This is a genomic window from Fulvimarina fulva (assembly GCF_039652615.1).
Classification (GTDB): domain Bacteria; phylum Pseudomonadota; class Alphaproteobacteria; order Rhizobiales; family Rhizobiaceae; genus Fulvimarina.
In genome coordinates, this window is record NZ_JBDJAC010000003.1 from 230,687 (window position 1) to 287,467 (window position 56,781).

Below are 56,781 nucleotides of genomic sequence, written 5' to 3' on the forward strand. Positions count from 1 at the left end.
AGGACATGGCGACGAGAATGACGAAGAGGAGCAGCATCAGAAGCGTCGGATGCTCGCTGAGCTTCGACTTGCACATGGCGTCATAGGCGAGCCAGCCGATGGTGAGCGAGGCCGCTGAAATCGCGATGCCCTGCCAGAGCGACAGGTCGGCCTTGGACGGGTCGAGAAGATAGAGTTCGCCGCCCACCCAGTAGACGATCATGAGAAGCGCCGCGCCGGAAAGCCAGGTCGTGTAGCTCTGCCATTTGTGCCAGGTCAGGTGTTCCGGCATCCGGTCGGGCGCCACCAGATATTTGGTGGTGTGATAAAAGCCGCCGCCGTGAACCTCCCATTCCTCGCCATAGGCGCCCTTGGGCATGTCCGGTGCGGGCTTCAGCATCAAATCGAGGGCGATGAAGTAGAAGGAGGCGCCGATCCACGCCATCGCGGCGATGACATGCAGCCATCGCACGGAAAACCCCACCCAATCCCAGGCTGCCGTCAGATCATACATCGAATGTTCCCCGAAGCTCGTTTCGCGACCATGCTATCCGGGTCGGGATTGTTTTGGTATCGATGGCAAGAGCCAATCAGCATCAAAAAATTCCGAACAATGTCCTACCTCGACAATATCCGAACCTTCGTACGCGTTTACGAGCTGGGCAGCATGTCGGCGGCGGGGCGCGACCTTCGCATTTCGCCTGCGGTCACCTCCTCGCGGATCTCGCAACTTGAAGACCATCTCGGCGTTCGGCTGTTCCAGCGCACGACCCGCAGCCTGTCCCCGACAGAACAGGGCAAGGCGTTCTATACCGGCGCCTGCGAGGTTCTGGAATCGGTGGAGAGCGCCGAGGCGCAGGTGGTGAACATCACCGAACAGCCGAGGGGCGCGCTCTATGTCGCTGCCCCGCTCGGCCTCGGGCGCAGCCTGATCGCCCCCGCCGTGCCGGACTTTCTCGCCCGCTATCCCGAGGTCAGCCTGCGGCTGCGCCTCACGGACCGAAGATTCGACATCACGACCGAGGGGCTGGACCTCGCCTTCTTCCTCGGCCAGCCCGAAGACAGCGCCCTCAGGATCAGGAAGATCGCCGATGTCGAGCGCGTGCTCTGCGCCTCACCCGCCTATATCGAGGCGCGCGGGCTTCCCGTGCATGGAGACGAGCTCATTTCCGGCGCACATGAATGCCTCAATCTGCGCTTTCCGGGGGCGACGGAGTTTCAGTGGCCGCTGACGACGCCTGAGGGGGTGAAGCGGTTTCGGGTGTCCGGGCGCTATGAGTCCGACGATGGCAACGTCCTCACCGACTGGGCGCTGGCCGGCTGCGGAATCGCTTTGAAGCCCATCTTCGAGATCGCCGATCACCTCAAGGCGGGCCGGCTCGTGCCGGTTGCGACCGAGACGCCGCCGGAGCCGATCCAGATGGCCTGCCTCTTCACCCATCGCCGCCGTCAGGACCCGAAGACACGGCTTTTCATGGACTTCGTGATCGAGCGGATCGGCAAGGTCGTTGAGGACGCGGGCAGCCGCGCTCAACTGCCCCGATAGGTGGAATAGCTGAACGGCGAGAGGAGCAGCGGCACGTGATAATGCGTCGGCTCCGACATGCCGAAACGCAGCGGGATCACGTCGAGAAAGCGCGGGGCTTCCGGGGGAGTGCCCGTCCTGTCGAGATAGTCCCCAGCATGAAAGACCAGCTCATAGGTGCCGGTCTCGAAAGACGCCTCCGGCAGGATCTGTTCGTCGGTCCGACCGTCGTCATTGGTGGAGAGCGTTTTCAGATGGGTGCGGGTTTCGCCTTCGATCCGATAAAGCTCGATCGTCAGACCTTCCGCCGGGCAGCCGCGAGCGGTATCGAGCACATGGGTCGTCAAATAGCCGGACATGGGTTTCTCCATTATAGGAAATCCGCTTGATCGCTTCGCGATGACGGATTTGAAAACGTGTCTGCGCCGCTTGGGGCTTCGATACCGTACCCGGCCTCATCAGCCGGATACGATATCATTCGCGTCTTTTTAGGCCGGGCCGGTCGCGTGGCACAAAGCGCAGACGGGCGAAGGCAGCTTCAAACGCAATTTGAAAAACGGCTCGATTTCTTCAGGTTAAACTGAGGGTGTTTTCAAAAAGGGAGTGATCGGTGACACGTTATCCTCGCGACATGGCCGGCTACGGCGCGACCCCGCCGACGGCGAACTGGCCGAACGGGGCGAAAATCGCCGTGCAGTTCGTCCTCAATTACGAAGAGGGCGGCGAGAACAACATCCTCCATGGCGACGCGGCCTCGGAAGGGTTCCTGTCGGAGATCACCGGTGCGCAGCCCTGGCCGGGCCAGCGGCACTGGAACATGGAAACGATCTACGAATATGGCTCGCGGGCCGGTTTCTGGCGCGTCCATCGGATTTTGAAGGACATCCCGGTCACCGTCTATGGCGTTGCGACGGCGCTTGCCCGCGCGCCTGAACAGGTCGCGGCGATGAAATCCGCCGGCTGGGAAATCGCCAGCCACGGGCTGAAATGGATCGAGCACAAAGATATGAGCGCCGAAGAGGAGCGCGAGCAGATCCGGGAGGCGATCAAGCTTCACACCGAGGTCACCGGCGAGCCGCCGCGGGGCTGGTATACCGGCCGCTGCTCGATGAACACGATGGCGCTTGCGGCCGAGGAAGGCGATTTCGCCTATCTTGCCGACAGCTATAGCGACGACCTGCCCTATTGGCTGAAGGCCGGCGGCAAGGACCAGCTCATCGTGCCCTATACGATGGATTGCAACGACATGCGCTTTGCGATCCAAGCGGGCTTCACCACCGGCGATGATTTCGAGACCATGCTTCGCGACGCCTTCGATGTTCTTTACGAAGAGGGCGAGCAAGGTGCGCCGAAGATGATGTCGATCGGCCTTCACTGCCGCCTGATCGGCCGCCCAAGCCGCGCCGCGGCCCTGAAGCGCGTTCTCGACTATTTCCAGAGCCATGAGGGCGTCTGGTTCGCGACACGGCTCGACATTGCCGAGCATTGGGCGCGCGAGCATCCGCCAGTGACAACCCCGCGTCCGTCCGAGATGGACCGCGAGACCTTCGTCGCCGAATTCGGCGGCGTCTTCGAGCATTCGCCCTGGATCGCGGAAGGCGCCCACGCGCTGGAACTTGGGACGATGCACGACAATGCGACGGGCGTTCATTCCGCCCTTGCCCGCATCTTCCGCTCGGCGCCTCAGGAAAAGCGCCTCGCCGTCCTCAACGCCCATCCCGATCTTGCCGGCAAGCTCGCCTCGGCAAAGCGGCTGACGGCTGAGTCGACCGCCGAACAGGCCTCCGTCGGCCTCGACGCCCTCACCGACGAAGAGCGACAGACCTTCACCGACCTCAACGACGCCTATACCGCCAAATTCGGCTTCCCCTTCATCATCGCGGTGCGCGACAACACCAAGGCCTCGATCATGGAGGCGTTCCGCCGCCGGATCGATCAGGATCACGAGACGGAGTTTAAAGAGGCCTGCCGGCAGGTGGAGCGGATCGCCGAACTCAGGCTGCGCGAGAAGTTTTCGGCATGACCCGGTCGATCCTTGCCAAGCCGTTGACGGCGGAGGCCTTCGCGCCTTTCGGGGACGTTCTCGAAGTGTCAGGAAGCCCGGACAAGATCATCAATGCAGGTCGCTGCGGCCGGTTTCATGACCGGGCACAGCTTGATTTCGGGCCGGAGGGACGGGCTGGGATCAGCATTTTCGAGAGCAAGGCGGTCGCCTTTCCCGTGACGGTCGATCTCGTCGAGCGCCACCCGGAGGGTAGTCAGGCCTTCATCTCGATGACCGGCCATCCCTTTCTCGTCGTGGTCGCGCCGGACGAGGGCGGCAAGCCCGGCACGCCGCAAGCCTTCGTCGCGGCGCCCGGCCAGGGCATCAACTTCCATCGCGGCACCTGGCACGGCGTTCTGACGCCGCTTCATGAGCCGGGCCTGTTCGCGGTGGTGGACCGGATCGGCGCGACGGCCAATCTGGAGGAATATTACTTCGAAATCCCCTATCATGTCGAGCCGGTGCGCGCGGTCGGCGAGGTAGGTTTGGTCGAAACCGCCTGAGATCATTCGTCTTCGCGCGCGGCACGAAACCGCCGCGCGCGAAGGCTGGTCTTTCTAGAAATCGACCTCGATGGCGATGCCTTTCTCAACCGCAAGATCGACCACGGCCGACGCCACGGCGAGGTCCTGAAGGCCGACGCCGGTGCCGTCGAACAGCGTGATTTCGGTGTCGGAGGTGCGGCCCGGATGGGTGCCGTTGATGACCGCGCCGATCGTTACGATGTCGGCCTCGGAGATCAGACCCGCCGCCACCGCATGCTGGGCTTCGCCGATGCTGATCGACTGGGCAACCTCATCGGTGAATACGCTTGCCCTTGCGAGAAGCGCAGCCTCGACCTCCTGCTTGCCCTTGGTGTCCGTGCCCATGCAGGCGATGTGTGTGCCTTCGGACACGTGATTGGCCATCAGCGAGGGCGAGAACGCCGAGGTGATCGAGATGATCACATCCGCCTCGCCCATGCCGGATAGCTCCACCGCCTCGAAAGGAAGGCCGGCTTCCGCCGCGACCTTCTCGATATTCGGCAGCATCTCCGGATGATAGTTCCAGCCGATCACCTTCTCGAACTTGCGCTGCTCCAGCGCGGCCCGAAGCTGGAAGGTCGCCTGATGGCCCGCCCCGATCATGCCGAGGACTTTGGCGTCTTCACGCGCAAGATGCTTGATCGAAACGGATGAGGCGGCGGCGGTGCGCAGGGCGGTCAGGAGATTGCCGCCGACCATCGCCTTGACCCGCCCGGTGTCGGGATCGAACAGGAACACCGTCGACTGATGGTTGATAAACTTGTGCTTTGCCAGATTGTTCGGCCAGTAGCCACCGGCCTTGAGGCCGAGCGCCAGCCCTTGGCGGTCGAAGCCGCCCTTGAAGCCGTAAAGCGCGTTTTCATGGCCGATGGCCTCGCGCACGACGGGGAAATTGGTGGCATCGCCCGCCGCCATCGCAGCGAACACCATTTCCACCGCACCGAACGCGGCATCCCGCGTCATCAGATCGGCAATTTCCCGCTCGGGCACTATGAGCATCTTCGTCTCCCCTGAATGATCACACCCATGGCCATGGCGAAAGCGGCCGTGGCGCATGAGTACTCTTGAGCGCGCTTCTAACCCTTGACGGGTGGCAGGCGCGACCCCGATTTTGCTGGCTCAGTAAGCCTTGCCGCGCGCCGAGACCGGCCAGAGCGTTTCCACCTTGGCGCCGCGCACGCCCACATACCAGTCATGGACATTGGCCGTCGGATCGCAGTGGCCGGGCACAAGGCGCAGCTTCTCGTTGACCTTCAGCACGCCATCCGGATCGGCAATCACGCCATGCTCGTCGGAGCACTTGACGTAAGTCACGTCGTTGCGCCCGAAGATCACCGGCAGGCCGCTATCGACGGACTGGGCTTTCAGACCCGCATCGCAGATCGCCTTGTCGGCCTTGGCGTGGCTCATCACCGAGGTGAGGATGAAGAAGGCGTTCTCCCACTCGCCGCGATCGATCCGGTTGCCGTTCTGATCGAGGATGCGACCATAATCGGCATCCATGAAGGCGTAGGAGCCGCATTGCAGCTCGTTATAGACGCCGGAATTGGACTCGAAATAATAGGAGCCCGTGCCGCCGCCCGACACCAGATCGCAGGTGATGCCTTCGGCCTTGAGGCTCTCCACCGCGTCCTTGACCATGCGAACCGCGACGTCGAGCTTGGCCTTGCGCTCCTCATAGCTGTCGATGTGCTGCATCGCGCCCTGATAGGCCTGGAGGCCCTTGAAGGTGAGGCCTGGGGCCTCACGCACGGCCTTTGCGATCTCGACCACGGCCTCGCTTGTCGTCACACCGCAACGCCCCGCCCCGCAGTCGATCTCGATGAAGATGCCGAGTTCGGTTCCCTGCCGTGTTGCGGCTTCTGAAAGCTCGGCCACGTTGGCGATGTCGTCGACGCAGACGATGACGTCGGATCCGAGCTTCGGCAGCTTTGCCAGACGCTCGATCTTCGCAGGATCGCGAACCTCGTTTGAAACGAGGATGTCCTTTATGCCGCCGCGCGCGAAGACCTCCGCCTCCGAGACTTTCTGGCAACAGACGCCGACGGCGCCGCCGAGCCGTTCCTGGAGCTTCGCGACATCGACGGATTTGTGCATCTTGCCATGCACCCGGTGGCGCATGCCATGGGCCCTGGCGTAGTCGCCCATCTTCTTGATGTTGCGCTCAAGCGCGTCGAGATCGAGCACGAGGCAGGGGGTCTGGATATCGGCCTCGTCCATGCCGGGCAGAGCGGGCACGTCGTAGCCGACTTCGAGCGCGTCCGGGTTGAAGGGCTTGTTCATGATCGGTGCCTCCGTCATTGATTCCAAGGCAGCTTGTCGAGATCGACATTGCCGCCGGTGATGATGATGCCGACGCGCTTGGCCTTGAAGGCGTCGGGATTTTTCAAAACGGTGGCGAGAGGCACCGCGCTCGACGGCTCCATGACCACCCGCAAATGCTTCCAGATCAGCTTCATCGCCTCGACGATCTCCTCGTCGGACGCGGTGTAGATCTCATGGACATGCTTCGACACGAAGTGCCAGGTGAGATCCTTCAGCGGCACGAGAAGTCCGTCGGCGACGGATTTCGGCGCGTCGTCGGCGATGATGTGGCCGGCCTTGAAGCTGCGATAGGCATCGTCCGCCTGTTCGGGTTCCGCCGCGATCACCTTCGTCTCCGGGGCAAGTGTCGAGAGCGTCAGGCAGGTGCCGGAAATCATGCCGCCGCCGCCGATCGGGGCGACCACCATGTCGAGCCCGCCCGTGTCCTCCATGAGCTCCTTCGAACAGGTGCCCTGACCGGCGATGACGCGCGGATCGTTGTAGGGATGGACGAAATCGCTCCCCGTTTCGGCCTGGATCTTGGCGAAGGCCTCTTCGCGCGAGGAGGTCGAGGGCTCGCATTCGGTAATCTTCCCACCGAAGCGCCGCACCGTGTCCTTCTTGGCTTGCGGCGCCGTGCGCGGCATCACCACATGGCACGGAATGCCGCGCCGCATGGCGGCATAGCTGAGGCAGGAGGCGTGATTGCCGGACGAGTGCGTCGCAACGCCCTTTTCCGACTGGGCCTCATCGAGCCCAAAGACCGCGTTCGAGGCACCGCGCACCTTGAAGGCACCCGGCTCCTGAAAATTCTCGCACTTGAAGAACAGTTCGCAGCCGGCGCGTTCGTTCAGATAGTCGGAGGTGCGGATCGGCGTTCGCCGAATATAGGGCTTGATGCGCTCATGGGCTGCGAGCATATCGTTATAGGTCGGGATGATCATCTCGGCATCCTTCATCATGCGGCCTTGAGCGCCGGGGCGGCATGTGTCGAGCGGTAGTGCTCCTGCGCCGCCGCAATGCCCGAGCCGAGCGTCACGTCAAGGCCGAGATCGGCCATGCACATTTCGGCCGTCGCAAGGCCCGACAGCGTCATGACGTCGGTCAGGCTGCCGAGATGGCCGATGCGAAACACCTTGCCGGCGACCTCGCCGAGACCGGTGCCGAAGGCAACGCCATAAACCTGTGCGGCATGGGTGACGATGTCGGTGGCGTTGAAGCCCTTCGGTGTGCGGATGGCGCTGACCGTGTCGGATTGAACCTCGGGCGAGACCGCGCAAAGCTCCAGACCCCAAGCCCGGACCGCGGCACGCACGCCTTCGGCGATCCGGTGATGGCGGGCAAAGACATTGTCGAGCCCTTCCGCCAGCAGCATCTCGGTCGAGAGCTTCAGCCCGTTCATCAGGCCGACCGGCGGCGTATAGGGAAAGCCATTGGCGGCATACCCTTTCATCATGTCCCGGATATCGAAGAACGTGCGCGGCATTTTCGCGCTCGCCACCGCTTCTATCGCCCGTTCGGAAAAGCCCAAAATCGCAAGGCCGGGCGGCAGCATGAAGCCCTTCTGGGACCCGGTGACGGCGATGTCGACGCCCCATTCGTCGAAGCGGAAATCCATCGAGCCGATCGAGCTGACTCCGTCGACGAGGAGGAGCGCCGGGTGGCCGGCATGGTCGATTGCCTTGCGCAAGGCGCCGATATCGGAGCGAACGCCGGTCGCCGTCTCGTTGTGGGTCGCAAGAATTGCCTTGATCGCGTGCGCCTTGTCGGCGGCAAGGATCTCGCCATAGCGCTCCGTCGGGATGCCCTCCCCCCAAGACGTCTCGATGATCTCGACATCGAGGCCGTGGCGCTGGCACATATCGATCCAGCGATGGCTGAACATGCCGTTTCGGGCCGCCAGAACCTTGTCGCCGGGCGAAAGCGTGTTGGTGATCGCGGCCTCCCAGCCGCCCGTCCCTGTCGAGGGAAAGAACACGACCTGCGCATTCCGCGCCTTCAGGATCTGGCGCACATTCTTAAGACAGGGATGAAGAATGTCGCCAAAGGCCGGCGACCGGTGATCGATCGTCGGCATATCGCAGGCTTTGCGGATCGCTTCCGGCATATTGGTGGGGCCTGGAATGAAAACCGGATTCTGAGCGCTCATGGCCATATCCTCCTCTTTCGTTGGACCATTCTAGGTCAGCGTTCCGAGACGCGATATTTTTGCATTGAGGATAGAAGACGAGCGCCGGGAGCAAAAACCTCATTCTTGTCAGAGGTTTGATTTTTTCATATCGTGAATGTGTTTTTCACTTATCGCTTGAGGCAGTCTTTGGATAACCCGAACAATCATCGAAAGCCGCGCGGACGCCCGCGCGGCTGGGCGGATACGAGCGAGGAGAACACGCTCAAATCCCTCGATAGGGCGCTGGAGATTTTCGAATATCTGAGCGCTCATTCGGGCCAGACGCTCTCGGCCCTCGCCAAGGAACTCGGACAGGCCCCGGCAACGGTCTACCGGGTGCTCCTGACGCTTGAGAAACGGCGTCTGGCGGAATTCACGCCCGACGATCAGCGCTGGCACATCGGCTCCAATGCCTATGTCGTCGGCGCGCGATATCTGCGCCGGACAAGCCTTGTGGAACGAGCGCGGCCGATCATGCGGCGCTTGATGGAGGCCTCAGGGGAAACGGCCAATCTCGGCATCGTCCAGGACTTTTCGGTCCTGTTCGTCAGTCAGGTGGAGACCCATGCCAGCATCAGGGCGTTCTTTCCGCCGGGCACGGTCTCGCCGCTTCATGCCTCGGGCATCGGCAAGGCGCTGCTGGCCGAAATGCCGAGAGAGCGTCTCGATCGCGTCATTGCGAAGAACGGTCTCGCCTCCTTCACGGCGAAGTCCCTGACAACGCGGCAAGCGCTCATGGCCGATCTAGAACGCACGCGGGCGCGCGGCCATGCGATCGACGACGAGGAACGCACCGACGGCATGCGATGTGTGGCGGCGGCAATTTTCGATGTGCATGAGGAGGCCGCCGCCGGCATTTCCGTCTCCGGCCCGATCACCCGCATGAGTGCCGACAAGACCGCCGAGTTCGCGGCGGCCGTGATGGATGCGGCCCTGGAGCTGACGGCGGCGATCGGCGGGGCTCGGCCCACTCGCCCGCAGCCGTGATGTTCGCCTACCGGCGAGCCGAGCCGCCCAGGGCGGAGCCGAGCTTCATATGCCGATTGACGTCCTTGTAGAGGAGATAGCGGAACCTGCCCGGCCCACCCGCATAGCAGGCCTGGGGGCAGAAGGCGCGCAGCCACATATAGTCGCCGGCCTCGACCTCGACCCAGTCCTGATTGAGGCGATAGACCGCCTTGCCTTCCAGAACATAGAGCCCGTGCTCCATCACATGGGTTTCACAGAAGGGAATGACGGCGCCGGGCTCGAAGGTCACCACCGTCACATGCATGTCGTGGCGCATGTCGGCCGGATCGACGAAGCGGGTCGTCGCCCATTTGCCGTCCGTTCCCGGCATCGGCGTCGGCGCGACGTCCTCGTCATGGCTGACCACCACGTCGGGAAGGGCCAAGCCCTCGACCGCCTCATAGGCCTTGCGAATCCAGTGAAAGCGGACAGGCGCATCGCTGTCGTTCGCAAAAGTCCAGTCGGTCTTGGGCGGCAGATAGACATAGCTTCCCGGCCGCAGCGAATGGCTCTGACCGGCGATGGCGATCGTCGCCCTTCCCTCGACCACGAAAAGAACCCCTTCAGCGCCCGGATCGGTTTCCGGCCGCTCGGAGCCGCCGCCAGGGCCGACCTCCATGATGTACTGGGAGAAGGTTTCGGCAAAGCCGCTCAAGGGGCGCGACAGCACCCAGAGGCGCGTTGCATTCCAAAAGGGGAGGAAGCTTGTCACGATGTCCTGCATCGTGCCCTTCGGGATTACCGCATAGGCGTCGGTGAAGACCGCGCGATCGGACAAAAGCTGTTCCTGGGGAGGGTGCCCCCCGCGAGGGGCGAAATATCGTGCGCTCATCTTGGCTCCAAGGCGTGGTGTCCGCTGTTGCCATAACGGCTGGAGGCCACAGTCGGCCACCTCGATACCGCAAAGAACTCTTTCTGCAAAAATTTGGCAAAAGGGAGCGGGTCTTTGAATCGGGCACCGCGCGGCGGGCCCTGATCCATCAAGACCCAGGCAGTTTCGCCTCGGTCATGGAACCGCTTGCCGCGTGCGACGAACATATTCGCGGCCTTAAGCGTTGGGCCGAATGACGCCCCTTGGCGAAACGTCTGTATGCTCGAAGCCGGGTCAGTCCGTCCGTCGGACAGGATTGGTCCAGGCGCGGCGTCCGGCCCGGTCGATCACGGTGAACCGAATCCAGGGCGAATGTCCGACGCGATCGAGCTTCATGCGAACCGAGGTCATCGATTCGCCGTGCATCGCCTTCGCCGCGCAGCCATGGCCTTGAGCGATAACGGTCACGACCGAGCTGCAGCGGATGACGACCTCGTCGCCTTCGATCGCAACATGGTGGAGTTCGGGGCCTTGGCTGGAATAGAAATGCCCGGCCTTCAGCGATTTGAGAAGCGCGTCCGGCTCGTTCGCCTCGGCCTTGACCATGACCCAACCGCCGAAGAAATCCGGCTCGGAGAAATGGGCGTCATCCGTCGCAATCAGCATCGGCGAACGGCCTTCCGACCAGAGAAGATCGGCGACATGAAAACCGTCTGCCCGATCGCAACCGATGGCACAGCCATGATTGTAGATCTCGACCGCATCGGCGGCCTCGATCGAGCGAGCATCCTCCAGCGTCATGCCGGACCATTGCGGATGGGCGACAGCGACGAAGGCGCCCGCGTCCGAAGCCCGCGCGGCCAGCTCGGGACCCGTTTCCTGGTCGTCCCGAGCATGGAAGTCGGGCGCGTTCGCGGCGGTAAAATCAGCCGGCAGACCGACGGCGAGGATGTGCCAGAGTTCGCCATTGTGCATGGGCCCGGAATGGAGCTCGGCGCCAAGAAGCGTAGTGAAGCCGTCGTCCCGGAAGCCAGTGGTATCGGTGATCGGATAGCCGTAAAGGCCGATCATGTGATCGGTCAGGGCGATGAAATCATAGCCTTCCGCCCGGTAGCGGCGACAGACCTCCGCCGGCTCCAGAATGCCGTCGGACCGGTTGGAATGGGTGTGCAGATTGCCGCGAAGGAAGCGACCGGGTGCCGTGAAGGCATCGAGAATCATGATTCTGAAACAGCCTTATTCGGGAAGAACGAGAAGATCGTCTTCGGAAAACCAGAGCTCGACGGTCTCTCCGATGGTCGGAACCGGAGCGCCACTCTGGTTGAACATGTCGAGGCGGACCGTGCGGCCCTCGACCTCGATCTGGGCCCGGATGACCGAGCCGAGGAAGCTCGTCATCGTGACGGTGCCGGTGATCGACAGCTCGTCGCCTTCACGGCGGCGAAGCGCAAGCGATTCCGGACGCAGGGCCGCGACCAGCGTCGTTCCCGCTTCGTAACCTGAGGCAGCGGAGACCTGAAACGACTTACCGGCGAAGCGAAGGGCGCCCGGCTCGGGAACCACTGCATCGAACACATTGAGCGTGCCGACGAAATCGGCGACGAACCGTGTCGCCGGCCGGTTGTAGATCTCCGCCGGCGTCGCGATCTGGTCGGCCCGGCCGCGATGCATGACCACGACCCGATCGGAAACCGAAAGCGCCTCTTCCTGATCATGGGTCACGAAGATCGTCGTGATACCGAGCTCACGCTGAATGCGGCGGATATCGTCTCGCAGTGTGACGCGGATCTTGGCGTCGAGCGCCGAAAGCGGTTCGTCGAGAAGCAGCAGTTTCGGGCTCGGGGCAAGCGCGCGGGCGAGGCTGACGCGCTGCTGTTGGCCGCCCGAAAGCTGATAGGGATAGCGGTCCCCCAGATGATCGAGCGAAATGAGGGAAAGCATCTCTTTCACGCGGCTGTCGACCTTCTGGCGGTCCATGCCAGCGACCTTCAGCCCGAAGGCGACGTTCTCATAGGCCGTCATGTTGGGAAAGAGCGCGTAGGACTGGAAGACCATGCCGATGCGTCGCCGGCTTGCCGACAAGGCCGTCACATCCTCGCCGCCCACAAAGATCGTTCCCGAACTCGGCTTTTCGAAGCCGGCGATCATCCGCAGAACCGTCGTCTTGCCGCAACCTGAGGGCCCGAGAAAGGAGACGAACTCGCCGCGCGCGATCGACAGATCGAATTCGCTGACGACCTTGGAAGCGCCGAAACTCTTCGCGATCCGATCCAGGGTGAGGAAGCTCATCGGGGTTTTCTCTTCAGGAAGTTCGGTCGGCGGAGCGGCGCAAAGATCTGCCCCGGCTTGCGGGTCGCGAAATACTCCATCAGCACCATGCAGACCCAGGTGAAGGCGAAGGCCATGATGGCAAGCGCGGCTGGAGGATAAGCCTGATCCTCGCCGATCTGGACCATGTAGGGCCCGAAGCCGGGCCGGTTCAGAAGCGAGGTGATGACGAACTCGCCAAGGGAAATGGAGAAGGTGAGGAACGCGCCGGACATCAGCGCGGAGCGGACATTGGGAAAGATCACGACGGCGATCGTGCGCAGGCGCGAGGCCCCCAGGGACTCGGCCGCCTCGGTCAAGGTGACGATGTCGATGGTGCTCATCCCGTTGTCCACGGCGCGGAACATGTAGGGAAGTGACAGGGTGACATAGCCGATGACGAGGAGGAGGTTGATGCCGAATTCGGTCGTCGTCATCGGCAGGAAAGACGATGAGCCATACATGCGCACATAGCCGAAGACGAGGACGACCGGCGGGATGATCAGAGGCATCAGGCTGAGGAATTCGACCAGCGAGCGAAGCTGCGGCAGCTTCAGCCGCACCCAATAGGCCGTCGGCACCACGAGCAGGGCGCCGAGCACGATGGCAGTCAGCGAGGCGATGGTGGAAAAGGCGAGCGCGCCCATGAAGACATCGCTCGACAGGACCCAGCGATAGGCCTCGAAGGTCAACTCCCCGCGCACCATGCGAAGCGAGAAGTCGAACGTGGCGATCAGCGGAAGCAGAAAGAAGGCGGCCGCGATGAAAGCAATCAGCCAGGACAGGATCGAAGCGCGATTCACTTTTGCCACCGTTCCGCGCGTCGGCGCAGGATGAAGTAGAGAGAGTTGGTCACGACCATGATGAGGATCATGCCGAGCGCGAGCGCATAGCCGAGATTGGGATTGTAGAGGACATTCCCGCGGATCTGCTGGAAGAGGACGATCGGAACGACCGGGAAATTCGCCGACGTCAGAGCGTAGACCGTGGCGAGCGTGCCGAAGGCGTTGGCGAAAAGAAGCAGGAAGCAGCCGAGCACGGAGGGCGTCAGGATCGGCAGCCCCACATAGCGCCAATACTGCCACGTGCTGGCGCCGAGACTTTCGGCCGCCTCCTTCCATTGCGGGCGAAGCCCTTCGAGCGCCGGGGTGATCATCAGCACCATCAGCGGCAGCTGGAAGTAAAGATAGACGATCGCGAGCCCCCAGAACGAGAAGAGCGAGAAGCCGGCGGCATAGATGTTGATGCCGAAGACATCGCGCAGGATCAGGGTCGCGAGACCGAGGCGTCCGAGCGTTGCGATGAAGGCGAAGGCGAGCGGCACGCCAGCGAAGTTCGAGGCGACACCGGAAAAGGTCATGAAGGCGCGCCGAACCCAGGACGGCAGGCCGCCGAGGATCAGAGCATAAGCCAGGAACAGGCCGAAGACCGTGCCGAACAGCGCCGAGACGAAGCTCAGGCGAATCGACAACCAGTAGGATCCGGCGAGCTGCGGCTGCGACAGGGAAAGCAGCGTGTCGAATGAGTAGCGACCGTCAGGTGTCTGGAACGCCCCCTGGACGAGATACAGAACCGGCAGGATCAGAAAGAGAAGGGCAAAGAGCAGATACGGAGCAACACCCAGCCAGCTCCAGTTCATGCGGAGAGACGAAAAGAATGGCCTCGGGGAGCGATTGCTCGCGTCCGAAGCGGCCCGCCGTCCGGTGATGTCGACCAAGTCCTGTCCCCTCACGCACCATTCGCGCCGACCGGTGCGAAACCGGCCGACGCGAGTCATTCAATGCGGGCTGTCTTATTGGACGCCCATCTCCTTACCCCAATTTTCGGCGATGGCGGCCTTGGCGGCTTCCTGATCCTCGAGGCTTGGGAAGACGGCCTTCGAATAATTCTCGGCGGGCGGCAGCTTATCGAGCATTTCCTGCGGAATGACACCGCGCTCACTCATCTCGTTGAAGCGGATCGGATGGCAGTAGCCATCGAGCCATTTCAGCTGGCCCTCGTCGGAATAGAGATATTCCATCCACAGCTTTGCGGCGTTCGGATGGGGTGCATAGGCCGAGATCGCCTGGACATAGACACCGGCGACGACCGCGTCGGACGGGATCACGACCTCGATCGGCGGATTGCCGTCGAGCTGGTCACGAACGGCGAGAAGATTGTAGTCCCAGTCGAAGTAGATCGGCGTGGTGCCCTGGGCGAGGTTCTGGGCGCTGCCGTTCACCGGAACGAGATTGCCGTTGTCCTTCAGCTCCTTGAAGAAGGCGATGCCCTTGTTAAGCGCGTCCGCACCCGGTTTGCCGCCCGCAGCAAGGCCTGCCGCATAGACAGAGATCATCACGGAGTTACTGATTCGCGGGTCGTTCTCCAGTGCGACGCCATTCGTGTAGGCGCTGCCCTTGAGGTCCGCAAAGCTCGTCGGAGCCTCCGGATAGATGTCCTTGTTCACGGCAAAGCCGAGAACGCCGTAATAGTCGCCATACCAATAGCCTTCCGGATCCTTGGCATCGTCCGGAATGCTGTCCCAGGTCGAGACCTTGTAGGGCTGGATGAGACCCTGCTCCTTGGCGGCCGGGCCGAAGGAAAGTCCGACATCGAGAACGTCGGGGGCCTGCGTGCCCGTATTGCCCTTGTTCGCCTTCACGGCTTCGAGCTCGTCGGCCGAGCCGGCATTCGGATTCAGCTCGTTGACCTGAAGGCCATACTTATCCTTGAAGCCCTGAATCACGCCGCCGTAATTGCACCAGCTATGGGGCAGTGCGATCGTGGTGAGCATGCCCTCCTTCTTGGCCGCGTCGATCAGCTCCTGAGAAGGCTCGGCGAAAGCCACGGAGGTGAGCAAGGTCGACGCCGCAAGAGCAAGCGCGATCGGGGTTCGCAGGGACACTGTCATTCCATTTCTCCGAGGGACGATACACATTACCGGTTCACGACGTTCGATCGGATCGCCGGACGGCGTCCCCTACCGAGCTTCGATGACAAGCGCGTGAAGCCAAAGGAGCGGTATTTCGGAGGCAATTGTCAAGGCTGATTAATTATTGGATGCACAGGCTTCGCTTCTTGGCGATCGTCAGCGATGCCGGCAGCGATACTACCTCTGGCGGCCATTTCTCGACGGGAGCGGAAGGCTGGTCGACGATGGTGCGCGCCGGATCGCGCCCGAGCCGTCCTGACCGTTTTGCGGCAGAACCGATCACAGCTTGGCCTGCAACCGCTACGGGTCACTGGAGCTAGGATTTCGCCCGGTTCGCCCTCGGCCAGCGGCCGAGATCCTCAAGGAGGCTCGGGATCTCGGTGACATCACCGAGAACGTGATCGGCTTCCGGCTCAAGGTCCTCGCGGCTGCCGGTCCCGGTCAAGACGCCAAGGCAGAGCGAGAATCCCGCCGCGCGGCCCATGCGGATGTCGTGAAGATTGTCCCCCACCATCACGCAGTCGTCCTCTGACAGCCCCAGGGATTTTGCGAAGGCATGCGCCATTCCCGGCCCAGGCTTGCCACCATGCCCGCTGTCGTAGCCGGCGACGAAGTCCACAAGATCATCGAGGCCGATCGCCGAAAGGGTCGCCCGGGCGCCGGCTTCACTGTCGCTGGTTGCAACGCCCGTTCGGATGCCGGCGTCCCTCAGAACGTCGAAAAAAGTGCCCGACTGCGGCACCGGGACGGCGTTCGCCGCGCCGGCCGTGAAGATGCGGTCGAGGTCCTTCGTGAGCTCGGCAAGGGCGATCGTCGAGCCTCCTGTTCTCCAGGCTTCGGCGATCTCGATCGTGTGGGCAGCCGCAAGCAGGCTCCCCCCAGCAATCCGTCCCGTCTCGGGATCGTGACCGCCGATCCGCAGGAGCTTGCGCGCAAGGTCGGCATCGCCGCCCGCAGCATGATTCGCCGCGGAAACGTTGATGGGGGCCCAGGTCGCCGCGTAGTCGACGAGCGTGCCGTCCTTGTCGAAGAGAATTCCGTGTACGGCCTCAGGCATTCACCTGCCTTCTCGATTGGCTGGGGGTCTATCCCGTTCGAACATGCGACCGACCTGATCGCCGTCCAGATGCGGAAGCGGTTCCGGGTCTCGCACCCGTTCAGTCGTCATACGGAATCCGTTTGATGCTTCGCGATCGCGGCTTTCAACACCGCTCAATTGCCGCGCGGGCTGCGATACCATCCCCAGCCTCATCAGCCGGAAATGGCATCATGCGGAAAAACAAGCGCCCAGACCGAAGTATCGACGCTGGCGCCATGCATCACCTGCACGGCACCGGTACGCCTGATCCCATCGTCGGTTCGAACGCCTGCCAGTTTCTTCGAGCTCTTACTGGGGCAGTTCGATTTGCATCTTGACGTCCGCCGGCGGTGCGGACGCCGCCGTCTCGAAGGCGTGAACGCTCTCCTCGAAGGAAAATGTGCGGGTGATCAGCGGCTTCACGTCGATCGCGCCCGAGGACAACATCGCAACGCAGCGCGGAAAGACATGGGCGTAGCGAAAGATGTTCTCCACGCGAGCCTCACGGATCATCGCCGCACCGGCATCGTAGGAGATCGGATCGGGCTGACCACCGATCATCACGACGCAGCCCCCCGGGGCGAGGGGTTCGAAAACCTGTGCCGCGGCCCGCGGCGACCCCGTCGCCTCGAACACCACATCGCATCCCCACCCGTCGGTGTCGGCCTTCACGCGCTCCACGAGGTTTTCCGTGTCGACCTTCACGCCCCTGATGGCAGGGTTGAGACCCTCCGCGATTTCGAGCTTCTTTTCCGACAGATCCGTCACGTAGACACGGGCGCAGCCGGCCGCGAGAGCGGACAGGGCCGTCACCAGCCCGATCGGCCCTGCCCCCATGACGACGGCGATATCGCCAGGCTTCACCCGCGCCTTGGTCGCGGCATGAACGCCGACGGCGAGCGGCTCGACCATGGCCGCCTCGTCGTAGCCGACGTTGTCCGGCAATCTGAACGTGAAAGCTTCCGGGTGGACGCAGGTGGGTCTCAGGATCCCGTGGACAGGCGGCGTCGCCCAGAAGCGCACAGCCGGATCGACATTGTACATGCCGAGCCGTGTCGCCCTGGAATTGGGATCGGGAATACCGGGTTCCATGCAGACGCGGTCGCCGACGGCGAGTGTCGCCACCTCGGAGCCGATCTCGATCACCGTACCGGAAGCCTCATGGCCGAGGATCATCGGCGCGTTCACCACGAACGGGCCGATGCGGCCGTGGGTATAATAGTGAACGTCCGAACCGCAGATCCCCACCGTATGAAGCTTGATACGGACGTCGCGCGGCCCGAGGACCTCTTCGTCCTTCTCGATGGGGAAATCGCGAAGGGAGAGTTCGTCTTTTCGTTCGAGAACCAGGGATTTCATCGGTTGGCCTTTTAAGATGATGACGAATGCGAGAATGATCGAGATCAGGTGGCCGCCCTTATTGCAACCGATGCGAAACGTTTGCCAAGGGATCGGCTATTCGACATCGATCGCATCGAACTTCGTAAGAACGCCGTGAATCCGATGCCCGCGCTCCGTGAGCCCATAGGTCACCTCGGGCGGAATTGTCGGAGCTTGTTTGCGCCAGACGAGGCCATCGACCTCCAGCTCACGCAAACGCTGTGTCAAAACCTTCGGCGAGATACCGGCGATGATGCGTCTCAAGGCCCCGAAGCGCTGCGGACCATGCGTTCCGAGAACATAGATCACATGGGTCTTCCACTGACCCCACAGCATGCGCAGGACCCGATCCGACGCGCAACAGACGGCGGGTGAGGCCTCGTTCAGCTCTTCGGTCGCGTCCGGGACGGTTTTCCGGGTAGTTTCCATTCGGTAACGACTTTCACTTGGGAACCCATGATCGCATATAGGTCCCGAAAGCGGCGTCTTCGAACCCGTCAGGCTCCTTGTCGGGAGAAAATCATGAATTTATCGAACATCAGGAACAGGCCCGCCGTCTCCGGGCTCCATCACGTCACCGCGATCAGCGGCGCACCGCAGGCGAACCTTGATTTCTACATCGGAACCCTGGGGCAGCGGCTTGTAAAACGCACGGTCAATTTCGACGATCCGGGCACCTATCATCTCTATTACGGTGATCGCGATGCGGCGCCGGGATCGATCATGACCTTCTTCCCCTTCGTCGATGCCGGTCCCGGTCGCGCCGGCGCGGGGATGGCAAGTGCCGTCGCCTACGCCGTTCCAAACCTCTCCGAGACGATGGAACGCCTCGCCTCGGAAGCCATCGACTTCGAAGGCCCGTTCGAGCGGATGGGCGAGCGTGCAATCGCCCTTCGCGATCCAGACGGAATGCGGGTCGAAATGATCGAGGGCGGCGCCCGCGACGAGGCCTTTCATTCGGTGACGCTCTGGCTCGCCGATATCGCCCCGACGGCGAACGTCCTGGAGGCGATGGGATATGTTCGGGACGAAGAGGAGGACCGCGCGACAGGTGGCACGGGCGGGACCGAACACCGGGTTCGCTATCGCCGAGGGCCGCAGGATCGCGCGGGTATCGTCGATCTGATGGTCTCGGATGCGCGCTCGATCGGCCGTTCGGGAGCCGGGACGATCCATCACGTCGCCTTCCGCGCGTCCTCCCCCGAGGAACAGCTCGAATGGCGCGAGCGCATGATTGCCATCGGCATGGACGTCACGCCGGTGATCGACCGGCAATATTTCGATGCGATCTATTTCCGCACGCCGGGCGGCGTCCTGTTCGAGATCGCGACCGATCCGCCGGGCTTTACCGTCGACGAGGATGCAGCGCATCTCGGCGAAGCGCTGAAGCTGCCGGGCCGGTACGAGCCCTTTCGCGACAGGATCGAGCGCGTCCTGCCGCCGATCAGGCTGCCGGAGGTCGCATGAGCATGATCGACAAACGGGTCCCGAACCGCACGCGCGGCGCGGGCCCCCATGCGGAACAGAGGCTGGCGACGGCCGGCGCTCCGCTCGAACGCGCGAAATTCGCCCTTGTCATGCTGCACGGTCGCGGCGCGGGCCCGGAAGACATGCTGGGCCTCAACGCCCACCTCGCCCTGCCCGACATCGCGGCCCTCGCGCCGGCGGCGGACGGGAATTCGTGGTGGCCGGACAGTTTTCTCGCGCCGCTCGCAGCCAACGAACCCGGTCTTTCGAGCGGCTTGTCGGTGGTGGAGGCGCTGCTCGACGATCTCGCGGGCTTGGGCTTCGGCCCCGAGCGCGTGGCGCTCGTCGGCTTCAGTCAGGGCGCATGCCTCGCGCTCGAGGCGGCGGCCCGGTTGGCCCGGCCTCTGCATGCGCTCGCGGCGCTTTCGGGCGGACTGGTCGGCACCGGCGAAGCCGGCGGGCCGGCGCGGGACGACCTTTACGGACGAACGGCGAAGCGCTTCGACTATGATGGCCGGCTGACCGGCCTGCCGGTTCTGATCGGATGCCACGCGCGCGACCCGCATATCCCGCTTGCCCGGGTTCGCGAAAGCGCGGACATCTTCGAAGGAATGGGCGCGATAGTCGATACCGACATCATACCGGGAGGAGGTCACGGCGTCGTCGCCTCTGAGGCCGCCTGGCTACGAACTCAACTGAACGGAGCATCGAGAGAGAGAGCTTCCGGCACAACACAAGGACGCACGACATGAGCGACATCGTCACAAAGCGCGAGGAAGGCGAGACCAAGGGCCGGTATGTCACGACCATCGACGGCCATGTGGCGGAACTCACCTTTTCACGCCTCGGATCGTCAAGCATCATCATCGATCATACGAGCGTTCCGGACGCCCTGCGCGGTCGCCATGTGGGCGTCGCGCTCGTGAAGAACGCCATCGAGGACGCCCGCCGCGAGCAACGCACGATCATTCCCCTGTGCCCCTTCGCCAAGGCCCAGATCGACCGGCATCCAGAGTGGCAGGACGTTCTCAAGCGTTAGGCGCGTCGCGCCGAGAGCAGCAGTCCCTCTTCGATTCATCACCGTTCAAAGGAGCATCGCGATGTCCTGGTCTCCCTGTCCCGATCCGAAACTCGGCGACGCATCCTCCGTCGATGCCGTCGAGACGCTGATCGTGCCGCGCTCCGTCGATATCGGCGAGATGACGGTTCGGCGCGCCCTCCCATCGACCAAGCGCCAGATGGTCGGCCCCTTCATCTTCTTCGACCAGATGGGACCGGCGGAGTTCCTGACCGATCATGGCATCGACGTACGCCCCCACCCGCACATCAACCTGGCGACCCTCACCTATCTGTTCGAAGGTCAGATCCACCATCGGGATTCCCTCGGCACCGATATCGCGATCGATCCCGGCGCGGTGAACTGGATGCGGGCCGGACGAGGCATCGTCCATTCCGAGCGCACGAGCGATGAGCGCAAGCGCAGCGGCCAGAGGCTGTTCGGGCTCCAGACCTAGATGGCGCTTCCGCAAGCGGCGGAAGAAAGCGACCCCGCTTTCATGCATCACGGTGCCGACGACCTGCCCATCGTCGAGGCCCACGGCGTTCGCGCCCGCCTCATCGCAGGCACGGCCTTCGGCGCGATATCTCCGCTCAAGACCGCGTCGGAAACGCTTTACGGCGATCTCATCCTCGCAACTGGCGCGTCCGTTCCAATCGATCCGGGTTACGAGGAGCGGGCGCTCTATACGATCGAGGGCACGATCAGGATCGCGGGCGACACCTTCGAGGCGGGCCAGCTCCTCGTCCTGCGCCCCGGCGATGGGATCACGGTTAAGAACGAAGGACCGCGCGAGGCCCGCTTCATGGTCTTCGGCGGCACGCCGATGGAGGGTCCGCGCTGGATCTGGTGGAACTTTGTCTCCTCGCGACCTGAGCGCATCGAGCAGGCAAAGGAGGAATGGCGGCGTGGCCGGTTCGAAACCGTTCCGGGCGATGAGGAGGATTTCATCCCCCTTCCCACATCCAGCAAGATGCCGATGAAGGCGGAAGGGCGACGCCAGAGCCGCCAGTAACACCGGTGGACCTTTGAACCCATCGCTTTCGACGGCTCTTCGGCACCGTTCCTGTCGTTCAAATCCGGTGCGTTCAGAAAAGGAACGCGTCGAGATCGTCCTCGGCGGCGGCGTTCGCCGTCTCCTCCGCGGGGACCGGTTCAGCTCCGGTGACCTCGTCGTGGATCTTCCGCTCGGCTTCCATCGTGTAGGCCTTGCGCAGCTTTGCAAAGAGGTCGGCGTGACGGGCGATGACCGAAGGATCGCGGCCCTCGCCGGTCGCGACCCGGATACCGAGAGCGGTCTCGACGCCGGAGAGGGTCTCGATCAGCCCTTCGAGATTGCCGAGCCCCTCGCCGACATCCGAGGTGAGGCCGGCAATGCGCCCGCCCACGGCATCGAGGACGGAGCCTGCCGATCCGAGCCGTTCGTCGGCCAGGGAGAGGATCGAGAGCGCCCGTTCGGCCTCGCTGACGAGTTCCGCGATGCCGCGATCGGCCGCGTTCGCGCGAACCTGCCCAAGATCGTCCGCCAGCTGCCCGAGGTTCGAAAGAACCGCGGAAAGCGCCTCCGACTGGGTCACCATATCGCCGACGACTTCACGCATCTGGTGGGATACGACGCCGAGGGCGATCCCCTCCTTGCCGAGGCGCGAACAGCCGATCGCGGTGTTGAGACTGACGAGCCGCATCTCGAATTCGAGCTGACGGATTTCGCTGGCACGGGTGTTGAAGGCGGCGACATCCTCGGTGATGCTCCTTGCCAGCGCCGCGACGCGCTCCTGTTCCTCTTTTGAACGAGAGAGTTCGGTGCTCGCCTGGGCAATATCCGGACCGAGCCGGGCCGTGCCCGGCGCGTCATGGCGCGCGCCGGTTCCAACGAGTTCACTCTTCAACGCGCCGAAGGAATGGTCGATATCTGCGGAGAGGACGAGAAGGGCCTCCCTGAGCGATCCGGTCTCCTGGACGAGATCGACCCGGGTGCCGCTCATCTGCGCGCATTGCAGTTCGAGGATGGCATATTCGGCCTCGGGCGTCTTCTCGGCGATGGCAAGCCCCGCCGAGACATGTTCGAGACGCTGGCGGGTGTTGTCGCCAACCTGCATGGATGAGACAATCCGGGACACCTGCCCGGAGAGAGATGCACAGGTCTCCTTCGCGAGGCCGCTCGTCTTCGAGGCACGCGCGCGATCTTCGACGGCCGCCGCGAGATCGGCCTCGATCCTGTCCTTCAGCCATTCCGTCGCCCGGGCGAAATTGCGCTCGAAGGCCTCGCTCTTGACGGACGCACTGACGAGCAGCGTGCGCAGCTGGGACTGGCCCTTGGTGAGCCGATCAACGACATCGGCGGTCCGCTTGATGAATTCGTGAATGTCGTCGGTGAAGACGGCGAGTTCGGTCTCGCCGTCGCATCGTGTGCCTGCGGCAATCACCCGGGCGTTCACCGCGATGGCCGAGATCATCGACACGGTCTGGCGGAGGGCCTCGACCTGGGAACCGGCAGAGGTGACGATGCGCGTCAGTTCGACGACGATCTGGTGCTCGCGGTGCGTTGCTTCGAGAAGGCCCTGGCATTCGCGAACGAGCCCCCGGATCGCGGCCTCGGCCTCGGCAACCTCCGGGCCGGCATGAGCCTCGGTGATCGCACCGAAGGCTTCGCGCATATCGCCGAGCAGGCCGACGCAGGCGAGCAGGCTTTCGCCAATGCGCAGGAAGATCGTCTCGATGCCGTCGATCGTTCCGTCAAGCTGATTGCGGTAGCGTTCGAGCGGGAAGCCGCGATGTCGGACAGGCTCTGGCGGCGAGTCCGGAGAGCCGTCCGGTTCGAGATGGGCTAACGCACTCATGAAGCGATCCTGGCGGTCTTTGCGGCAATGGCGGTATAGCGCAGAATATACTCCGCAACCTTGTGGAGAGGAACGACCTTCGCGGCGGCGCCAAGCTCGATTGCCTCCTTCGGCATACCGAAGACCACGCTCGTCTCCTCGTCCTGGGCAATCGTATAGGAGCCCATCTGGCGCATTTCCAAAAGACCGCGCGCGCCGTCGTCGCCCATGCCGGTCAGGAGGACGCCCATGGCATTCGCGCCTGCGTTCTGCGCAGCCGAGCGGAAGAGGACATCCACCGACGGGCGATGACGGCAGACATAATCGCCGTCCCTGATGGCGACGCTGTAGCGACTTGCCTGCCGTTGGAGCAGCATGTGACGGCCGCCCGGCGCAACCAGAACCCGGCCGGGCCCGACAAGATCGCCGTCGGCGGCTTCACGAACCTCCACGGCACACATGCCGTCGAGACGCCGGGCAAAGGCGGCGGTAAACTTTTCCGGCATGTGCTGGACGATCAGGATACCGGGGCTGTTTGCCGGCAGACGGGTGAGCACCGATGCCAGCGCTTCGGTTCCCCCCGTCGAGGCGCCGATGCAGACGATGGGGTCGGTCTTCGGGATCGAACGCTTGAGCGAGGCCATACGGGTCTCGGAGATTGGCGGGATCATGACGTCGGCGAAGAGCTTCGCCTCGACCGCCGGCTTGACCTCTCGGCGCATGCCGCTTCTCACCTTGGCATGGGCGGCGGCCTTCGCGACGTCGCAGATCAACATGCGCGACTCGGTGAGGAACTGGCGCGTATCGACCCGCGGCTTGGTGATGACATCGACGGCGCCGGCGGCCAGCGCCTCCATCATCACGTCCGATTTTTCGCTGGCAAGGCTGGAGCAAACGACGACGGGAATGGGGCGCTGCGCCATGATCTTCCTCAGGAAGGTCAGCCCGTCCATTCGCGGCATCTCGATATCGAGGAACAGCACGTCCGGGATCTGCTGGCGGATCTTCTCGGCCGCGAGATAGGGGTCGGCCGCCGTGCCCATGACCTCGATCTCCGGGTCGTCGGAGAGAATGGCGGTCAGGGTCGTGCGCACCGAAGCGGAATCGTCCACGATCAGGACCCTGATTTTCTCCCGGTTCGTGTCAGAAGCGTTCTTTTGCATCACTCGTTCCTGGGAAAAGGTCCTTTTGGACTTAAAAAAGGGTCGTCTCGACAGAAGCAGGACGATAACGGCGACTGGTTAGCATTTCTGGTAGATGGTCGGACCAATCTGCCTGAAATCGCTTCCCCGCACGGCCATCGATTCCGAATGGCCGACGATGAGAAAGCCCCCCGGTCTCAGATGGCCGCCCAGCCGCGTAACGACCGCCTGCTGGTCGGCCTTGTCGAAATAGATGAGCACGTTGCGCAGGAAGATGATGTCCACATCCCTGTCGTAGGGATAGCGCTCGCCCATCAGGTTCATGCGCTCGAAACGGGCCCTGCGGCGCAGTTCCGGCACGATGCGAACCTCCGCCCGCTGGTCATCGGCACGCCCGTCCATGACGTAGCGCTTGCGTTTTTCCAGCGGCACCGGCGCCATCGCCTCGATCGGATAGATCGCGCGCCGGGCCTGTTCGAGCACCGCCGTCGAGATATCGGTGCCGAGCACTGCATAGGTGAAATCCCGGCGCTCGCGGGCGAGATCCTCCAGCACCATGGCGATCGACCAGGCTTCCGCCCCGTTCGAGCTTGCCGCGCTCCAGACCTTCAGGAGACGGTTCGCGCCGCGGGAAAGAAGCTCGGGAACGAGCTTTCGCTCCATGAGGTCGAGATGTTCGGGCTCGCGGAAGAAGTCGGTCTTGTTGGTCGTCATCACGTCGATGAGGTGAACCAGCTCCGCTTCGAGTCCCCCCTGATCGAACAGGAACCGGCAATAGGCATCGAGGGTGGGAAGCTTTTGCGCGCGCATCCGCTTGCGAAGGCGTCCCTCGATCATCACCCGCTTGGCCTGGGGCAGTCTGATACCGGTCTGCTGGGTGACGAGAACCGTGAGGCGCTCGAAGTCGGCCTCGGAGATCTGGTCTTCGGAAACGGGAGGGCGGAAACGGGAGCCGAGCGGCTCGGCGACAGCTGAAGCGAGGGGCATCTTGGTCCTTTACGCGTCTCGCGTAGCGGGTGATCGGCACCGGCTGCGATGGCGAAGAGTTATGGAAGCGATGGGTTGGGGCATCGGGCCGGCGCTGGAGACAAAGCGACCGCCGCGCCGTAGATCGGTTACCTAAAGGTCAGGCTGCCGCGGCAACCCCGGTGACGTCGTGGGAGACGAACAGCCGGTCGAGATCGAACACTGTCGCGAACGCACCGTTGCGACGTCCGACGCCGGCAACGCATTCGGCGCTCCACCGCCCGCCGATCTTCACCGGCGGCTCGAGCGGGCCGTCGAGTTCGGCGACCTCGAAAACCCGGTCGGCGCGAAGAGCCAGCTTCTGCATGTCGCCATTCAGGAGAACGTCGAGGACGATGACGCGGGTGTCGTGGGTGTCCTCGACCGCATCCATTCCGAGGCGGAGCCTCAGGTCGATTACCGGAATGCTCTGCCCGCGAACATCGATGACGCCGAGAAAGTCTTCCGGCGCCCTCGGCATTTTGGCGATGGGCTGCGGCTCGAGGATCTCCTGAACGCGCGATACCGGAACCGCGAAGAGGGAGTCGGCGACGCCCAGGGTCACATATTGCGTTGCTTCAGTCATGGGGCGTCTCTCTCGGCTGAAATGGCAGGATTTGCGGGGCAGATCGGCAGTGCTTCGTCGCTGCGCGGTCTGCCGTGAATTCTTAAAGTCGGGAGCGATGTTCCGGCGCCCCTAGTGGAGCAAATTTGACATTTGAGGCCCGCCTTCGGCGAACGTCGAAATCGAGCCACTAGGACACCTCACGGTCTCCCTCGATGGGGACCCTCCCGGCCGCCATGGGCCGGGAGGACAGATCGGTCGCCTCAGGCGGCCCGGCCGTTGCGCACGAAGCGGCGGTCCAGATCGTCGCCCTCGTCGTCCATGTCGAAGTCGAAACCGCCACTCTTGCCCTTCGGCGCGTTGCGGGCGCCGGACATGGAGGGGGCCGCGACACGCAGCGCGTCGTGCATGTCGGCGACGCCGAGACCGGACGAGCCTTTCGACTTTTTCACCGGCTGATGGTGCTCGCTCATCGAACCGCTGTTCTGGTTCACCTTGAAGAAGGCGATCGAGCTCTGCAGGCGGTCGGCCTGGCTTGCGAGTTCCTCCGATGTCGAGGCCATTTCCTCGGCAGCCGAAGTGTTCTGCTGGGTCACCTTGTCGAGCTGCTGGATCGCCATGTTGATCTGGGCAGCACCGGTGTTCTGCTCACGGCTCGCATTGGTGATCTCAGAGACGAGCTCAGCCGTCTTCTGGATATCGGGAACGAGACGGGTCAGCATGTCCCCGGCCTGCTGGGCGGCCTTGACCGTATCGCCCGAAAGGCCGGAGATCTGCTGGGCCGCAGCCTGGCTGCGTTCGGCGAGCTTGCGCACTTCCGAAGCGACCACCGCAAAGCCTCTTCCGTGTTCGCCGGCACGAGCTGCCTCGACGGCCGCGTTGAGGGCGAGAAGATCCGTCTGGCGAGCGATCTCCTGAACGATCAGGATCTTCTCGGCGATGGTCTCCATGGCCTTCACGGCCTTGCCGACGGCCTCACCGCTGGCTTCCGCATCCTTCGCGGACTGGCGGGCGATCGCCTCGGTCTGCGAGGCGTTGTCGGCGTTCTGCTTGATGTTGGAGGCCATCTCTTCCATCGAGGACGAGGCTTCCTCGGTGGACGAGGCCTGCTCGGTTGCGCCCTGGCTCAGCTGCTCGGCGGCCGAGGACATTTCCTGGCTGCCGGAGGAGACGTTGCGGGCAGAACCGGTGACATCCGTGATGATGGCTTCGAGCTTTTCGACCATGTCGCGCGCCGCGGCCAGAAGGCTCTCATTGTCGCCCTTGCGGGTGTTGACGTCGACGGTGAGGTTGCCCTGTGCGATCTCGCGGATGACGTCGCGGGCATAGTCCGGTTCGCCGCCGAGAGACTTGAGGACGTTGCGGGTCAGGAAGATCGCCGTCGCGATGCCGATCAGGAATGCGAGACCGATGACGGTGAAGGTGATCATCTGAGCCTGGGAATAGATCACGTCGCCTGCGGCGCTCGAAGCTCGGCCGCCTTCCGCGTTCAAGTCGACGAGCGCGCTGAGATCGGTCGAGAAACCGTCGAACGCAGCGTCCGTGTCGCGAAGCATGCGAGCGGCCTGCTCGTTCTCGTTCCGGCGGGAATAGCCGAGCATCTTGGTGCTTTCGGCGAGATACTGCTCGTATTTGCCGGCGAACTGGTCGTAGATCCGCTGCTCTTCATCGGATGAGATCAGCTGCTCGTACTCTTTTCGCAGCTCGGCGATCATGGCGCCGGTCTGTTTCATTTCCGTTTCGGCGACCTGCATTTCGTTGTTGTTCGTAGAGACGACATGCTCGAGTTCGTTGATCCGGAAGTCCGAGGTGGCCGTATTGATACGGTTGATGAGATTGACGCTCGGGAGCCAGTTGTCGGCGATCACCGTCGACTGGTCGTTGATCTGGCGCATTTCCAGAATTGCAACCCCACCGAGACCGGCGATCAGGGTGAGCAATATCCCGAAGGCAAGGGCGAATTTCGCCTTGAGCGAGAGTTTCATTGGGTATCCTTTCAGTTGCTGTTGGCGGCGGGGTTCGCCCGTGACCCGAAAATTTGCTGCATGTCTGGAATGATGACGAAGTCGTCGTCGCGGCGGCCGATGCCGCGCACGTATTCGGCCGGCCAGCGCATGCCGACCTTCGGCGCTTCTTCGATGGAAGCAGTTTCGATGTCGGTGACCTCGTAGACCTTGTCGGCAAGGATCCCGGCGACCATTGGTTCGCCGTCGAGCTCGATCTCCATGACGACGATCCGCGTATCGGTGTCGGCAGGCGGCCGGTCCATGCCGAAACTGACCCTCAGATCGGCGAGCGGCACGACATTGCCGCGCACGTTGATCAGGCCGCCGACGAAGGCGCCGGCATTGGGTACCCGGGTGATCGGGACCGGGTCCAGGATTTCGCGGACATTCGTCGCTTCGAGCGCGAACATCTCGTCCTGGAGCCGGATGGTGAGGGCATGCATGGCTTTCGACTCCACGGCTTGGGTCATGCGGCTTTCTCCAGGGTTTCGGCGCGCCGCCGCTCCTCGATCTTCTGGCCGAAGCCGACGAGGTGCATGACGTCCAGGATGAGGGCGACGGTGCCGTCGCCGAGGATCGTCGCGCCGGAGAAGGTCTTCAGGCCCGAATGAAGCTTCGAGAGCTGCTTGATGACCGTCTGATTGTTGCCCAGGATCTCGTCCACCACCAGGCCGACGCGCGTGGTCTCGGAGGAGACGACGACCACCTTCTGGAAGCGGTCCGGCTCGTTTTCCGCACCGAACAGAGACCGCAGCTTGAGGAAGGGCACCAGCTCGCCGCGCAGATTGATGAAGCTGCGCCCGCGCGCCTCGGCATCGATGCCGTCGGGCAGTTCGACGCATTCCTCGACCGCCGCGAGCGGGATCGTGTAGCGATCGTTCCCGACCCTGACGAGAAGGCCGTCGATGATCGCGAGCGTGAGCGGAAGGCGGAGCGTGACGGTCGTGCCCCGGCCGGCCGCGGTGTCGATATCGATCGATCCGCGCAGGCCGTCGATGGTGCGCTTGACGACGTCCATGCCGACACCGCGGCCGGACAGCGCCGTCACCTCCGTCGCCGTCGAAAAGCCCGGCTGGAAGATCATCCGATAAAGTTCGCCGTCGGCGACGCTCTGGCCTGAGGCGATGAGCCCCGCCTCCTCCGCCCGCTGGCGGATGCGCTCGGCGTTGAGGCCGGCTCCGTCGTCGCGAATGGCGATGGCGACTTCCGCGCCGCGATGCTTGGCTGAAAGCGTCAGGGTTCCCGTCGCGTTCTTGCCGGCCTCGGTCCGCTTGTCGGGCCGTTCAAGACCGTGATCGATCGAGTTGCGGATGATGTGGACGAGAGGATCGGCGAGCTGTTCGATCACCGTCTTGTCGAGTTCGGTATCCTCGCCCTCTGTCACGAAGTCGATCGGCTTGCCGAGATCCTCCGACAGATCGCGGACGAGTCTGCGGAACCGCCCGAAGAGCGACCCGAAGGGGACCATCCGGGTCCCCATCGTCGTATCGCGCAGGCTGGAGGTGAGCCGCTGGATCTCTTCGGCGACGTTGACCAGAGAGGGATCGTGGATCGTCTCGGCGAGCTGCGAGAGGCGGGCCTGGGCAATGACGAGCTCGCCGACCCGGTCCATCAGTTCGTCGAGCCGCTCGGCCGGAACGCGCAAGGTGGCGTTGCGCTCGATCTTCGCCGGTGCCGCAGCCTTGCCGGTTGCAGCTTCGCCCTTTGCCGCCGAGGCTGGGCTCGACGGCTCCGTCTTCGCCGCCGGCTCGCCGATGGCCGTCTCGGCCTTGGCCCGATTGACGAGCGCCTCCACGGCCTGTGGTTCGCTCGAAACGCTCTCCTCATGCTCCAACGTGAGCGCTTCGATGACGAGGTCCATGTCGTCGCGGACGAAAAGGAAAACGTCGTCCACCGCTTCGCGCTCGACGGGAGCGTTCAGGATAACATCCCAGGAAAGATAGCACTGCTGGGGCTCAAGACGATCGAGCGTCGGGATCTCGCCGGCATCGGCATGGATCTCGCACGGGCCGAGTTCGCGCATCTCGTCGAGAAGAAGAAGCGGGTTCGCGCCAAGCGTCAGGGCTTCCGCAGCAAGCTTGAAGCGGATGCGCCAGCCGGTCGGCCGTGAGGCGCTTTCCGCGTCTTCGCCACAAGACGCTTCCATCTCGTTGACGACCGGAGCATCGTCCGCCGCCCCGCTGACGGCGATCTTCAGGGCGGCAAGGATCCCATCGCCGCGCTCCTTATCGCAATCCGGATCGTCGATGAGCCGAGAGACATGATCGCGCGCGTCGAGAGCCGCCGCGATCAGCCGGGGTCCCGCTGCGGCCTCCCCCTTGCGGACGCGGTCGAACGCGGTTTCGAACTCGTGGATGAAGTCGGAGACGGCCGTGAAGCCGAACATCGCGCCGGACCCTTTTAAGGTGTGCAGCGCGCGGAAGGCGAGGCCGACGAGCTCGCGGTCGTCAGGCCGCGTTTCGAGATCGAGAAGCGCCTGTTCGAGGGTCTCGATGAGATCGGCAGCCTCCTGCCGGAAGACGTCCGTCGGGTCGATGTTGCTCATGCGCCCGCGACCTTGCGAACGATGGCGAGGAGCTGGTCCGGCTTGAAGGGCTTCACCATCCAGCCGGTGGCGCCGGCGGCCTTCGCCTCGGCTTTCAGGCTGTCATCGGACTCCGTCGTCAGGAAGACGATGGGAACACCGCTCGATGCCGGTGTCGTGCGGTATTCGCGGATGAAGGACAGCCCGTCCATCACCGGCATGTTGAGATCGGTGATGACCGCATCGATCGGGTTCGCAGCCGCCTTCTGCAAGGCCTCGCGTCCGTCGGCAGCCTCGACGACACTGTAGCCGGCCTGCTTCAGCGTCATGCCGACCATCTGCCGGACGGAGGCCGAATCATCGACCATGAGGATTGTCTTGCTCATCAGGGATATCTCATAAATTGACGCTGGGGAGGAGAGAGCTCGATCCTGCAGGCGCCCGAAGGCGCAGCAGGTCGCGGTCGGACACGCGGTGTCTCGCGCGTCCAATCGAGGTGCGGGCTTTCGGCGCAGGGGGACAGATTTTTATCTGGGGTTGGAAGACCCTGCTCAGGTCGGCGGCGACGGAATGAACAGTTTCTCAAATTCGGCCATCAGCCCCGCCCGTTCCGCTGCGACGCGCAGCGCGCACTCGTCATCGGCGATGATCTGAATGGCCGTGCCGGAGCCCTGCGCGGTCTTTTGCGCGGACAGAAGCATCTGCAGGCCCACGACATCGAAGGTCTTCACAGCACGGCTATCGAACATGGGCGACGGCCCGTGGATATTCTGGGTCAGACAGGAGGTCATCGCGTGAACGCCCCGGATCGTGCAGTCCTCAGGCAGTGCCACCACCACAGACGGGTCGCCCTGTGAGCCGGTGGCTCCATATCCATAGCTCATGAGAGTGCTGGTCCAGTTACGTGATCTCACCTCAAGGTGATACTTCTTCGATAAAAAACGTTTAATAAGTTGGCTCTGCAAAAATATTCTCTTGAGGTTGTGCCACGCCTCCGATTGCACAAACGGCCTGCTACGCATTTCCAGTGATAGGCACGGCCTCGCTCTTTGCCTGAAGAGGCGAAGCACCCTACTGATCGACCATGAGAACACGGACTGCGGTCGTCGCGGCAGCGGTGCGGTTCTCGACGCCGAGCTTGTCGAAAATCTGCTCGGTGTGCTTGTTGGCTGTCCGGTGGCTGATCTCCAGAATGTCGCCGATCTCCCTGTTCGATTTGCCGTGGGCGATCCAAAGCAGCACCTCCGCCTCTCTGATGGTGAGGCCGAACGCGCTGGCGAGCCTCTCCTCATCAGTTCCCGACGTGCGATCGAAAAGCTTGATGAGGATCTGATCGTCTTTCCGCTCCAGGATCCGCATCTCGATTGGCACGCCCGATGCATCGTGCAGGAACGGCAGGTCCGTTTGCTGTGCCAGCCATTCGGCGACGGAGATCGGCATGCGTTGACCCTGCCTGCTGTCGAGACCTGCATCCTCCAATAGCCTCGCAGCCTGGCGCGTCGCCCAGTTCAGGACGCCGCTCTCGTTCAGCGAGATGATCCGGCGGCCGGTCGTCTCCAGCGCCACCCGCGCCGACCTTTGCCGTCGCATATGGCTGAGATGAACGTTCATCCGGGCAAACAGCTCGTCGAGATTGATCGGCTTGGCAATGAAGTCGGCACCGCCGGCCGCGAAGGCGCGCACGACGTGTTCGCTTTCGTTGAAGCCGGTCATGAAAATGACCGGAACATCGCTCGTGCGCGGATCGGCCTTCAGCCGCGCGCAGGTCTCGAAGCCGTCGATCCCCGGCATCATGGCGTCAAGCAGGATCAGGTCCGGAACGGTCTCGTCGATGGAGCGGATCGCATCGAACCCGGAGAGCGCGGTCGTCGCCGACTGACCCGTCAGGGAGATGGCATCGACCAGCATCCTGGCGGTGTCCACCGCATCGTCGACGACGAGGATCGAGGTTTCACTGGAAGCGTTCATGGTCTTCTTCCATTTGTCGTGAAGACAGGATGTCGATGATCGTATGGCGGCGCCCGCGCTCCGCGAGGTCTCGCATTCCGGCGCAGAAATCACTGGTGTTCGGCAAATCATGCTGGATCTGGCGGAGGGAACCGGCGAGGGAGCGCAGGAGATCGGCCCGTGCGAGCGTGCGCAGCTCCGAGAGGCGTTCTGGCGGGGGCCAGTCCCAGTCCGCGGCTCTGCGGAACCAGGTATCCTGAAGGCTCTCCTCCTCCCAATCGAGATTGAGATGGCTGCCGATTCTCTCGATGAGATCGGTGAGGAGGAAAGGTTTTGTCAGATAGTCGTCATAGAGAGCGCGATATTCGGGTCGGTTACGTTCGGCGCCCACCTCGGCCGAGACCATGACGATCGGGATGTCGGTCGGACCCATACGGATCCGCCGGGCCACGTCCCAGCCGTCGAGGTCCGGCATCGACACGTCGAGAAGGGCAATATCCACCGAAGAGATAGCCGCCGCCGAGACCGCCGAGCGGCCATTGATCGCTTCGATCACCTCAAAGCCCATCGGCTCCAGGAATTCGCGCACGATCCGGCGATGGGAAGCGTTGTCGTCAGCCACGAGCACACAGCGGCGATTGCCCCGATAGCCGCGAGGGATAGGTTTCGAGATCTGCACCTCCTCGCCCTCGTGGACCGAGGAGAGGAGAACACGCAGGGTGAAGGTGGTGCCCTCCCCCTCGGCGCTTTTGACGGTAAGGTCGCCGCCCATGATGTCCACGAGCAGGCGCGTGATCGAAAGCCCGAGCCCGGTGCCGGCTGGCTGAGTCTCGTCTGCCGCGTCATTCACCCGTTCGAACGGTTCGAAGATGCGTTCGAGATCGGCTTCGGCGATACCGACCCCGGTATCCTCGACGGCAAAGGTCGCGATCCCGCTTCGATAGGAAAGCTTGAGGGAGACACGGCCATCGCGCGTGAACTTCACGGCGTTGGAGAGAAGGTTGATGAGGACCTGGCGGAGCCGCTTTCCGTCCGTCCAGACGAAATCCGGCAGATAGGGCGGGGTCTCGAAGCGAAATTGCAGCCCCTTGCTGCGCGCCTGAAGGGCGAACATGTCGACGATCTGGTCGAGCAGCGGTTTCAGGGCGACCTTGTGCCGGAAGATCTCGAGCTTGCCGGCTTCGATCCGCGAGATATCCAGCAGCCCTTCGATCATCATGGAGAGATGGTCACCGCTGCGCCGGATCGTGGAGGCCGCCGTATAGACCGGCGTGCCAGCCTCGGCCCTTCGCTCGAGGATCTGAGCATAGCCGAGGATCGAGTTGAGGGGCGAGCGCAGCTCGTGGCTGAGCCCCACCACATAGCGGCTCTTGGCGAGATTGGCCTTCTCGGCGACTTCCCGTGCCTGCTTGAGGGCGAGATCGGTTTCGCGGTGCGCGGCGATCTCGTCCATCAGAAGCTTCGTATGCCGGCGTACCTCTTCCTCCGCACGCCGATGGCTGTCCTGACTGAGGACGAAGAGCCAGACGACAATGCCGGAGGCTATGACGACGATGACGAAGAGCTTCGTCAAAAGCGAGGACGCGGCCTGATCCGACAGGTCCCCGTTCAACTGGCCGTCGATCGAGACGAACAGAAAGACGGCGGCGAGAACGATGCCGACCACTGTCATCATCGTCGTAAAGCGCATCAGCGTAGATTGGAAAAGACGCTCGATCCGCGCTTTCGAGCCCCCGAGGCGATGCAGTCCCGATCGAAGCTGGTCGGCAAGATGGGAGCCCGTCTTGCAGGCATCTCCGCAGCGTGCATCGAGGGTGCAGCACAGCGAACAGATCGGGCCGGCATAGACGGGGCAATGAGCCATGTCCTCGCCGTCGAAGGGATAGTCGCAGATGCAGCAGGTCTTCTGGCCCGGGCCGGTCGCGGCCGCATCCGGCTCCCGGGCGATGTAGAACCGCCCGCCGGTTACGATAGCAAGGAGCGGCGAGACGATCAGGGGAACCAGGATCGCGACATAGGAATAGAGCGCGGCACCGCCGGCGCCGAAGACACCCCCATAGGCGCAGACCGAGGCGACTATTCCGGCGATCATCGCACCGAAACCCACCGGATTGATGTCGTAGAGATGGGCGCGCCGAAACTCGATCCGGTCCGGCGCCAGACCCAGCGGGCGGTTGATTACGAGGTCGGCGACGAGGGCCGAGACCCATGCCACGGCGAGGATCGCATAAAGGCCGAGAATGCTCTCGAAGACGCGATACATGCCGAATTCCATGAGGAACAGGCTGATCATCACGTTGAAGACGAGCCAGACGACGCGCCCGGGATGGTTGTAGGTGAGACGGCTGAAGAAGTTCGACCAGGCGATCGACCCGGCATAGGCATTCGTCACGTTGATCTTCAACTGGCAGATGACGATGAAGATGCAGGTCAGCGCAAGCGCGAGATCGGGGCTCGGAATCATGTCGGCATAGACGGTGAGATACATCTTCACCGGATCGGCCGCGCTGAAGAAGTCGATGCCCTCCCGAAACGCGTAGTAGGCGAGATAGGAACCGGCAAAGAACTTCGCGGCACCGAAAAAGACCCAGCCGGGCCCCGCCCCGACGAGGGCCAGCCACCATCGCCTCCGCCCGATCGTCGCAACTGACGGCAGGAAGCGCAGGAAATCGACCTGCTCCCCGATCTGCGCCATCAAAGCGAAGAGGACGGCGGAGGCCGCGCCAAACGCCGCGAGGCTCAAAGTCCCGTCTGGCGCACCGAAGAGGCCCGTATAGCCGGTCCAGGCCGCAATCGAGGAGCGCTCGTTCAAGGCGAGATAGATGAAGGGAAGAAGCTGGAGAACGATCCAGATCGGCTGCGTCCATGCATGGAAGCGGCTGATGAAGGTGACGCCGTAAAGCACGAGGGGGATCACCACCAGCGACGCCAAGATATAGCCGATCGTGAGCGGAAGGCCGAGCGCAAGTTCGAGGGCGTTGGCGATGATCGCCGCTTCGATCGCGAAGAAGATGAAGGTGAACGTCGCGTAGATCAGCGAGGTGATCGTCGAGCCGAGATAACCGAAGCCTGCCCCGCGCGACAACAGATCGATGTCGACACCTGCGCGGGCCGCGTAATAGCAGATCGGCAGACCCGCGAGGAAGATGAGCGTGCAGACCGTGACGATGGCAAGACCTGCGTTCGGGAAGCCGTAGGCGAGCGTGATAGTACCGCCGATCGCCTCGAGAGCGAGGAACGACACCGCCCCGATCGCGGTGTTCGCGATGCGTCCGGCCGAAAACCTGCGTACGCCGAAGGCCGTAAAGCGCAACGCATAGTCTTCCATCGTCTCGTCGGCGGCCCACCTCGTATAGGTGCGCTTGATGCGGGGAACACGCAGGGGCTGCGTCATGGTCTCCCTTCGAATTGCCGGTACGGCAGACTTCGGTCAGATCCAGCCCTTCTTAACGGCACGGCGTGGAACAATCGGCACGGTCTGCCCATTCTCGATGATCGCGCCAGTGCAACTGACAGCACATTCGGCGGGCCGGACGAAGCAGGAAATCGCGCACAGATCACTCCCGCTTGCGTATCTCACCATGCCGGTCGCAATGACGTTCTCTCTTCGAACGTTATGGGTGATTTACCCCACTCGCCATACGTCAAACGCCCCATTGTCGCACTGCGGTAAATTTTGCCTCATTCCCTCACCGGCAGCGACGCCGGACTGCTCCCGATCCATTCCCAGGGCAAGAGGGTCCCCCATGACGCAACCGCGTACTTCAAACACATTGATGGCGATGACGCGCCGCAAACTGCTTTCAGGGCTCGCCGCCATCCCGATCCTTGCCGCGCTCGGACAGCCCGTTGCAGCGCAAGATTATCCAACAAGCGAAGTCAGCGGCAACGACCTCGCCGTCACCGACGACACTGTCACGGTCGGCATCCTGCATTCGATCACCGGCACGATGGCGCTTTCCGAGGCCGGTTCCGTGCAGGCCGAGACGCTTGCGATCGAACAGATCAATGCCGAGGGCGGCATTCTCGGACGCCAGATCAAGATTATCCAGGAAGACGGCGCATCGGACTGGCCCACCTTCGCGGAGAAAGCCAAGAAGCTTCTCGTCCAGGACAAGGTCGCCGCCGTCTTCGGCTGCTGGACGTCCGCATCGCGCAAGGCTGTGCTGCCGGTCTTCGAGCAGTATAACGGGCTTCTCTACTACCCGACCTTCTACGAAGGCCTCGAGCAGTCCAAGAACGTCTTCTACACGGGTCAGGAAGCGACCCAGCAGATCCTGGCTGGCATCGACTGGGTCTCGGAGGAGAAGAGCGCACAGACCTTCTACCTTCTCGGCTCGGACTACATCTGGCCGCGCACGTCCAACAAGATCGCGCGCAAGCATATCGAGAAGCTCGGCGGCAAGGTCGTCGGCGAAGATTACTATCCGCTTGGGCACACCCAGTTCAACTCGGTGATCAACAAGATCAAGCTGCGCAAACCCGACGTGATCTATGCGAGCGTCGTCGGCGGCTCCAACGTCGCCTTCTACAAGCAGCTGAAGGCCGCCGGCATCGACATGACCGAGGAGAAACCCCTGCTCCTCACCATCTCCGTCACCGAAGACGAAATCCGCGGCATCGGCGGCGAGAACATCGACGGCGCCTATGCCTCGATGAAGTATTTCCAGAGCCTCACGAACCAGAACAATGAGGAATTCGTGAAGGCGTTCAAGGAGCGCTGGGGCGACGACATGGTGATCGGCGACGTGACCCAGGCCGCCTATCTCGGCCCCTGGCTATGGAAGGCCGCCGTCGAAAAGGCCGGCACCTTCGACATCGACGAGGTGGTCTCCGTCTCGGCGGGCATCGAGATGAACAAGGCGCCGGAAGGCTACGTGCGCATCCACGATAACCATCACCTCTGGTCAAAGACCCGGATCGCGCAGGCCCAGCCGGACGGTCAGTACAAGGTGGTTCACGAAACGGAAGAGCTCATGGAGCCCGATCCGTTCCCGGAAGGCTACCAATAAGCCTTTCGCCCCGGGCCTCGACCGCGCGCCACAGGCGGTCGGGGCTCACCGGCTCGATTCAACTTTCCTTCAACCGACGATGACCGGCAGAGGCCGGACGAGGCTGCCATGATCGGCGATTTTACCTATTACGAATTCGGCTCGATCCTCGCCATGCAGGGTTTTGCCGGTCTGATCCTCTTTTCTGTCTTCGTTCTGATGGCCCTCGGGCTGGCGATCATCTTCGGCCAGATGGGCGTCATCAACATGGCCCATGGCGAGTTCATGATCCTCGGGGCCTATGTGACCTATCTCTGCTCGACCTTCGTGTCGGCGAATATCCCAGCCTTCTTCCCCTATTACTTCTTCTTCGCGATCATCCTTGCCTTCTGCGCAGCTTTCGCCCTGGGCGTTCTCGTCGAATGGGCGATGATCCGGCATCTCTACAAGCGGCCGCTCGATACGCTGCTGGCGACCTGGGGTCTGTCCCTCGTTCTGCAGCAGACCTATCGCACGATCTTCGGAGCCCGTGAGGTCGGCGTTTCCCTACCCGACTGGCTCATCGGCTCGCTGCCGCTGACCGACATCGTCGAAGTGCCGATCAACGGGATCTTCGTCATGTCGCTCACCTTGATCATCACCGCGACGGTCTACGCCCTCATGTACCGGTCCGGCTGGGGCAAGCGCGTTCGCGCCGTCGTCCAGAACCGCACCATGGCAGGCGCCGTCGGCATCAATACCCGCATGACCGACCGGGTCACCTTCGGCCTCGGTTGCGGCATCGCCGGCATCGCGGGGTCCGCCTTCACCATGATCGGTTCGACCGGTCCGACATCCGGCCAGCAGTACATCGTCGACACCTTTCTCGTGGTGGTCTTCGGCGGCGCCGGAAGCCTCCTAGGAACGATCGCCAGCGCCTTCACGATCTCTCAGGCCCAGTCGACCCTCGAATTCTTCCTGAGCGGCTCGATGGCGAAAGTCCTGACGCTGCTCACCGTGGTCGGCATCCTGATGCTCCGCCCGCAGGGCCTCTTCGCCCTCAAAATCCGTCGCTGAGGAAGGCAAGACCCATGACGTCGTCATCACACCGCTCCGTTTCCGAAATGCCGTCGAAAGAGCGCTTCGCCAATCCGTTCTTCACCCGCGAGGGATGGCTCTACTTCGCGATCCTCGCCATCCTGATCCTCGTGGTCTTCCCGCTGGCGCTGGACTCCTTCCGGCTCAACAACGTGGGCAAGTACCTCACCTACGCCTTTGTCGCGCTCGGCCTCGTCCTGTGCTGGGGGCATTCGGGCATTCTCAGCCTCGGCCAAGGCATCTTCTTCGGCCTTGGCGGATATTGCATGGCGATGTTCCTGAAGCTGGAAGCCTCCTCGCCCGAGAACACCGCGATCCAGTCCACGCCCGGTATTCCGGATTTCATGGACTGGAACCAGATCACCGAACTGCCCTGGTTCTGGGTGCCGTTCCATTCCTTCGCCTTCACTCTGGTCGCCATCGTCGCGGTTCCGATGTTGCTCGCCTTCATCATCGGATTTGCGCTGTTCACCCGGCGGGTTGGCGGCGTCTATTTCGCGATTATCACCCAGGCGATCGCGGCGATCCTGACCATCCTCATCATCGGTCAGCAGGGTTATACCGGCGGCGTCAACGGCATCACGGACCTGCGGACCCTGCTTGGATGGAACATCCGGACCACGGATGCCCAGTTCATCCTCTACTTCGTCTGCGCCGGCCTGCTGCTTGCCTCGCTGCTTCTGTGCCGCGCGGTCCACGTCTCGAAGCTTGGTCGGCTGCTGATCGCGATCCGTGACAAGGAGGACCGCGTCCGCTTTTCCGGCTACGACGTCGCCGCCTTCAAGGTCTTCGTCTTCTGCTTTGCAGCCGGTATAGCCGCCATCGGCGGCGCGATGTTCACGCTGCAGGTCGGCTTCATGTCGCCGACCTTCGTAGGCATCGTGCCATCGATCGAGATGGTGATCTTCGCCGCGGTCGGCGGCAGGCTCTCGCTCTTCGGCGCGATCTATGGCGCGCTTCTCGTGAATTACGCCAAGTCGACCTTCTCCGAGACCTTCCCCGAACTCTGGCTCTTCGCCATGGGCGGCCTGTTCATCGCCGTAGTCATGGCCTTCCCGGATGGTCTGGCCGGCCTCTACAACCGCCACGTCCGCCCGCATCTCTTGAAAGTTTCCGGCATCTTCGATCGCCGGGAAAAAAGCGGCCGCGACGTCGCCGCCCAACCCGCAGAATAGGAGAGGGATCGTTGAACGCGACGCCTGCAACCAAGACCCACGCCCCCAAGGACTTCGTCCTCGAGGTCGAAGCGCTCACGGTCTCCTTCGACGGCTTTAAGGCCGTCGACGACCTCTCCTTCTATGTGGACGAGAACGAGATTCGCGTCATCATCGGCCCCAACGGGGCCGGCAAGACCACGGTCCTCGACCTCATCTGCGGGCGCACACGGGCCAGCCATGGATCGATCCGGTTCCGCGACCGGGAACTGACCCGCATGAAGGAGCATCAGATCGTCCATGCGGGAGTTGGCCGGAAGTTTCAGAACCCGACGATCTACGAGGAACTGACGGTCTTTGAAAATCTCGAACTCTCCGTGCCGCGTGGCCGCAACGTCTTCGGAGCCCTCGCTTTCAGGCGCGATCAAAACGTGCTCGACAGGATCGAGGAAGTCGCCGAGTTCGTCTTCCTCAAGGATCAGCTGAAGACTCCATCGGCGATCCTGAGCCATGGGCAGAAGCAGTGGCTCGAGATCGGCATGCTGCTGATCCAGGACCCCTCGCTTCTGATGCTCGACGAGCCGGTCGCCGGAATGAGCGTCGGCGAACGCGTGAAGACCGCCGAACTCCTCAACAACATCATCAAGGACCGCTCGGTGATCGTCATCGAGCACGACATGAAGTTCGTCGAGGACATCGCCCACCGGGTGACGGTGCTGCACCAGGGCAAGGTCCTGTCCGAGGGGACGATGGACCATGTCCAGAACGACCCGAAGGTCATCGAAGTCTATCTCGGTCATTGAGGAGAGAGCGGTCATGCTGTCAGTCGAACATCTTCGCGTCTCCTACGGCGAGAGCGAAATCATCCCGAATATGAATTTGGACGTTGCCCCCGGCGAGATCGTTGCGATCATGGGGCGCAACGGCATGGGCAAAACGACGTTGATGAAATCGCTCATCGGCGTCCATCCGGCCAACCGGGGCAGCATCGTCGTGAACGGCAAGGACGTGTCCGGCCTCGAGACGTTCCGCCGCGTCGAGAGCGGTCTCGCCTACGTCCCCCAGGGCCGGCAGATCTTCTCGACCATGACGGTTCGCGAAAACATCGAGACAGGTCTGACCGTGACCCACCAGACCAAGGTTCCGGGCGACATCTACGAGCTGTTTCCCGTCCTTCTCGAAATGAAGGGACGGCGCGGCGGCAATCTTTCAGGCGGCCAGCAGCAGCAGCTCGCGATTGCCCGTGCGCTCGCCTCCAATCCGAAGGTCCTGCTTCTCGACGAGCCGACGGAAGGCATCCAGCCGTCCATCATCAAGGAGATGGCGCGCACACTCCGCCGCATCCGCGACGAGAGGGGCCTGTCGATCGTCGTCTCCGAACAGGTCCTGTCCTTTGCGCTCGACATGGCCGATCGCATCCTCGTCATCGAGAAGGGAGAGGTCGTCCACGAAAGCCCGCGCGAGGGTATCGACGAGGCAAGGGTCTCGAAGTTCCTGTCCGTCTGACCGCGCCACCCATCACTTTCCATCGCAGCAAGAAAGAGGAACCAGCTCATGGCTGATACACTGATCTCGGTCGATCTCTCCCAATCGGCATACGACAACGAGAAGATCCACAATCGCTGGCATCCGGACATCCCGATGGCCTGCTGGGTCGAGCCCGGCGACGATTTCCTCGTCGAGACCTATGACTGGACCGCCGGCCAGATCAAGAACGACGACGATGCGGCCGACGTGCGCGATGTCGACCTCAAACAGGTCCACTTCCTCTCCGGCCCCATCGGCGTCAAGGGCGCGGAAGCCGGCGACCTTCTGGTGGTCGATATCCTCGACATCGGTGCCAAACCCGAGAGCCAGTGGGGCTTCAACGGCTTCTTCTCCAAGAACAATGGCGGCGGGTTTCTGACCGAGCATTTCCCGGATGCCCAGAAGTCGATCTGGGATTTCCACGGCATGTTCACGACCTCGCGTCATGTGCCGGGCGTGCGCTATGCCGGTCTCATCCATCCCGGCCTGATCGGCTGCCTGCCCGACCAGACAATGCTCGATACCTGGAACGAGCGCGAGAAGGCGCTGGTTGCGACCGATCCGGACCGGGTGCCCGAGCTTGCGACGCTCCCCGATGGGGGAACGTCGGCGCACATGGGAGCGCTCAAGGGCGAGGCTCGCGACAAGGCGGCCGCCGAAGGTGCCCGCACCGTGCCGCCGCGCGAACATGGCGGCAATTGCGACATCAAGGACCTGTCTCGCGGCTCGAAGGTGTATTTCCCGGTCTATGTGGACGGCGCCGGCCTTTCCATGGGCGATCTCCACTTCAGCCAGGGCGACGGCGAGATCACCTTCTGCGGCGCGATCGAGATGGCGGGCTGGCTGCACATCAAGGTCTCGCTCATCAAGGGCGGCATGCAGAAATACGGTGTCAAGAACCCGATCTTCCGCCCCTCGCCCATCGTGCCGAAATACGACGACTTCCTCATCTTCGAGGGCATCTCGGTCGATGAAGGCGGCAAGCAGCATTACCTCGACGTCCACATCGCCTACCGGCAGGCCTGCCTCAACGCGATCGAATATCTGAAGAAGTTCGGCTATTCGGGTGCGCAGGCCTATTCGATCCTCGGCACCGCCCCGGTGCAGGGGCACATCTCCGGCGTCGTCGACATCCCGAACGCCTGCGCGACGCTCTGGCTTCCGACGGACATCTTCGAGTTCGACCTGATGCCGAACGCGGACGGTCCGACCAGATACCTGGACGGCTCGGTTCAGATGCCGATCGCACCGGATCTGCGCTGAAAGCCACGGCGATGCCCTTCTACGACTACAGATGCGAGAATTGCGGACCGTTCACGACGATCCGCTCAATGGCGGTCTCCGCCGAACCGTGCGGATGCCCCGAATGCGGCACCGCGTCCGCCAGGGTCTTCCTGTCCATGCCGGCGATCGCCGGCATGGATCCGGCCCTCAGAAAGGCGAATGCCACGAACGAAGCATCCCGGCACGAGCCCAAGCGCGCAAGTCAACTGGGCCATGGCCCCGGCTGCTCCTGTTGCGGTTCCTCGACGAAGCAAAGCCGCAAGACGCTGAAGCGGCCGGACGGCTCGAAGAGCTTTCCGACCGCCCGGCCCTGGCAGATCAGTCACTGATCGAAGCGCCCCGCCTCTGCGGCGGGGCTGCCGATCGCGGAGCAAATCACCGCCATACCCCGAACCAGACCCTCGAAAGGATCGAACGATGAGACATGGCGATATCTCCAGCAGCAGAGACGCCGTCGGCGTCGCGGTCGTCAACTACAAGATGCCGCGCCTTCACACCAAAGCCGACGTGCTGAAAAACGCCCAGAACATCGCCGACATGATCGTCGGCATGAAGCAGGGGCTGCCCGGCATGGATCTTGTGATCTTCCCGGAATATTCGACGCACGGCATCATGTACGATCCGAAGGAGATGATGGAAACGGCCTCGCAGGTGCCCGGTGAGGAGACCGAAATCTTCGCGGCCGCCTGCCGGAAGGCCAATACCTGGGGCGTCTTCTCCCTGACCGGCGAGCGCCATGAGGACCATCCGAACAAGAACCCGTACAACACCCTGATCCTGATGAACAATCAGGGCGAGATCGTCCAGAAATACCGCAAGATCATTCCATGGTGCCCGATCGAGGGCTGGTATCCCGGTGGCCAGACCTACGTGTCGGAAGGCCCGAAGGGGCTGAAGGTCAGCCTGATCATCTGCGACGACGGAAACTATCCGGAGATCTGGCGCGACTGCGCCATGAAAGGTGCCGAGCTGATCGTCCGCTGCCAGGGCTACATGTATCCGGCAAAGGATCAGCAGGTGATGATGGCCAAATCCATGGCCTGGGCGAACAACTCCTATGTCGCCGTCGCCAACGCGTCCGGGTTCGACGGCGTCTACAGCTATTTCGGCCATTCGGCGATCATCGGCTTCGACGGACGCACACTCGGCGAATGCGGCGAGGAAGACATGGGCATTCAATACGCCCAGCTCTCCATCCCGGAAATCCGCGATGCCCGGGCGAACGACCAGAGCCAGAACCATCTCTTCAAACTGCTGCACCGGGGCTATACGGGCGTTCACCAGTCGGGCGACGGCGACAAGGGCGTCGCCGACTGTCCCTTCGAATTCTACCGGAACTGGGTGAACGACGCCGAAAAGACGCGCGAGGCCGTTGAAGCGATCACCCGCAAGACGATCGGCACAGCGGAATGCCCGGTGAACGATCTGCCCTATGAGGGACAGGAGCGCGAAGCCGCGGAATAGGCGCTATCGACGCGCGGCGGGCTGCGACCCTGCGGCCCGCCGCGCATTCCAACCCCTACGGACGACGCGGACGGCTTTGCCCTTTATAACCGACAAGATGGCCGCGATGGAGATCGAGCGAGCCGACCGGGAAGCGCTCGATGCGGAGAACCTCTTTTCGGGCGATCCCGCCGAGAGCGCTGTCCCGCGCCTCGACGGTTCGCGCTTTGCGATCGACATCGACGCCGTTTCGCAACACCTCGCCAAAGAGATCGTCGGCCAGGAGGAAGCCCGCGAGATCATCCGGGGCATTCTGGAGATCGCAGCGGCCGATCTCGCTGATCCACGCAAGCCGCTGGCGACGGTCCTCTTCATGGGGCCGACCGGCGTTGGAAAGACCGAGATCGTCAGGGCCCTTGCCCGGGCGCTTCACGGCGATGCGGACATGCTGAACCGGGTCGACATGAACACGCTCTCGCAGGAACACTATGCTGCGTCTCTTACCGGCGCGCCTCCCGGCTATGTGGGCTCGAAAGAAGGCGCGACGGTATTCGACCAGGAGCTGCTGGAAGGGCGACACGGCAAGCCCGCGATCGTTCTTTTCGACGAGTTGGAGAAGGCGAGCCCGGAGGTGATCCTCGCCCTTCTCAACATCTTCGACAACGGCACCATGACGGTGGCGTCCGGCGGGCGAACCTACACGTTCCGAAAAGCCATCATCTTCATGACCAGCAATCTCGGCGCGCCCTCCATGACCGCGAACGAGACGTTATCGCCCGTCGAGCGGCTCAAACGGCTTTTCCTCAGGCATGTGCCGGGCGATCGGCGAAAGAGCCCGGAAGATGAACTCCTGGAGCGGTTTCCACCGGAATTCGTCAACCGGATCGACCGTATTCATGTCTTCGAGCGCCTCGGCGAGGATGTCCAGTCTCGCCTGATCGCCACGCACATCGAACGGCTGAACAAGCGGCTCAAACGACGCGGCCTCCATCTTGCTATCGACGAGAGCGTCATCGATCATCTTCATGACAAAGGGTTCGACCAACGTTTCGGCGCCCGCGCGCTCGCCCGTGAGATCCGGGCGAAGATCGAGCTTCCCTTCGCGCGGCACCTGCTATCGCTCCATGATGCCTGCCGTTCACAACCTGGCAATCGCCGGTTCGTTTTGACACTGCGAGACGGCAAGGTGGAATTTGTCCGTGAGGAGGCATAGGAGGCGGTTACGCATCGCCTGATAACTTGATGGATGTTTCGATGACCCAGCCGCCCAAACTCGCGATCGATATCTGGTCGGATGTCATGTGCCCCTGGTGCGTCATCGGCTGGGGCAATCTGAAGACGGCGCTCGATCAGCTCAAGGGCGAGATCGAGGCGGAAATCCGCTGGCATGCCTTCGAACTCAATCCCGACATGGCGAAGGAAGGCGAGGATCGCATCGCTTACTTCTCGAAAAAATACGGTCGCACCACCGAGCAATCGAAAGAGATTCTGGATCGGATGCGCGCGGCTGCGAGGGCTGCAGGCGTGTCGCTCGACTATGAGGGCGAAGAGCCCGCGCCGGACATGATGATGTGGAACACCTTCGATGCGCACAAGCTGCTGAAATTCGCGGCTGATAGCCATGGCGCGGCGCGACAGACGCAGCTCAAGCTCGCGCTGTTCAAGGCCCATTTCAATGACCGTCGGCGTATCGGCGAGCGCGAGATACTGCTCGATGTAGCCGGGGAAGCGGGACTGGACCGGGAAGCTGCCGCGGCCGCGCTGGACAACGAAGACTTGTCCCGCGAGATCCGGGGCGAAGAACGCGCGGCGATGGAGATGCAGATGACGGGCGTGCCCACCATGATCGTCGCCGGCCGCTTCATGATCCGCGGTGCTCAGCCCCCCGAAGCGCTGATCGAAACGCTTCGGCGGGCCGCAGAGAGCACGTCGTCCCTCCACGCTTGACGATGGCGGGATATCCTCGCGCTTCTTTCGATCCACGCGCCCGCAGGGCGCGTCGCCGTCAAGTGTGACGGTATCGGCGTCGTGCTCTAATCGATCGCGCCCGGGCCGGGCGTTGCGCCGGGCGGGCATTTGCCGAGGATGATCATGCCGAGGACCTCGTCCTTGGTGACGTCCCCGGTCCGTGCCGAGCCGACCACCTGACCGTTCTTCATGACCACGACACGGTCCGACAGGTCGAAGACGTCGTGAATGTCGTGGCTGATCAGGAAGATGCCGATCTCCTCCTTCTTCAGCTCCTTGATCAGGTCGGCGACCTGCGCCGTCTCCTGCGGCCCGAGGGCTGCGGTCGGCTCGTCCATGATCAGGATCTTGGCGTTGAAAAGGATCGCCCGCGCGATCGCCACCGACTGGCGCTGACCGCCCGACAGGGCCTTCACCGGCTCTTTGAAACGGCGAAAGTTCGGGTTGAGCCGACCCATCACCTTGCGGGCCTCGGCCTCCATCGCGCCGTCGTCGAGCGTTCCGAAGGGCGTCAGGATCTCACGGCCGAGGAAGAGATTGGCGGCGGCATCGACATTGTCGGCAAGTGCGAGCGTCTGGTAGATCGTCTCGATGCCGTAGGCTTTCGCATCGCGCGGATTGGAGATCGAGGCCTTTTCACCGCGCACATAGATCTCGCCGGAATCGCGCTTGTAGGCGCCCGACAGGATCTTGATCAGCGTCGACTTGCCGGCACCGTTATGGCCGAGCAGTGCCACCACTTCGCCGGGATAAAGATCGAGCGAGGCACCGTCGACGGCATGAATGCCGCCGAAGGAGATCGAGATATCGTCCATCGCGACCAGGGCCGGGCCGGAGCGATCGACATCGTCGGGATGATGCGCCGCGCCGTGATCCTTGATGTCCTCCATCGTGGTGCTCATGCCGCCCTCCTGCGGTAGATGGTGTCGAGCCAGACGGCGACGACGAGAACCGCGCCGACGACGATGTTCTGCAAGGGGGTGTCCATGCCGAGGAGCACCATGCCCGATTGCAGGCTCTGCATGACGAGTGCGCCGAGCATGGCCCCCGCGATGGTGCCGGCGCCGCCGGCAAGCGACGTGCCGCCGATGACCGCCGCCGCGATGGTGTAGAGCTCGTCGAGCGTGCCCTGGGCATTGGTGGCCGAGGACAGGCGCGCCGTCGAGATCGCCGCGGCGATCGCCGCGAGCATGCCCATCAGCATGAAGACCATCATGGTGACGCGCTTGGTGTTGATGCCGGCGAGTTCCGCCGCTTCCGGATTGCCGCCGATGGCGAAGACATAACGGCCGAAGCGGGTGCGCCGGGCGATGAAGGTCATCACGATGCCGACGCCGATGAACAAGAGCACCGGAATGGCATAGCCGAAGCTGATTTCGAGCCCGCCATCCGGCACGGTGATGCCGTTCGCCTCCGCATAGCGCCGCGCGAGCGGGCCGGGCAGGAGATAGGAATTGACGATGATCGTCGCGGCGATGACGGCAAGGATCGAAAGACCGATCGTGAAGCCCTCGGCCCAGAGCGGCTTCTGGGCGAAGTTGAAGCGCGTGCGCTGCCTGCGGGCATTGAGAGCACCTGCGAGGATGAGCACGATTGCAACGGCGGCCAGAATCCAGCTCCAGGTGGCGCCGATCGAACCATCGCTACCGCCGCCCAAGAGCTTGAAATTGTTGTCTGTGAGCGGGATCGTGCGCCCCGAAGCGACCCACCAGGCCGCGCCTCGCCACACGAGCAAGCCGCCCAGCGTCACGATGAAGGCCGGCACGCCGAGATAGGCGATGACGAAGCCCTGCAAGCCGCCGATGAGAAGCCCGCAGATGAGGCCGACGGCGAGCGTCGCGACCCAGACGAGGCCTGAGTCGTAGCCAAGCATCGGCGAGATGTACTGGGTCTGGGCGACTGCCATCACCATGCCGGTGACACCGAGGATCGAGCCCACAGACAGGTCGATATTGCGGGTGACGATGACGAGCACCATGCCCGTCGCCATGACGCCGACCGAAGCCGTCTGGACAGACAGGTTCCAGAGGTTGCGGGCCGTTAGGAACGTGCCGCCCGAAAGAATGTGAAATCCGACCCAGATGACCAGCAATGCGCCGATCATGCCGAGCATGCGCGTATCAATCTCCGTCGCGCGCATCATCCCCTTGAAGCCGCCGGCACCGATCGTCGGGCTGCTGCGGGCCGGGGATGTATTCGAGGTTGCCTCGCTCAATACCGCCTCCCATTCGCGATCGCCGTCCGCGAGGCCTCAAGGCTCGGCATGGCTGGCGGTTCGCACGGTTTTGTTCTGGTTTAAGTCCGATCGCTCGGGATCGGCCGATATTGGTACCGCCTCGCCTCAACGCACAAGCTGGCCCCAACGCCCCCTGTCAATCGAAGGGGCGATCTTTCGAGAATGACCGCAGCACATGGCTGCGGCCATCCATTATCGTCGCTGGCTCGCGATTATTCGCAGGCCGGAACCGAACCGGCTTCGACGCCTTGGCAGACGGTCTCCTTGGACACCCAGCCGGCATCGATGATGGTCTGGAGATTGTCCTTGGTGATCGCCAGCGGCTTCAGGAAGATCGCCTGGAGCTCCTGACCATTGGGGCTCTGCCAGCCTTCCGCGCCATCGACGCCGGACATTTCCGTGCCGTCCGCGAGTTGCAGAGCGATTTCTGCGGCGCGCTTGCCGAGTTCGCGGGAATCCTTCCAGACCGAGACGGTCTGCGTGCCGAGCGCGATGCGGTTGAGGGCCGCCTGATCCGCGTCCTGGCCGGAGACCGGAACCGAACCCGCCATACCCTGAGCCTCGAGCGCGGCGATCGCGCCGCCGGCAGTGCCGTCATTGGAGGCGACGACCGCGTCGACTTCGTTGTTGTTGGCGGTCAGGATCTGTTCCATGTTCTGCTGGGCGTTCGCCGGAAGCCAGGCATCCGTGTAGGCTTCGCCGACATTCTTGATCTTGCCGGAATCGATGGCTTCCTTGAGGACTTCCATCTGCCCTTCGAAGAGGAAGTCGGCGTTCGGATCGGCCGACGAGCCCTTGATGAAGGCGTAGTTGCCTTCTGGCTGAACCTTCTGGACCTCGCGGGCCTGGATGCGGCCGACTTCCTTGTTGTCGAAGGTGAGGTAGAAGGCGTTCGGATCTTCGATCAGCCGGTCATAGCCGACGACCGGAATGCCGTTGTTCACGGCTGTCTGGACAGCCGGGCCGATCGCCGCGGAATCCTGGGCAAGGATGATCAGCGCGTCTGCGCCTTGCGTGATCAGCGACTCGACGTCCGTAAGCTGCTTGGCTGCGGACGACTGCGCGTCAGCGGAAATGTACTGCGCGCCGGCTGCCTCGAGGGCCTCCTTGATCGCTGCCTCGTCCGTCTTCCAGCGTTCTTCCTGGAAATTCGACCATGACACGCCGACTGTCGGGCCGTCCTGGGCGATCGCACCCGTCGTGGCGCCAGCGATCGTGAACACCGCGCCGGCAAGCGCGAGCTTCAAAGTCTTCATCTTGTATCCTCCCTGGCGTCGCAACGCCGTCGTCACTCCCCCGACGCTACTCCTCCGCGTCGATCGGAGACTTTTTCCAAGCCTCGGAAAAAATGGTGACAGCAATTCCGAAGTCTGTCAACTTATGTTCGTCGTCGACCGGAGGGAGACCGGGACGCACGACGGGAGGACCGGAAAGACCATGCTCGCCAAGACCGATGCCGAGAGCGTGCGCGCCCATAACCGGCGCGCGGTGATCGATCATCTGCGCCGTAGCAGCGTATCGACGCGACGCGACGTCAGCGCGGCGACCGGCCTGTCGGTTTCGTCGGCCTCGGCAATCACGGCAGCTCTCATCCGCGACGGCGTGCTGATCGAGTCCTCGGACGACGATCGTAGCCTGAAACGCGGGCGTCCCGAGCGACGGCTCGGCTTCGAGCCGGGAGCAGCGACCGTCGCCGCCGTCAAGATCGCCGTCGGCGAAATGGCCATCCGCGTGTCGGACTATGCCGGCGAGCCCCTTGCCCATCTCCATCGCGTCATGAACATCGCCGATCTCGACGCCGACGGCATGGTGACGGCGATCGCGGATCTCGTTCGCGAAGCCGAAGGGCTTATCGAACGCCCTCAATGCGCGGCAACGGAGCAGCTGACACTCGCCGTTCAGGGCAAGACGGACGTGGAGGCGGGCCGCATCGTCTGGTCGCCGGCAATGAAACATCGCGATCTCGTGGTCGGGCCGAAACTTGCCCAGGCTCTCGATGCCACGGTCAGTGTCTGCAACGATTGTTCGCTGATGCCGGAGGGTGTTCGCTGGCGCGGTGGCACCAGCGCGCGGGACTTCGCCTTTCTTTTCATCGGCTTCGGTGTCGGCATGGGGCTGAGGATCGGCGGACGGACCTTCCAGGAGGGTACGAATTCGGCCGTCGAGTTCGGCCACATCAACCATGTGCCCGGAGGAGCTGCCTGCCGGTGCGGCAATTCCGGCTGCGTGGAAGCCTATGCCGGAGATTATGCGATCTGGCGGCGGGCGCTGGGCAGACCGCCCTCGGACATCATCGACCGCCGGCTTACCGATTCCGAAATTCATCGGCTCGCCGAAGACGCGCGACAAGCACCGGGCGACGCACGAGCGGCTTTCGAGGAGGCAGGAAAGGCGATCGGATACGGGCTCGGCCGCCTCTTCACCATCATCGACCCCTTGCCGATCATCTTCACCGGCGCTGGCGCCCATGCGATCGATCTTATGGAGCCTGCAATCCGCAAGGGTATCGCCGAAAGCTCCATCGCCGAACAGGGCGCGGACGTGGCCTTCAGTGTCGAGGAGGATGTCGATGCCCTCGTCTTCGAGGCAGCGACCAATCATGCGCTCGCCGGGATCGACGAACGCCTTGCCCGCAATCCCGGACGCCATTCGGAGGCCGCAGAATGATAACGAACCGAACCGTGTTCGGAGCCGGGCTCGCCGCTGCGACCCTTGTCTTCGCAGCCCCGGCCCTGTCCGGCGACACGCCACCCTGGTCGGAACATGCGATCCGCGAGCCGGTCGAGCAGGCGACATTGGCCGGCCAGCTCTCGAAAGCCGATCTCGAGGCGCTCGTCGAGAAGGGCCGGGAGTTTTTCGAAGCCCGCTTCACGACCCTCGACGGAGCCGGCCGGCCGCATGCGACGCAAGCGATCATTCCAACGGCCCATCGCCGGCCGGTAGAGCACGATTTCCAGCGCCTTGCCGGCCCGGACGCCAATGCCTGCGCATCATGTCACAACGAACCGGTAACGGGCGGGGCCGGCGGTTTCGTCAGCAATGTCTTCGTCTCGGAAGGCTTCGAAAGCGCCGATTTCGACACGCTCGATCCACAATTCTCAAATGAACGCGGCACCAATCATCTCTTCGGCGCAGGGCTCGTCGAGCTTCTGGCGCGCGAAATGTCCGCCGATCTGAAAGCCGAGCGCACGAAAGCGCTAAAGAGCGCGCGCCAGAGCGGCGAGCCGACCAGGGCCGTGCTCGAAACCAAGGGCATATCCTTCGGCTTCCTCACCGCCCTTCCCGACGGCTCGGTCGATTTTTCCGGGCTTGAAGGCGTCGACGCCGACCTCGTCATCCGTCCCTTCACGCAGAAGGGGGTGATGACGTCCCTGCGCCAGTTTACGGTCAATGCCCTCAACCAGCATCACGGCATCCAGCCCGACGAGCGCTGGGGCGCCCGCTGGACGGCCACCGACGATTTCGACCGCGACGGCAAGGGGAAGGAATTCAGCGAAGGCTCGGTTTCAGCCATGGTCGCCTTTCAGGCCGCCCTGCCCGCGCCGCTGGAAGCCGATCCCGGCGACGAAGCCTGGCGGCAGGCGGCGGCACGGGGCCGGGCGGTGTTCACCGATCTCGGCTGCGCGTCCTGCCATCGCCCACACCTGCCGCTCGAAAGCCTCGCCTTTTCCGATCCCGGCCCGCTCGATACGGCCGGAACACTGCGTCTCGGCGATGTCGAGACCGCCGCGATCTACGACCTGTCCCTTCTCGACTGGGCGAAGAGCTTGCCGCGCGACGAGGACGGCCGCGTACTCGTGCCGCTCTTCGGCGATCTCAAGCGCCATCGGATCGCCGATCAGCGCCAATCGGCTCTCGGCAACGAGACGCTTGCCCAGCGCTTCGTCGAGCGCGACGTCTTCATGACCGCCGAACTCTGGGGGCTCGCCGACACCGCGCCTTACGGTCATCGCGGCGACATGACCACACTCGACGAGGTGATCCGCGCCCATGGCGGCGAAGCCTTTGAGGCGGCAAAGGCCTATGGCGCGCTTACAGAAGACGATCGCTCCGCGCTGATCGCGTGGCTCAAGACCTTGAGGATCGAACAATGATGCCGGCTGAAAAGGTCAGGACCGCGCCCTTGCGGTCAAGGCGGCGAATGAGCCTCCATCGGCGCGTGGCGCTTGCGTTCCTGGCGGGTCTTGTCTCTGCGACACCGCAGCTTGCGGCCGCGCAAACCGGTGCCGCGCCGCAGGCTTTTGCGGCCGATACGCCGGTCCTCCATGAAGAGGCCGAGGCCGCGGGCCTCTCGCACGTCTATGACGGTCCCTGGGAGTTCTTCGTCGGTGGCGGTGGCGCGGCCTTCGACTGTGACGGCGATCGCAAACAGGACGTGTTTCTCGCTGGCGGCAAGGAACCTGCCCAGCTCTTCCGCAATCGCTCGAAGGTGAGCGGGGCCCTCGCCTTCGAGCCCACGGAGACAGGCGTCGACGCGGACATCCTGACCAAGGTCACCGGTGCCTATGGGCTCGATATCGACCAGGATGGCGTCAAGGATCTCGTCCTGTTGCGCGTCGGTGCGAACCACGTGCTGAAGGGACTCGGAAACTGCCGCTTCGAGGATGCGACGCGCACCTTCGCCATCGATCCGGGGCGTGACTGGACGACCGCTTTTTCGGCGACGTTCGAGCCGGATCTCTCCTTTCCGACACTCGCCTTTGGCAATTACGTTGATCGGTCCGCCCCCGGCTCGCCCTGGGGCACCTGCGCCGACAATCAGCTGATGCGCCCGCTGAAGGGCCGCGAGCAACCGGACTATTCCGAGCCACAGCGCCTTTCGCCCGGCTTTTGCGCGCTCTCGATGCTCTTCACCGACTGGAACCGCACCGGCGAGCCGTCCTTACGTATCACCAATGACCGGCAATATTATCGCGGCGGCGAGGAGCAGCTCTGGCGTATCGAGCCGGGCCGCCCCGCCCGCCCCTATCGCAAGGCCGATGGCTGGCAGCACCTGTCGATCTGGGGCATGGGCATCGCGGAGGCCGATCTGAACGGCGACGGCTGGCCGGAATATGCCCTGACCTCCATGGGCGACACGAAACTTCAGGTTCTCGACCGGACCTTCGAGGACACGCCGACTTACGAAGACGAGGCCTTCGATCGGGGCGCGACCGCCCATCGCCCCTATGAGGGCGACGAGAGCAAGCCCTCGACCGGCTGGCATGCGGAATTCGCCGACTTCAACAACGACACCGCCCTCGATCTCTTCATCGCCAAGGGCAATGTGGAGGCGATGCCCGATTTCGCCGCCTTCGACCCGGATAACCTATTGATGGGCGGCTTCGACGGCCGCTTTACCGAACGCGGGCGCGAGGCGGGCATCGCGCGTTTCACCAAGGGGCGCGGCGCGCTCGTTGCCGATTTCAACATGGATGGCGCACTCGACCTTCTCGTCGTCAATCGCGGCGGCAAGGCAAGCCTCTTCCGCAATCTCGGTGGGGCAAGCGATTTCGGGCCACGGCCCCTGGGCAATTTTCTTGAGGTCGAACTCCGCCAGAACGGGGCCAATCGTGAGGCCCTCGGCGCCAAGCTCGCCGTGCGCGTCGGCACCAGGACCTTGATGCGCACTGTGAAGGTGGGCGGCGGTCATGCCTCGGGCTCGAACGGCTTCATCCATCTCGGCCTCGGCGTTGCCGAACGCGCGGAAATCCGCGTCCAATGGCCGGATGGCGAATGGAGTCACCCCTATAGGGTGTTCGCCAATAATTTCGTCCTCATCGACCGGGACGCGGACGAGGCACGCTATTGGTACCCGATCGACGGATAGGCTTCGTGGACGAAGGACAGGCTTTGTCCACGAAGCCTGATTGGCGTTACACGACGTATCGATTGACGAGGTTTTCCAGCCGTTCCTGACGGCCCGATCGGGGCTGCGGATCGAGCCCTTCGGCTTCGACGCGTGCGGCGGCCGCTTCAAGGTCACCGGCAAGCATGGTTCTCGCCGCCTCGCTCTCCCAGCCCTCGTAGCGCGCGCGAAGCGCCTGTTCGAGTTCGCCGTCTTCAAGCATTTGCGCAGCGGCCTTCAGCCCTGCCGCGCAGACATCCATGCCGCCCAGATGGGACAGGATCAGATCGTCCGTGTCGATCGACTGGCGCCGTATCTTGGCATCGAAGTTCGTGCCGCCCGTGCCGAGCCCACCATTTTTCAGGATCTCGTAATAGGCGAGCGCGACCTCGGGCACGTTGTTCGGGAACTGGTCGGTATCCCAGCCGGACTGGTAGTCGTTGCGGTTCATGTCGATCGAGCCGAGGATGCCGAGCTGGCGGGCGAGATGCAGTTCGTGCTCGAACGAATGGCCGGCGAGGATCGCGTGGCCCTGCTCGATGTTCAGTTTGACCTCTCCTTCGAGCCCGAAGTCCTTCAGGAAGCCATAGATCGTCCCGACATCGTAGTCATATTGATGCTTAGACGGCTCCTGCGGCTTGGGTTCGATCAGGATCGTGCCGCCGAACCCGATCCTGCGGGCGTAATCGACGACCATTTGAAGGAACCGGCCGTAATGGGCGCGTTCTTTGCCCATGTCGGTGTTGAGCAGGGTCTCGTAGCCTTCGCGTCCGCCCCACAACACATAGTTCTCGCCGCCGAGACGGTGCGTGGCGTCGATGCAGCTCTTCACTGTCGCCGCCGCATAGGCGAAGACATCGGGGTCGGGATTCGTCGCGGCCCCCGACATGAAGCGGCGATGGGTGAACATGTTCGCCGTACCCCAGAGGCATTTTACGCCGGTCTCCTCCATTTTCGGGCCGACATAATCCACCCATTCGAAGAGCCGGTCGCGACTTTCCGCGAACGAACCGCCCTCGGGGCGGACGTCGAGATCGTGCCAGCAAAAATAGGGCGCGCCGAGGATCGAGAACATCTCGAAGGCCGCATCCGCCTTCTGCCGCATGCTGTCCATGGTGTCTTGCGGATACCAAGGCCGATCGAAGGTGCGACCGCCGAACGGATCGCCCCCTTCCCAGGCGAAGGAGTGCCAGTAGGCGACCGCGAAGCGCAGGTGATCGCGCATCGTCTTGCCGGCGATGACGGCGTCCGGGTCATAGTGTCGGAAGGCGAATTCGTTCCGCGTTTCAGGGCCTTCGTATCGGATCGGATCGATTCCGGAGAAATAGGACGCCATGGTGTCGATGCTTTCTGGGAGATGATGGGTGTAAGAGTGCTGCGACAGCTATCATCCATCGCGGGTTTCGGGCCGAGTGGGCTCGTCACGCATTGGATGAGAGCGATCTGTCCGGGGCGCGTTCAGCCAGCGTTCAAGACGCCGCCACGAACGCCGGTGGCCCGTAAAAGTTTCGATCGCACCCTCCCCTTCGAGGCTCGTCATGTCCAAGGACATTCCGAGCCCCTCAGGACGAGGATGCTTTTCGTCAGCCGGACGCGGCCGTCTTAAAACGGCGAGTTCGGATAGTAGTATTGGTCGGCGTTCTCGGGCGTGATCAGGACCGATCCGATGATGAAGCGGCCTTCCATCGGTGCGTTCGAGACGAACCGGTCGGCCGTGAGGCGAATGGCTGTGGCGATCATCGCCGGCGGATAGGTAACGTCGGCCGGGATCATCGTATCGCCGTTCTTCACGCGCTCGACAATCTGCTTCATACCGGCCCCGCCGAGCACCCACATCTCGCCTTCGCGCCCAGCCTGCTTGATCGCTTCGATCGCGCCGAGCGCCATGTCGTCGTCAGAGGCCCAGACCGCGTCGATCTCGGAGTTCTTCGACAGGAAGTCCTGCATCACCTCGAAGGCCTTGTCGCGGTTCCAGTCGCCGTGCTCCATACCCACGACCTCGATGCCGGAGCCCTCGATGGCACCCTCGAAGGCCTCGACACGCTCGTTGTCGATGGTCGTCGGGATACCGCGCAGGACGACGATCTTGCCGCCGTCCGGCAATTTTTCCTTGAAATAGTCGCCGGCAACCCGACCGAAGGCCGTGTTGTCGCCCGCGACATAAAGGTCTTCGATCCCCTCCTGGGCAAGCCCCCGATCGACCACGGTCACGAACTTGCCGGCATCGGCGACGCGCTTGACCGGGCCGGTCAGCGGATCGGATTCGAAGGGCAGGATCACGAGCGCGTCAATATCGCGGGTGGCCATCATGTCTTCCAAATCGGAGACCTGCTTGCCGGGATCGCCGGCCGTCGAAAGCACGAATTCGAGGTTCGGATAGGTCTCGGACAGGCTGTCGATCGCTTCCTGAGCGTGGAAGTTCACCCCGCCGGTCCAGCCGTGGGTCGCGGCTGGTATCGAAACGCCGATCACCGTCTTCTCGCCGTCCTGGGCATTGGCGATGCCGGGCAAAGCGATTGCGGCGGCGAGAGCCGCTCCGGCTGCAATCTGAAGCAGTCTTTTCATGTGATTTCCTCCCGTTATGCCGCCGGTCAGGCGGCGCCTTTCCGGCCGCGTTGCAGAACGACGGCCAGGATGATGATGACGCCCTGGATCGCCCCGTTGAGATAGGGGCTGACCAGATCCGTAAGGTTGAGGATGT

Annotated in this window: 52 protein-coding genes and 1 pseudogene (2 of these 53 only partly in view); 21 read left to right on the forward strand and 32 right to left on the reverse strand. The window is 63.1% G+C overall.

Features of this window, described 5'->3' with window-relative positions; all coding sequences use genetic code 11:
• Positions 1–493, reverse strand: the 5' portion of a protein-coding gene (locus ABDX79_RS06595) for a urate hydroxylase PuuD (RefSeq protein WP_346219481.1). Its footprint begins 746 nt before the window's first position; the window shows 493 of its 1,239 coding nt (coding positions 1–493); its start codon is at positions 491–493; its stop codon lies beyond the left edge, outside the window.
• 99 nt (positions 494–592) lie between these two features.
• Between ABDX79_RS06595 and ABDX79_RS06600 the strand changes: the two genes are divergently transcribed.
• Entirely contained in the window at positions 593–1,525 is a 933-nt protein-coding gene (locus tag ABDX79_RS06600) for a LysR family transcriptional regulator (RefSeq protein ID WP_346219482.1), read from the forward strand.
• On the opposite strand, the gene uraH is transcribed toward ABDX79_RS06600, so the two are convergent.
• The gene (gene uraH, locus ABDX79_RS06605) at positions 1,510–1,875 is read right to left on the reverse strand and encodes a hydroxyisourate hydrolase (protein ID WP_346219483.1); all 366 of its coding nucleotides are present in this window, start codon (positions 1,873–1,875) and stop codon (positions 1,510–1,512) included. The genes ABDX79_RS06600 and uraH overlap by 16 nt on opposite strands.
• Before the next feature lie 260 nt (positions 1,876–2,135).
• Here uraH and puuE point away from each other — a divergent pair, with 260 nt between their 5' ends.
• Positions 2,136–3,527 carry an allantoinase PuuE gene (gene puuE, locus ABDX79_RS06610; protein WP_346219580.1) on the forward strand — a complete coding sequence of 464 codons (1,392 nt, stop codon included), beginning with the start codon at positions 2,136–2,138 and terminating at the stop codon, positions 3,525–3,527.
• Positions 3,524–4,051, forward strand: coding sequence for an ureidoglycolate lyase (locus ABDX79_RS06615; RefSeq protein ID WP_346219484.1), 528 nt, complete (start codon positions 3,524–3,526; stop codon positions 4,049–4,051). The genes puuE and ABDX79_RS06615 overlap by 4 nt, the downstream gene beginning before the upstream one ends.
• Before the next feature lie 54 nt (positions 4,052–4,105).
• Here ABDX79_RS06615 and bhcD read toward each other — a convergent pair whose 3' ends face one another.
• The 4 genes from bhcD to bhcA all read right to left on the reverse strand — a co-directional run bounded on the left by bhcD (position 4,106) and on the right by bhcA (position 8,525).
• A complete protein-coding gene (gene bhcD / locus ABDX79_RS06620) occupies positions 4,106–5,071 on the reverse strand; it encodes an iminosuccinate reductase BhcD (protein WP_346219485.1) in 966 nt (321 codons plus the stop codon).
• Positions 5,072–5,191: 120 nt separating this feature from the next.
• Positions 5,192–6,355: a 3-hydroxy-D-aspartate aldolase BhcC gene (gene bhcC / locus ABDX79_RS06625; protein ID WP_346219486.1), complete on the reverse strand. Its 1,164-nt coding sequence runs from the start codon at positions 6,353–6,355 to the stop codon at positions 5,192–5,194.
• Between the two features lie 14 nt (positions 6,356–6,369).
• Positions 6,370–7,320, reverse strand: coding sequence for a beta-hydroxyaspartate dehydratase BhcB (gene bhcB, locus ABDX79_RS06630; RefSeq protein ID WP_346219581.1), 951 nt, complete (start codon positions 7,318–7,320; stop codon positions 6,370–6,372).
• Positions 7,321–7,334: 14 nt separating this feature from the next.
• The gene (bhcA, locus tag ABDX79_RS06635) at positions 7,335–8,525 is read right to left on the reverse strand and encodes an L-aspartate--glyoxylate aminotransferase BhcA (RefSeq protein WP_346219487.1); all 1,191 of its coding nucleotides are present in this window, start codon (positions 8,523–8,525) and stop codon (positions 7,335–7,337) included.
• A gap of 168 nt (positions 8,526–8,693) precedes the next feature.
• Between bhcA and bhcR the strand changes: the two genes are divergently transcribed.
• Positions 8,694–9,533: an HTH-type transcriptional regulator BhcR gene (gene bhcR, locus ABDX79_RS06640; RefSeq protein ID WP_346219488.1), complete on the forward strand. Its 840-nt coding sequence runs from the start codon at positions 8,694–8,696 to the stop codon at positions 9,531–9,533.
• Between the two features lie 7 nt (positions 9,534–9,540).
• On the opposite strand, the gene ABDX79_RS06645 is transcribed toward bhcR, so the two are convergent.
• The 9 genes from ABDX79_RS06645 to ABDX79_RS06685 form a co-directional block, all read right to left on the reverse strand.
• On the reverse strand, positions 9,541–10,386 hold the full coding sequence (locus ABDX79_RS06645; protein ID WP_346219489.1) for a bifunctional allantoicase/(S)-ureidoglycine aminohydrolase: 846 nt from the start codon (positions 10,384–10,386) through the stop codon (positions 9,541–9,543).
• Positions 10,387–10,659: 273 nt separating this feature from the next.
• Positions 10,660–11,586: a PHP domain-containing protein gene (locus ABDX79_RS06650; protein ID WP_346219490.1), complete on the reverse strand. Its 927-nt coding sequence runs from the start codon at positions 11,584–11,586 to the stop codon at positions 10,660–10,662.
• Positions 11,587–11,601: 15 nt separating this feature from the next.
• Positions 11,602–12,654 (reverse strand): ABC transporter ATP-binding protein, encoded by a 1,053-nt coding sequence (locus ABDX79_RS06655; protein ID WP_346219491.1) that lies wholly within the window; start codon positions 12,652–12,654, stop codon positions 11,602–11,604.
• Positions 12,651–13,475, reverse strand: a complete 825-nt coding sequence (locus ABDX79_RS06660; protein WP_463671127.1) for an ABC transporter permease — start codon at positions 13,473–13,475, stop codon at positions 12,651–12,653. The genes ABDX79_RS06655 and ABDX79_RS06660 overlap by 4 nt, the downstream gene beginning before the upstream one ends.
• Positions 13,472–14,311, reverse strand: coding sequence for an ABC transporter permease (locus ABDX79_RS06665; RefSeq protein ID WP_346219582.1), 840 nt, complete (start codon positions 14,309–14,311; stop codon positions 13,472–13,474). Before ABDX79_RS06665 ends, ABDX79_RS06660 begins: the two co-directional genes overlap by 4 nt.
• Before the next feature lie 153 nt (positions 14,312–14,464).
• Positions 14,465–15,562 carry an ABC transporter substrate-binding protein gene (locus ABDX79_RS06670; protein WP_346219493.1) on the reverse strand — a complete coding sequence of 366 codons (1,098 nt, stop codon included), beginning with the start codon at positions 15,560–15,562 and terminating at the stop codon, positions 14,465–14,467.
• A gap of 337 nt (positions 15,563–15,899) precedes the next feature.
• Positions 15,900–16,640: an HAD family hydrolase gene (locus ABDX79_RS06675; RefSeq protein WP_346219494.1), complete on the reverse strand. Its 741-nt coding sequence runs from the start codon at positions 16,638–16,640 to the stop codon at positions 15,900–15,902.
• Between the two features lie 330 nt (positions 16,641–16,970).
• The gene (locus ABDX79_RS06680) at positions 16,971–18,020 is read right to left on the reverse strand and encodes an NAD(P)-dependent alcohol dehydrogenase (protein WP_346219495.1); all 1,050 of its coding nucleotides are present in this window, start codon (positions 18,018–18,020) and stop codon (positions 16,971–16,973) included.
• A gap of 96 nt (positions 18,021–18,116) precedes the next feature.
• Positions 18,117–18,470, reverse strand: a complete 354-nt coding sequence (locus ABDX79_RS06685; protein WP_346219496.1) for a winged helix-turn-helix transcriptional regulator — start codon at positions 18,468–18,470, stop codon at positions 18,117–18,119.
• 93 nt (positions 18,471–18,563) lie between these two features.
• On the opposite strand from ABDX79_RS06685, the gene ABDX79_RS06690 reads away from it, so the two are divergent.
• The 4 genes and pseudogenes from ABDX79_RS06690 to ABDX79_RS06705 all read left to right on the forward strand — a co-directional run bounded on the left by ABDX79_RS06690 (position 18,564) and on the right by ABDX79_RS06705 (position 21,580).
• A complete protein-coding gene (locus ABDX79_RS06690) occupies positions 18,564–19,508 on the forward strand; it encodes a ring-cleaving dioxygenase (RefSeq protein ID WP_346219497.1) in 945 nt (314 codons plus the stop codon).
• Positions 19,505–20,260: an alpha/beta hydrolase gene (locus ABDX79_RS06695; RefSeq protein WP_346219498.1), complete on the forward strand. Its 756-nt coding sequence runs from the start codon at positions 19,505–19,507 to the stop codon at positions 20,258–20,260. The genes ABDX79_RS06690 and ABDX79_RS06695 overlap by 4 nt, the downstream gene beginning before the upstream one ends.
• Entirely contained in the window at positions 20,257–20,547 is a 291-nt protein-coding gene (locus ABDX79_RS06700; protein WP_346219499.1) for a GNAT family N-acetyltransferase, read from the forward strand. The genes ABDX79_RS06695 and ABDX79_RS06700 overlap by 4 nt, the downstream gene beginning before the upstream one ends.
• Positions 20,548–20,608: 61 nt before the next feature.
• Positions 20,609–21,580, forward strand: a pseudogene (locus ABDX79_RS06705) (pirin family protein).
• Between the two features lie 73 nt (positions 21,581–21,653).
• Here ABDX79_RS06705 and ABDX79_RS06710 read toward each other — a convergent pair.
• From ABDX79_RS06710 to ABDX79_RS06760, 11 genes are all read right to left on the reverse strand, one after another.
• Entirely contained in the window at positions 21,654–23,405 is a 1,752-nt protein-coding gene (locus tag ABDX79_RS06710; RefSeq protein ID WP_346219500.1) for a hypothetical protein, read from the reverse strand.
• Complete coding sequence (locus ABDX79_RS06715; RefSeq protein ID WP_346219501.1) at positions 23,402–24,547, reverse strand: protein-glutamate methylesterase/protein-glutamine glutaminase; 1,146 nt, start codon at positions 24,545–24,547, stop codon at positions 23,402–23,404. The genes ABDX79_RS06710 and ABDX79_RS06715 overlap by 4 nt, the downstream gene beginning before the upstream one ends.
• A 78-nt stretch (positions 24,548–24,625) precedes the next feature.
• Positions 24,626–25,513, reverse strand: coding sequence for a CheR family methyltransferase (locus ABDX79_RS06720; RefSeq protein WP_346219502.1), 888 nt, complete (start codon positions 25,511–25,513; stop codon positions 24,626–24,628).
• Positions 25,514–25,652: 139 nt separating this feature from the next.
• Positions 25,653–26,117 (reverse strand): chemotaxis protein CheW, encoded by a 465-nt coding sequence (locus tag ABDX79_RS06725; protein ID WP_346219503.1) that lies wholly within the window; start codon positions 26,115–26,117, stop codon positions 25,653–25,655.
• Between the two features lie 242 nt (positions 26,118–26,359).
• Complete coding sequence (locus ABDX79_RS06730) at positions 26,360–28,081, reverse strand: methyl-accepting chemotaxis protein (RefSeq protein WP_346219504.1); 1,722 nt, start codon at positions 28,079–28,081, stop codon at positions 26,360–26,362.
• An 11-nt stretch (positions 28,082–28,092) separates the two neighbouring features.
• On the reverse strand, positions 28,093–28,572 hold the full coding sequence (locus ABDX79_RS06735; RefSeq protein ID WP_346219505.1) for a chemotaxis protein CheW: 480 nt from the start codon (positions 28,570–28,572) through the stop codon (positions 28,093–28,095).
• Entirely contained in the window at positions 28,569–30,647 is a 2,079-nt protein-coding gene (locus ABDX79_RS06740; protein ID WP_346219506.1) for a chemotaxis protein CheA, read from the reverse strand. The genes ABDX79_RS06735 and ABDX79_RS06740 overlap by 4 nt, the downstream gene beginning before the upstream one ends.
• Complete coding sequence (locus ABDX79_RS06745) at positions 30,644–31,012, reverse strand: response regulator (protein ID WP_346219507.1); 369 nt, start codon at positions 31,010–31,012, stop codon at positions 30,644–30,646. The genes ABDX79_RS06740 and ABDX79_RS06745 overlap by 4 nt, the downstream gene beginning before the upstream one ends.
• A gap of 165 nt (positions 31,013–31,177) precedes the next feature.
• Positions 31,178–31,510, reverse strand: coding sequence for an STAS domain-containing protein (locus ABDX79_RS06750; protein WP_346219508.1), 333 nt, complete (start codon positions 31,508–31,510; stop codon positions 31,178–31,180).
• Positions 31,511–31,697: 187 nt separating this feature from the next.
• Complete coding sequence (locus ABDX79_RS06755; RefSeq protein ID WP_346219509.1) at positions 31,698–32,594, reverse strand: DNA-binding response regulator; 897 nt, start codon at positions 32,592–32,594, stop codon at positions 31,698–31,700.
• The gene (locus tag ABDX79_RS06760) at positions 32,578–35,967 is read right to left on the reverse strand and encodes an ATP-binding protein (protein WP_346219510.1); all 3,390 of its coding nucleotides are present in this window, start codon (positions 35,965–35,967) and stop codon (positions 32,578–32,580) included. Before ABDX79_RS06760 ends, ABDX79_RS06755 begins: the two co-directional genes overlap by 17 nt.
• A 352-nt stretch (positions 35,968–36,319) precedes the next feature.
• Between ABDX79_RS06760 and urtA the strand changes: the two genes are divergently transcribed.
• The 10 genes from urtA to ABDX79_RS06810 all read left to right on the forward strand — a co-directional run bounded on the left by urtA (position 36,320) and on the right by ABDX79_RS06810 (position 45,996).
• Positions 36,320–37,585: an urea ABC transporter substrate-binding protein gene (gene urtA / locus ABDX79_RS06765; RefSeq protein WP_346219511.1), complete on the forward strand. Its 1,266-nt coding sequence runs from the start codon at positions 36,320–36,322 to the stop codon at positions 37,583–37,585.
• Positions 37,586–37,693: 108 nt separating this feature from the next.
• Positions 37,694–38,620: an urea ABC transporter permease subunit UrtB gene (gene urtB / locus ABDX79_RS06770; RefSeq protein WP_346219512.1), complete on the forward strand. Its 927-nt coding sequence runs from the start codon at positions 37,694–37,696 to the stop codon at positions 38,618–38,620.
• A 47-nt stretch (positions 38,621–38,667) separates the two neighbouring features.
• Positions 38,668–39,816 carry an urea ABC transporter permease subunit UrtC gene (gene urtC / locus ABDX79_RS06775; protein ID WP_346219583.1) on the forward strand — a complete coding sequence of 383 codons (1,149 nt, stop codon included), beginning with the start codon at positions 38,668–38,670 and terminating at the stop codon, positions 39,814–39,816.
• A gap of 11 nt (positions 39,817–39,827) precedes the next feature.
• Positions 39,828–40,598 (forward strand): urea ABC transporter ATP-binding protein UrtD, encoded by a 771-nt coding sequence (gene urtD, locus ABDX79_RS06780; RefSeq protein ID WP_346219513.1) that lies wholly within the window; start codon positions 39,828–39,830, stop codon positions 40,596–40,598.
• 13 nt (positions 40,599–40,611) lie between these two features.
• Positions 40,612–41,301, forward strand: coding sequence for an urea ABC transporter ATP-binding subunit UrtE (gene urtE / locus ABDX79_RS06785; protein WP_346219514.1), 690 nt, complete (start codon positions 40,612–40,614; stop codon positions 41,299–41,301).
• Between the two features lie 48 nt (positions 41,302–41,349).
• Complete coding sequence (fmdA, locus tag ABDX79_RS06790) at positions 41,350–42,585, forward strand: formamidase (RefSeq protein ID WP_346219515.1); 1,236 nt, start codon at positions 41,350–41,352, stop codon at positions 42,583–42,585.
• Positions 42,586–42,596: 11 nt separating this feature from the next.
• Positions 42,597–42,935: an FmdB family zinc ribbon protein gene (locus ABDX79_RS06795; RefSeq protein ID WP_346219516.1), complete on the forward strand. Its 339-nt coding sequence runs from the start codon at positions 42,597–42,599 to the stop codon at positions 42,933–42,935.
• A gap of 88 nt (positions 42,936–43,023) precedes the next feature.
• Positions 43,024–44,070, forward strand: a complete 1,047-nt coding sequence (locus ABDX79_RS06800) for an aliphatic amidase (protein ID WP_346219517.1) — start codon at positions 43,024–43,026, stop codon at positions 44,068–44,070.
• A gap of 76 nt (positions 44,071–44,146) precedes the next feature.
• Positions 44,147–45,262, forward strand: coding sequence for an AAA family ATPase (locus tag ABDX79_RS06805; protein WP_346219518.1), 1,116 nt, complete (start codon positions 44,147–44,149; stop codon positions 45,260–45,262).
• A gap of 41 nt (positions 45,263–45,303) precedes the next feature.
• Positions 45,304–45,996, forward strand: a complete 693-nt coding sequence (locus tag ABDX79_RS06810; RefSeq protein WP_346219519.1) for a DsbA family oxidoreductase — start codon at positions 45,304–45,306, stop codon at positions 45,994–45,996.
• Positions 45,997–46,082: 86 nt separating this feature from the next.
• On the opposite strand, the gene ABDX79_RS06815 is transcribed toward ABDX79_RS06810, so the two are convergent.
• The 3 genes from ABDX79_RS06815 to xylF form a co-directional block, all read right to left on the reverse strand.
• Entirely contained in the window at positions 46,083–46,832 is a 750-nt protein-coding gene (locus ABDX79_RS06815) for an ATP-binding cassette domain-containing protein (protein WP_463671128.1), read from the reverse strand.
• 83 nt (positions 46,833–46,915) lie between these two features.
• The gene (locus ABDX79_RS06820) at positions 46,916–48,232 is read right to left on the reverse strand and encodes a sugar ABC transporter permease (RefSeq protein ID WP_463671122.1); all 1,317 of its coding nucleotides are present in this window, start codon (positions 48,230–48,232) and stop codon (positions 46,916–46,918) included.
• A 233-nt stretch (positions 48,233–48,465) separates the two neighbouring features.
• Complete coding sequence (gene xylF / locus ABDX79_RS06825; RefSeq protein WP_346219521.1) at positions 48,466–49,509, reverse strand: D-xylose ABC transporter substrate-binding protein; 1,044 nt, start codon at positions 49,507–49,509, stop codon at positions 48,466–48,468.
• Between the two features lie 181 nt (positions 49,510–49,690).
• On the opposite strand from xylF, the gene ABDX79_RS06830 reads away from it, so the two are divergent.
• Genes ABDX79_RS06830 through ABDX79_RS06840 form a run of 3 tightly spaced genes read left to right on the forward strand, consistent with a single transcriptional unit; the run spans position 49,691 to position 54,062 of the window.
• Positions 49,691–50,920, forward strand: coding sequence for an ROK family protein (locus ABDX79_RS06830; RefSeq protein ID WP_346219522.1), 1,230 nt, complete (start codon positions 49,691–49,693; stop codon positions 50,918–50,920).
• On the forward strand, positions 50,917–52,347 hold the full coding sequence (locus ABDX79_RS06835) for a di-heme oxidoredictase family protein (RefSeq protein ID WP_346219523.1): 1,431 nt from the start codon (positions 50,917–50,919) through the stop codon (positions 52,345–52,347). Before ABDX79_RS06830 ends, ABDX79_RS06835 begins: the two co-directional genes overlap by 4 nt.
• 47 nt (positions 52,348–52,394) lie before the next feature.
• Positions 52,395–54,062 (forward strand): CRTAC1 family protein, encoded by a 1,668-nt coding sequence (locus ABDX79_RS06840; RefSeq protein WP_346219524.1) that lies wholly within the window; start codon positions 52,395–52,397, stop codon positions 54,060–54,062.
• A 46-nt stretch (positions 54,063–54,108) separates the two neighbouring features.
• Here ABDX79_RS06840 and xylA read toward each other — a convergent pair whose 3' ends face one another.
• From xylA to ABDX79_RS06855, 3 genes are all read right to left on the reverse strand, one after another.
• Entirely contained in the window at positions 54,109–55,416 is a 1,308-nt protein-coding gene (xylA, locus tag ABDX79_RS06845; RefSeq protein WP_346219525.1) for a xylose isomerase, read from the reverse strand.
• A 266-nt stretch (positions 55,417–55,682) separates the two neighbouring features.
• Positions 55,683–56,645: an ABC transporter substrate-binding protein gene (locus tag ABDX79_RS06850; RefSeq protein WP_346219526.1), complete on the reverse strand. Its 963-nt coding sequence runs from the start codon at positions 56,643–56,645 to the stop codon at positions 55,683–55,685.
• A 26-nt stretch (positions 56,646–56,671) separates the two neighbouring features.
• Positions 56,672–56,781 carry the final stretch of an ABC transporter permease gene (locus tag ABDX79_RS06855; protein ID WP_346219527.1) on the reverse strand. It continues 901 nt past the right edge of the window, so 110 of the gene's 1,011 nt are visible here — the last part of the coding sequence; its start codon lies beyond the right edge, outside the window — the gene reads right to left on this strand; the stop codon is at positions 56,672–56,674.

What these genes read in the sequence shown, in the direction of transcription:
- bhcA (WP_346219487.1), bottom strand. Translation starts at nt 8,525, where the DNA reads ATGAGCGCTCAGAATCCGGTTTTCATTCCAGGCCCCACCAATATGCCG.
- ABDX79_RS06675 (WP_346219494.1), bottom strand. Translation starts at nt 16,640, where the DNA reads ATGCCTGAGGCCGTACACGGAATTCTCTTCGACAAGGACGGCACGCTC.
- bhcB (WP_346219581.1), bottom strand. Translation starts at nt 7,320, where the DNA reads ATGATCATCCCGACCTATAACGATATGCTCGCAGCCCATGAGCGCATC.
- ABDX79_RS06720 (WP_346219502.1), bottom strand. Translation starts at nt 25,513, where the DNA reads ATGCCCCTCGCTTCAGCTGTCGCCGAGCCGCTCGGCTCCCGTTTCCGC.
- ABDX79_RS06760 (WP_346219510.1), bottom strand. Translation starts at nt 35,967, where the DNA reads ATGACGCAGCCCCTGCGTGTTCCCCGCATCAAGCGCACCTATACGAGG.
- ABDX79_RS06600 (WP_346219482.1), top strand. Translation starts at nt 593, where the DNA reads ATGTCCTACCTCGACAATATCCGAACCTTCGTACGCGTTTACGAGCTG.
- ABDX79_RS06830 (WP_346219522.1), top strand. Translation starts at nt 49,691, where the DNA reads ATGCTCGCCAAGACCGATGCCGAGAGCGTGCGCGCCCATAACCGGCGC.
- ABDX79_RS06645 (WP_346219489.1), bottom strand. Translation starts at nt 10,386, where the DNA reads ATGAGCGCACGATATTTCGCCCCTCGCGGGGGGCACCCTCCCCAGGAA.
- puuE (WP_346219580.1), top strand. Translation starts at nt 2,136, where the DNA reads ATGGCCGGCTACGGCGCGACCCCGCCGACGGCGAACTGGCCGAACGGG.
- ABDX79_RS06850 (WP_346219526.1), bottom strand. Translation starts at nt 56,645, where the DNA reads ATGAAAAGACTGCTTCAGATTGCAGCCGGAGCGGCTCTCGCCGCCGCA.
- ABDX79_RS06810 (WP_346219519.1), top strand. Translation starts at nt 45,304, where the DNA reads ATGACCCAGCCGCCCAAACTCGCGATCGATATCTGGTCGGATGTCATG.
- ABDX79_RS06730 (WP_346219504.1), bottom strand. Translation starts at nt 28,081, where the DNA reads ATGAAACTCTCGCTCAAGGCGAAATTCGCCCTTGCCTTCGGGATATTG.
- ABDX79_RS06715 (WP_346219501.1), bottom strand. Translation starts at nt 24,547, where the DNA reads ATGCAAAAGAACGCTTCTGACACGAACCGGGAGAAAATCAGGGTCCTG.
- bhcD (WP_346219485.1), bottom strand. Translation starts at nt 5,071, where the DNA reads ATGCTCATAGTGCCCGAGCGGGAAATTGCCGATCTGATGACGCGGGAT.
- uraH (WP_346219483.1), bottom strand. Translation starts at nt 1,875, where the DNA reads ATGGAGAAACCCATGTCCGGCTATTTGACGACCCATGTGCTCGATACC.
- urtA (WP_346219511.1), top strand. Translation starts at nt 36,320, where the DNA reads ATGACGCAACCGCGTACTTCAAACACATTGATGGCGATGACGCGCCGC.
- ABDX79_RS06690 (WP_346219497.1), top strand. Translation starts at nt 18,564, where the DNA reads ATGAATTTATCGAACATCAGGAACAGGCCCGCCGTCTCCGGGCTCCAT.
- ABDX79_RS06725 (WP_346219503.1), bottom strand. Translation starts at nt 26,117, where the DNA reads ATGACTGAAGCAACGCAATATGTGACCCTGGGCGTCGCCGACTCCCTC.
- fmdA (WP_346219515.1), top strand. Translation starts at nt 41,350, where the DNA reads ATGGCTGATACACTGATCTCGGTCGATCTCTCCCAATCGGCATACGAC.
- ABDX79_RS06615 (WP_346219484.1), top strand. Translation starts at nt 3,524, where the DNA reads ATGACCCGGTCGATCCTTGCCAAGCCGTTGACGGCGGAGGCCTTCGCG.
- ABDX79_RS06840 (WP_346219524.1), top strand. Translation starts at nt 52,395, where the DNA reads ATGAGCCTCCATCGGCGCGTGGCGCTTGCGTTCCTGGCGGGTCTTGTC.
- ABDX79_RS06670 (WP_346219493.1), bottom strand. Translation starts at nt 15,562, where the DNA reads ATGACAGTGTCCCTGCGAACCCCGATCGCGCTTGCTCTTGCGGCGTCG.
- ABDX79_RS06685 (WP_346219496.1), bottom strand. Translation starts at nt 18,470, where the DNA reads ATGGAAACTACCCGGAAAACCGTCCCGGACGCGACCGAAGAGCTGAAC.
- ABDX79_RS06680 (WP_346219495.1), bottom strand. Translation starts at nt 18,020, where the DNA reads ATGAAATCCCTGGTTCTCGAACGAAAAGACGAACTCTCCCTTCGCGAT.
- xylF (WP_346219521.1), bottom strand. Translation starts at nt 49,509, where the DNA reads ATGAAGACTTTGAAGCTCGCGCTTGCCGGCGCGGTGTTCACGATCGCT.
- ABDX79_RS06700 (WP_346219499.1), top strand. Translation starts at nt 20,257, where the DNA reads ATGAGCGACATCGTCACAAAGCGCGAGGAAGGCGAGACCAAGGGCCGG.
- ABDX79_RS06750 (WP_346219508.1), bottom strand. Translation starts at nt 31,510, where the DNA reads ATGAGCTATGGATATGGAGCCACCGGCTCACAGGGCGACCCGTCTGTG.
- ABDX79_RS06665 (WP_346219582.1), bottom strand. Translation starts at nt 14,311, where the DNA reads ATGAACTGGAGCTGGCTGGGTGTTGCTCCGTATCTGCTCTTTGCCCTT.
- xylA (WP_346219525.1), bottom strand. Translation starts at nt 55,416, where the DNA reads ATGGCGTCCTATTTCTCCGGAATCGATCCGATCCGATACGAAGGCCCT.
- ABDX79_RS06800 (WP_346219517.1), top strand. Translation starts at nt 43,024, where the DNA reads ATGAGACATGGCGATATCTCCAGCAGCAGAGACGCCGTCGGCGTCGCG.
- urtC (WP_346219583.1), top strand. Translation starts at nt 38,668, where the DNA reads ATGCCGTCGAAAGAGCGCTTCGCCAATCCGTTCTTCACCCGCGAGGGA.
- ABDX79_RS06815 (WP_463671128.1), bottom strand. Translation starts at nt 46,832, where the DNA reads ATGGACGATATCTCGATCTCCTTCGGCGGCATTCATGCCGTCGACGGT.
- ABDX79_RS06695 (WP_346219498.1), top strand. Translation starts at nt 19,505, where the DNA reads ATGAGCATGATCGACAAACGGGTCCCGAACCGCACGCGCGGCGCGGGC.
- ABDX79_RS06655 (WP_346219491.1), bottom strand. Translation starts at nt 12,654, where the DNA reads ATGAGCTTCCTCACCCTGGATCGGATCGCGAAGAGTTTCGGCGCTTCC.
- bhcC (WP_346219486.1), bottom strand. Translation starts at nt 6,355, where the DNA reads ATGAACAAGCCCTTCAACCCGGACGCGCTCGAAGTCGGCTACGACGTG.
- ABDX79_RS06795 (WP_346219516.1), top strand. Translation starts at nt 42,597, where the DNA reads ATGCCCTTCTACGACTACAGATGCGAGAATTGCGGACCGTTCACGACG.
- ABDX79_RS06745 (WP_346219507.1), bottom strand. Translation starts at nt 31,012, where the DNA reads ATGAGCAAGACAATCCTCATGGTCGATGATTCGGCCTCCGTCCGGCAG.
- ABDX79_RS06740 (WP_346219506.1), bottom strand. Translation starts at nt 30,647, where the DNA reads ATGAGCAACATCGACCCGACGGACGTCTTCCGGCAGGAGGCTGCCGAT.
- urtB (WP_346219512.1), top strand. Translation starts at nt 37,694, where the DNA reads ATGATCGGCGATTTTACCTATTACGAATTCGGCTCGATCCTCGCCATG.
- ABDX79_RS06835 (WP_346219523.1), top strand. Translation starts at nt 50,917, where the DNA reads ATGATAACGAACCGAACCGTGTTCGGAGCCGGGCTCGCCGCTGCGACC.
- ABDX79_RS06650 (WP_346219490.1), bottom strand. Translation starts at nt 11,586, where the DNA reads ATGATTCTCGATGCCTTCACGGCACCCGGTCGCTTCCTTCGCGGCAAT.
- urtE (WP_346219514.1), top strand. Translation starts at nt 40,612, where the DNA reads ATGCTGTCAGTCGAACATCTTCGCGTCTCCTACGGCGAGAGCGAAATC.
- ABDX79_RS06710 (WP_346219500.1), bottom strand. Translation starts at nt 23,405, where the DNA reads ATGAGTGCGTTAGCCCATCTCGAACCGGACGGCTCTCCGGACTCGCCG.
- ABDX79_RS06755 (WP_346219509.1), bottom strand. Translation starts at nt 32,594, where the DNA reads ATGAACGCTTCCAGTGAAACCTCGATCCTCGTCGTCGACGATGCGGTG.
- ABDX79_RS06735 (WP_346219505.1), bottom strand. Translation starts at nt 28,572, where the DNA reads ATGACCCAAGCCGTGGAGTCGAAAGCCATGCATGCCCTCACCATCCGG.